This window comes from Oceanicella sp. SM1341 (assembly GCF_003448965.1).
Classification (GTDB): domain Bacteria; phylum Pseudomonadota; class Alphaproteobacteria; order Rhodobacterales; family Rhodobacteraceae; genus Paroceanicella.
Genome location: NZ_QRGC01000013.1, coordinates 56329 through 112340 on the forward strand (window position 1 = coordinate 56329; position 56012 = coordinate 112340).

Consider the following 56012-nt stretch of genomic DNA (forward strand, 5'->3'; position numbering starts at 1 on the left):
GGCGTGATCTTCGCCTTCGGCGGCCAGCACCTCGGCCTCACCATGGGCCCGCGGCTGGGCCGCATGGTCGCCGACCTCGCCGCCGGGCGCCGCCCCAATCTCGACCTCACCCCCTATGCCGTGGACCGTTTCGATGCCTGATACCTCCCCCCCCACCCGCCGGATCGCCATGTGGTCGGGGCCGCGCAACCTCTCCTCGGCGCTGATGCGCAGCTTCTCCTCCCGCGCCGATTGCGCGGTGCGCGACGAGCCGTTCTACGCCGCATATCTCGCCGCCACCGGCCGGGCGCATCCGATGGCCGCCGAGACCATCGTCGCCGGTGAGACCGACCCCGCCCGCGTGGCCCATGCCTGCGCCACCGAGGAGCGCGGCGTGCCGGTGCTCTACCAGAAGCACATGACCCATCACATGCTGCCGGGCATGGACCTGGGCTGGACCGCGGCGCTCACCAACGCCTTCCTGATCCGCGCACCTGAGGCGGTGCTGGCAAGCTACTCGGTGAAGCACGAGGCGGCAGACCAGCAGGACATCGGCTTCGAGAAACAGGCCGAGCTCTTCGAGCGCGAGGCCGACCGGCTGGGCCGTGCGCCGGTGGTCGTCGAGGCCGAGGACATCCTGCGCGACCCGGCCGCGATGCTGCCCGCCCTCTGCGCCGCCCTCGACATTCCCTGGGACCCGGCGATGCTGAGCTGGGAGGTCGGCCCCCACCCCGACGACGGCGCCTGGGCACCGCACTGGTACGGCAGCCTCTGGGCCTCGACCGGCTTCGCGCCCTGGACGGAGCGCGCCCAACCTGCGCTCGGCGCCCCCGAGGCGCGTCTCGCCGAGGAGGCCCGGCCGTTCTACGAGCGCCTGCACGCGCATCGCATCCGGCCCTGAGGAAGAACGCCCGCCTCGCCGAGGGGGCATGCGCCCCCGCAGCTCGGCGGGCGTGGCGAAGGCCCGTCCGGGCCTCCGCCCCCGGCGGCACCCGGGTGGCGCACCGATAACCCTGGCCGGAGCCCTTCCGGCTTTTCCCTTCCGCCCGGGCGACCAGCCCGGGCCGCGCCCGACCCTCCCCCCGGGAGGGCGCGATGGCGATGTCGGTAAGTGTTCAGCCGTCGTCCGGGGCTTTTGAGATAAACTGCTGACCACAGGCGTGGCCCGCGCCCACCCAGGGTCGGGCGCAGCCCTTTGCGCGGGGCGTCAGCCGGGCTTGCGCGCCAAGGCGGGGTGCAGCAGGTGGGCTCCGGGCTGCGAAGTGCACGGGCCACAGTCCTGCCGCTCCGGCTCATGCCGCACCCGGCTGCCACCCGATCATGGACCGGGCGCGGCGGCTTCCCGCCCCGCAGCCCTCCACCGGAGGCGCCGGCCCGGACGTGCCCCGCGACGGACCGCAGGTCCGACGCGACGCCCGCCGAGCTGCGGGGGCGCAAGCCCCCTCGGCGAGGCGGGCGTTCCTTCCCGGCCGGATCGCCCCGGCGGCCCCGCGCAGGCTCACTCGGGCAGGTAGCCGCCGCCGCCCGGGGTTTCGAGCCAGTAGATGTCACCGGCGCCGAGCTCGCGCCTGTCGGCGGAGGCAAGCTCCTCGATGGTGCCGTCCGCCCGGACCACGCGGGTGCGGCCCAGGGCGCCGGGGCTTCCGCCCGCGAGCCCCGGGGGCGGGGTGACGCGGTGGCCCGAGAGCACCGCCACCGTCATCTCCTCGAGGAAGCGGATGCGCCGCGTGGTGCCGTCGCCGCCATGGAACCTGCCGCCGCCGCCGGAGCCGGGGCGCAGGGAGAATTCCTCCAGCAGCACAGGGAAGCGCCATTCCAGCACCTCGGGGTCGGTCAGCCGCGAGTTGGTCATGTGGGTGTGCACGCCGGAGGTTCCGGCATAGCCCGTTCCGTCATTCAGAACACCGGCGCCGGAGCCGCCGCAAACCGTCTCGTAATACTGGTAGGTGGCGTTGCCCCAGGTGGTGTTGTTCATGGTCGACTGCGCCGCCGCCTGTACGCCGAGGGCGAGGAAGAGTGCCGAGGTGACGGCCTGGCTGGTCTCGACATTGCCGGCGATCACCGCCGCGGGGTAGCGGGGCGAGAGCATGGTGCCCGGCGGCAGGATGACCTCGAGCGGCTTCATCACCCCCTCGTTCATCGGGATCGCGTCATCGACGAGGCAGCGGAAGACGTAGAGCACGGCGGCGCGGGTCACCGGCTCGGGGGCGTTGTAGTTGGTGGCGAGCTGGGCCGTGGTCCCGGTGAAATCGATGGTCGCGGTGCGGGCCTCGCGGTCCACCCGCACCTTCACGCGGATCTCGCGCGGGGTGCCGTCGAAGTCGGGGTCCATCGGGTAGACGTACTCGGCGTCCGACAGGGTGGTGATGGCGCGGCGCACGCATTCCTCGGCATTGTCCTGCACGTGACGCATGTAGGCGCGCACCACGTCGAGGCCGAACTGGGTGACCATCCGGCGCAGCTCCTGCGCGCCCTTCTCGCAGGAGGCGACCTGGGCGCGCAGGTCGGCGAGATTGGTCTCGACCGCGCGCACGGGGTAAGGCGCGGAGAGCAGCAGCGCCCGCGTCTCCTCCTCGCGGAAGCGGCCGGCGTCGACCAGCTTCCAGTTGTCGATCAACGCGCCCTCGTCATGGATCGAGCGGCTGTCGGGGGGCATGGAGCCGGGGGTGAGGCCGCCCACGTCGGTGTGGTGGCCGCGGGCGGAGGTGTAGAACAGCACCTCCGTGCCCGCGTCGTTCCAGACCGGGGTGACGACGGTGATGTCCGGCAGGTGGGTGCCGCCGTTGTAGGGGGCGTTGAGGACATAGACATCGCCCGGGCCCATGTCGGGGTTCTGGTCGATGATCGCCTTCACGCTGGCGCCCATGGAGCCGAGATGCACAGGCATGTGCGGGGCGTTGGCGATCAGGTCGCCGGCGGCGTCGAACACCGCGCAGGAGAAGTCGAGCCGCTCCTTGATGGTGACCGAGGCGGCGGTGTTTTCCAGCACCGCGCCCATCTGCTCGGCGATCGACATGTAGAGGTTGTTGAACACCTCGAGCATCACCGGGTCGGCCTTCGTGCCGATGGCGTCGGCGTCGTTTCGCGGGGTGATGCGGGTGAGCTCGACATGGTCATCGGCGGTGATGCGCGCCTGCCAGCCGGGCTCGATGGCGATGGCGGTGTGGGGCTCGACGAGCACGGCAGGGCCGGTCAGCCGGTCACCGGGGCGCATGGCCTCGCGGCGCACGAAGCGCGCCTCCTGCCACTGCCCGCCGGTGAATACCGGGGCTTCCAGCGCCACATCGAGATCGGCCTCGGGGCGGGTGGCTTCCTCGGTGGCGGTCTCGGTGAGGTCGGCCGCCTCGCCGATCGCCTCCACCGAGAGCGCCTCGATGACCAGCGGCTTGTCGCCGGGGTCGAAGCCGAAGCGCTGGCGATGGGCGGAGGCGAAGGCGGCGCGCATGTCACCCTCATCGCCGAAGGGGATCGGCAGGGCGGTGTCGGTGCCCTTCACCTTCAGGTGCAGCCGGGGGGCGAGGCGGATGCGGCCGGCGGCCACGCCCTGGCCCTCCACCTCCATCTGCGCGTCCGAGCCCATGCGGTCGAGATCGGCGGCGGCCTGCAGGCGGGTGTCGGGGGCAAGCTCGGCCTCCAGCGCCTGGGTGCGGCTGGCGCGGATATCCGCCAGCCCCATGCCATAGGCCGAAAGCAGCGAGGCCATGGGGTGGACGAGGCAGGTCTCCATGCCCAGCGTGTCGGCGATGGCGCAGGCATGCTGCGCGCCCGCCCCGCCGAACACGGTCAGGCAGTAGCCCGAGACGTCATAGCCGCGCTGCACCGAGATCTTCTTGATCGCGTTGGCCATGTTCTCGGTGGCGATGCGCAGGAAGCCCTCGGCGACCTCCTCCGGGCTGCGGCCGATCTCCTGCGCCAGCGTCTCGAAGCCGGCGCGCGTGGCGGCAAGGTCGAGGGGTCGGTCGGCCTCGGGGCCGAAGATCGCCGGGAAGAACTCGGGGCGCAGGCGGCCGGTGAGCAGGTTCGCGTCGGTCACCGCCAGCGGGCCGCCGCGGCCGTAGCAGGCGGGCCCGGGGTTGGCCCCGGCACTCTCGGGGCCGACACGCAGGCGCGTGCCGTCGAAGGTCAGGAGCGAGCCGCCGCCCGCCGCCACCGTGTGGATGTTCATCATCGGCGCGGTGATGCGCACGCCCGCCACCTCCGAGTGCAGCACGCGCTCGAACTCGCCGGCGTAGTGGCACACGTCGGTCGAGGTGCCGCCCATGTCGAAGCCGATGATCCGGCCGTGGCCGGCGATGGCGGAGGTGCGCACCGCGCCCACCACGCCGCCCGCGGGGCCGGAGAGGATGGCGTCCTTGCCCTGGAAGAGCCCGGCATCGGTGAGCCCGCCCGAGCTCTGCATGAACATCAGCTTGCCGGCCGTGTCGCCGTCGAAGGCGGCGGCCACGCGGTCGACGTAGCGGCGCAGGATGGGGGAGAGATAGGCGTCGACCACCGTGGTGTCGCCGCGGCTGACCATCTTCATCAGCGCCGAGACCTCGTGGCTCACCGAGACCTGGGTGAAGCCCTCCTCGCGCGCGATGGCGGCGGCGCGGGCCTCGTGAGCGTGGTGCCGGTAGCCGTGCACGAAGACCACGGCGCAGGCGGTGAGGCCGCGGGCGCGGGAGGCGCGCAGCTCGGCGCGCAGCATGTCCTCGTCGAGCGCCTGCTCCACCGTGCCGTCGGCGCGCAGGCGCTCGGAGGCCTCGATCACCTCCCGGTAGAGCATCTCCGGCAGCACGATCTGCCGGTCGAACAGGCGCGGGCGGTTCTGGTAGGCAAGGCGCAGCTGGTCGCGCAGACCCCGGGTGGTCACCAGCACCAGCGGCTCGCCCTTGCGCTCCAGCAGCGCGTTGGTGGCCACCGTGGTGCCCATCTTCACCGCGCCCACCGCGGCGGCGGGGATCGGTGCGTCGGCGCCGAGGCCGAGGAAGTCGCGGATGCCCTGCAGGGCGGCGTCGGCGTAGCGCTCGGGGTTTTCCGAGAGCAGCTTCGCGGTGGAGAGGCGGCCCTCCGGGTCACGCGCGACGATGTCGGTGAAGGTGCCGCCGCGATCGATCCAGAAGTCCCAGGCTGACATGAAGATGCTCCCCGTCTTGACGTTGCGCATCCGGTCTAGTCAGTCTCGCGGGGCTTGGCAATTCGGAGGCGGGGGCAGATGGAGATACGCGATGCTGCGGCGCGGGACGCGGAGGCGATGGCCGCGATCGTGAACCGCGAGATCCGCGAGAGCACCGCCACCTGGACGACCGAGGAGCGCAGCCCGGCCGACATGGAGGCCTGGATCGCGGAGCGCCGCGCGCAGGGCTATCCCGCGCTGGTGGCCGAGGCCGGGGGCAGGGTGGTCGGCTACGCCGGCTGCGGGCCGTTTCGCAGCTTTCCCGGCTACCGGCTCACGGCCGAGCACAGCGTCTACGTGAGCCCGGAGGCGCAGGGCCTCGGCGCCGGCCGCGCGCTGATGGCCGCGGTGGAGGCGGCGGCCCGGGCGCGCGGCCTGCATGCGCTGGTGGGCGGCGTGGGCTCGGAGAACACCGCCTCGCTCGCCTTCCACCGCGCGCTGGGCTTCACCGAGGCCGGGCGCCTGCCCGAAGTGGGCCGGAAGTTCGACCGCTGGCTCACCCTCATCCTGATGCACAAGCTGCTGGTCTGAAAGGGCGATCACGCCCGGCCCACGGCATCGTGTAACGGTCGGTTCACCGCGGCGTCGGTTCCGTGCTTTCGAAGCGCGGCCCGATCTGTCACTCTGGAGGCGAGAGAGGGCAGGTGCGGCGGAACCGTGCCGGGGCCCGCAAGCCGCCGTATCGTCGCGCCGCAGGGTGCGGCTCCCTGCTGGGTGAGGACCCCCCGGAATGTCGATCTGGACCCGCATTGCCGAAGCCCTGTCCGCGCTCGCGGGCGGCGGCTCGCTGGCGGACGTGCTGGCGAAGCTGCGCACGCCGCCGGAGCAGAGCGTGGCCTTCACCATCGCGGTGATCGCGCTGGGCGCCAAGATGGCCAAGGCCGACGGCCATGTGACCCGGCGCGAGGTCGAGGCCTTCCGCGAGGTGTTCCGCATCGCGCCGGAAGACGAGGCCCAGGCGGCCCGCGTCTACAACCTCGCCCGCCAGGACGTGGCCGGCTTCGAGCTCTACGCCGACCGCATCGCCCGGATGTTCCGCGGCCGCCCGCAGGTGCTCGAGGACCTGCTCGAGGGCCTGTTCCACATCGCGCTCGCCGACGGCGACTATCACCCGGCCGAGGACGCCTTCCTGCGCGAGGTCGCCCGCCGCTTCGCCCTCGACCCCCGGGTGTTCCGCTCGCTGCACGCGCGCTACCTGCCCGATGTCACCCCCGACCCCTACGACGTGCTCGGCGTCGAGCATTCCGACGACATGCGCACCATCCGCGCCCGCTGGCGCGCGCTGGTCCGCGACACTCACCCGGACCGCCTGGTGGCCCGCGGCGTGCCCGAGGAGGCGATCACCCTCGCCACCCGCCGCCTCGCCGCCATCAACGAGGCCTGGGAAGCCATCCAGCGCGAACACGCCCCGGCCTGAGCCGGGCTGCGACGCCGACGCAGCGCCTGACCCGGCGATCGTCGCCTCGGCCCGGCCGGGCCAGCGCGGCCCGCGTGTCGGGCGGGACACGGGCACCTGCCCTCGGGCCGGGAGGCATGGGCCCCGGTGCCCGATGACCCGCTGCCCGGCAATCCGTTCTGCCGCGCATGGTCGGCCCGCCTCGCGGATGGGCCTCCCGCTTCCCGGCCCGAAACGGCGAGGCCTCATGCGGAGCGGCACCCGGATCGCGGTCCCGGCCGGCTGCGCGGCAAAGCCGGTCGGCGGGCAGGTGCCTCTCCCCGAGCCGTCCCTTCGGGGACCCTGCGACGACCCTGCGACGGGCCTGCGACGGGCCGCCCGGATATTGCGCAGATGCGCCGGGCGTGCCCTCGCGGCATTCCCTGCGCCGTGCCCCGCAGGGGCGCGGCCCGGCCCAACGCGGAGCGGTCCTCCGCGCCAGCGGAGACCGGCGGAGAGGCGGGAGGCCCACGTCTGCGTCCCCACATCGGGGCAGGGCGCTCCCGCCCGCTCCGGTCGGGCGGGTCAGGGTCACGCGCGGTGTCACCGGCACTCCGGGGGGAATGGCATTCGGCAGCCTCGCCAGGTCACAGGCGTCGCGCCAGGGGGGCGGGGGGCTCCCGCCTGCTCTGGTCGGGCGCCTGCGGCGCCCTTCCGCGCAGTTGGGCCGGGCCGAGGGCCGTGCCCTCGGCGGCTCCGGCTCTGCGGCAAGGTGCGGGGAGGGATGGTTGCGTCGGGGCGGAGGCGGTGCAGCCCCCCGAGCCGCGGGGATGGCCCGGCCCGGGGTGCGGCGATGGTGGCCGTGGCGCCGAGGCCGGCCGGGGTGCCGCCTTCCGCCGGGCTGTTTCGGTGCCGGGATCGCAGGCGCCGGGCCGGGCCTGACGCCCCACCGCGCCGCGTACCGGGCGGGGCGATGCGGCCGCAGCCGGGCTCAGTGCTCCGGTGGGTTGGCGGCGAAACGAGCCTTCGCGTCCGGGCTCGCCTCGGTCTGGTGCCTGTCGCGCCACTCCTCGTAGGGCATGCCGTAGACGATCTCGCGGCCCTCGTCCTTGCTCATCTCGATGCCGCGCTCGTTGGCGGCTTCCTGGTACCAGCGGCTCAGGCAGTTGCGGCAGAAACCGGCGAGATTCATCATGTCGATGTTCTGCACGTCGCTGCGCGTGCGCAGGTGCTCGACCAGCCGGCGGAAGGCGGCGGCCTCGAGTTCGGTGCGGGTGGTCTCGTCCATCAGTCTTCTCCTGCTCGGTAGGCGGCGATCACGTCGCGCAGCGGGCCGGCGAGCTTGCCCGCCCAGAGCGCCTCGCCCTCGGGGGTGGAAATGAGGTCGTTGCGCAGCTCGATCAAGACATGCGGCAGCTCGCGCCCCAGCCCGTGCCGGCTCATCGTATCGCCCTCGAGCGCGCCGGAATAGGGCTCGTTGTCGCCGATCTCCAGGCCCGGCTCGGCGCGCAGCCGGGCGATCAGCCGCTGCGCGATGCGCCCGTCGCGGTTCCACAGCACCGAGAACTGCCAGGGCCGGAAGGGCTTGCCGCGCAGCTGCGCGGTCATCGAGTGGATCGAGACCAGCACCGGCTGGATGCCGCGCAGGGCCAGCGCGTCGAGCCGCCCGGTGATCGCGGTATGGTAGGGGTCGTAGTAGAGCGCGCGGCGCCGGGCCACCTCTGCCTCGGAAATGCCGCGGTTGCCGGGGATGATGGTGCCGTCATAGAGCTGCATCACCAGCGTGGGATCGTCGGGCCCGCGGTTGGGGTCGATCACCAGGCGCGACTGGCGGGTGAGAATCGCCGGCGCGTCGAAGGCGGCGGCCAGCGCCAGCGTCACGCCGCGTGCGCCGGGGTCCCAGGCGATGTGGCGGGCGATCTCCTCCGGCGGCAGGCCGAGGTCGCCCTCCGGCATGGCGTTGGAGGCGTGATCGCACAGGAAGAGCAGGCCGGGGGCCCCCTCCGCGTTCACGAATTCGACGGGTTCATGTGCTTTGTGGGATGCGCTCATCATGGCAGCGAGACATGCCGCGAAACCACGCAGCCGGCAAGGAACTGAGGAAGGAAATTGCAAAAAAGCAAGGATATGTCGCTCGGCTTTCCTTCACTCATTCAGCAAACCGTGTTTATAAACGCAGCGCCCGGCCTCCGCGCCCCTATCTGACAGGATTGCACGATGCGACGTAACCGTAATGTAAAGGTGGTGGCCACGCTCGGCCCGGCCTCCAGCACCCGAGAAGTCATCCGCGATCTGTTCGAGGCCGGCGCCGACGTGTTCCGCCTCAACATGTCGCATGGCACGCAGGACGATATCCGCGAACGGCACCGGCTGATCCGCGAGATCGAGCTCGAGCTCGAGCGCCCGATCGCCATCCTCGCCGACCTGCAGGGCCCCAAGCTGCGCTGCGGCACCTTCGCCAACGGCCGCGAGACGCTGGAGATCGGCGCGCGCTTCCGCTTCGACATGGACGAGGCCGAAGGCACCGCCGAGCGCGTGCGCCTGCCGCACCCGGAGATCTTCAAGGCCCTGCAGCCCGGTGCCACCCTGCTGGTGAACGACGGCAAGATGCGCTTCAAGGTGCTCGAGTGCGATGGCTCCTCGGCCGAGACCGAGGTGATGGTCGGCGGCGAGATCTCCGACCGCAAGGGCGTGAACGTGCCGGACGTGATCCTGCCGCTCGCCGCCCTCTCCAAGAAGGACCTCTCCGACCTCGAGTTCGCCTGCAAGCTGGGCGTGGACTGGCTGGCGCTGAGCTTCGTGCAGCGCGCCGAGGACGTGGAGGAGGCCCGGGCCCTGGTGGGTGACCGCGCGCTGATCATCTCCAAGATCGAGAAGCCCGCCGCGGTGCAGAACTTCGATTCGATCCTCGCGGCCTCCGACGGCATCATGGTGGCGCGCGGTGACCTGGGCGTGGAACTCCCCGTCCAGTCGCTGCCGCCGATCCAGAAGCGCCTGGTGCGCGGCTGCCGCGCGGTGGGCAAGCCGGTGATCGTGGCGACCCAGATGCTGGAGAGCATGATCACCTCGCCGGTGCCGACGCGCGCCGAGGTCTCGGACGTGGCGCAGGCCATCTACGAGGGTGCGGACGCGGTGATGCTCTCGGGCGAATCCGCCGCCGGGCAGTACCCGGTCGAGGCGGTGAAGACGATGAACAACGTGGCGGAATCGGTCGAGTCCGACTCGATCTACCGCAGCGTGATCGAGGCCTCGCGCTCCTCCAAGCACGGCAGCACCTCCGACGCCATCACCGCCGCCGCGCGCGAGGTGGCCGAGACCACCGACGTGCGCGCCATCGCCTGCTTCACCCACTCGGGCACCACCGCCCAGATGGTGAGCCGCGAGCGCCCGCGGGTGCCGATCCTGGCGCTCACGCCGATCGTGACCACGGCGCGCCGCCTGTGCCTCGTCTGGGGCCTGCACTGCGCCAAGACCGACGAGGTCGACCGCTTCAAGCATGCCGTCATCCTCGCCGCGCGCATCGCCCGCGGCCATGGCTTCGCCACCGAGGACGACCGCATCATCGTGACCGCCGGCGTGCCGTTCAACGTCTCCGGCTCCACGAACATCCTGCGCATCGCCCCGGTGCGCGAGAAGGCGATCTTCGAGGGCGAGCCGGAGTAAGCTGGCCCTTGCCAACGGCCGGGCTTGCGCTTATAAGCCCGGCTTCCGAACCGGGGCAACCGGCCGAAAGGGCTGCCGTGCTGCCTCAGAACATTCTCTGAATCGGAGACCGAAATGCCCAAGATGAAGACCAAGTCGAGCGCGAAGAAGCGCTTCAAGGTGACCGCGAACGGCCACGTGAAAGTGGCCCAGGCCGGCAAGCGCCATGGCATGATCAAGCGCACCGCGAAATTCATCCGCAACGCGCGCGGCACCACGGTGCTGAGCGACCAGGATGCAAAGATCGTCAAGGGCTTCCTGCCCTACGGCCGCTGAGGAGCTTGAGACATGGCACGAGTTAAACGCGGCGTTGTCACCCACGCCAACCACGCAAAGATCCGCAAGGCTGCCAAGGGCTACTACGGCCGCCGCAAGAACGTCATCCGCGTTGCCAAGCAGGCCGTGGACAAGGCGCTCCAGTACCAGACCCGCGACCGCAAGACCCGCAAGCGCAATTTCCGCGCCCTGTGGATCCAGCGCATCAACGCGGCGGTGCGGGCGCATGACGAGAGCCTGACCTATTCGCGCTTCATCAACGGGCTCGCGAAGTCCGGTGTGGAAGTCGACCGCAAGGTGCTGGCGGACCTCGCCGTGCACGAGCCGGCGGCGTTCAACGCGATCGTCGAGAAGGCCAAGGCCGCCCTGGCCTGATCGCCTCCGCGACCGACGAGATGAAAGACCCCGGCAGGCGCTCCTGCCGGGGTCTTTTCGTATCTCAAGGGAAGACCGGGGGAGGCGCGCCTCCCCCGGACCCCCTGCGCTCGGGCGCTGACCTCCGGGCGGGGCGCATGTGGCAGGCGCTAGTCGGCGCGGGGCATCACGGTGGGCAGGGGCTCGGCGCGGGCGCCGCGCTGGTTGCGCAGGCGGAAGCGGCTCTGGTATTCGCGGCGCTGCCGGGCGCTCTCGTAGAGCACGATGCCGGAGCAGGTGCCGAGGTTCAGGCTCTCGATCATGCCGAACATCGGGATGGCCACGCACATCGCGCTGCGCTCCACCGCGAGGGGGGAGATGCCGCGCTTCTCGTTCACGTTGCGGACCACCGTGCCGATGTTCTTCACGTCTCGCGTTCGATGACAACGATCAGGTTCTTGCAGCGGAAGGCCCGGATGGCGGTGGCGCGGGCGCGCACGCCTTCCCGCGCCTGCGCACCGGTGCCCGGCGACTGCGCTTCGTGCGACTGCGTTGTGTCCTGCGCATCCATGATCGGCCTCCGGCGATGGCATCCCTTCGCGGAAATACCATCACCGGATCGGTGCGCATACCCCTGGCGGACGCTCAGCGCCGGGCGATGATCCACACCGCGTGCACGATGCCGGGGATGTAGCCCAGCAGGGTCAGCAGGATGTTGATCCAGAAGGCACCGCCAAGGCCCACCTGCAGGAACACGCCCAGCGGGGGCAGGAGGATGGCGATCAGGATGCGGATGAGGTCCAAGGGTCTTGTCTCCGGTTGGTGATGTCGTCTGCTGTCGGGCAGGAAACGCCCCGGGGGCCGCCGAAGTTCCGGCGCGCGGCTTGTCATCGCCCCCCGCGGGGGCCTAGATAGCCGCGAGGATTTCCTGGAAGGAGGGCCCGCCATGCAGGGCACGAAGGCCGATCTGATGCGCGGGCTGTGGTATGTCGCGGCCCCCGGCCGGGCGGTGAAACCCGGCAAGATGCTGGCAAAGACGCTGCTGGGCGAGCCGGTGCTGATCTGCCGCAAGTCCGACGGCGGGGTCTTCGCGCTGCGCGACGCCTGCCCGCACCGCGGCATCCCGCTGCGCTACGGCTCCTTCGACGGCACCACCGTGCAGTGCTGCTACCACGGCTGGCGCTTCGGCGAGGGCGGCGTGTGCACCGAGATCCCCTCGCTCGCGCCGGGCCAGCGCATGGACATCGCCAAGATCAACACCGGCGACTATCCTTGCGTGGAGCAGCAGGGCGTCATCTGGATGTTCTTCGGCGAGAAGGGCGAGAAACCCTCCGCCCCGCCGCCGCGCTTTCCGCATTTCGACAAGGCTCCGGACGAATACGTCTCCATGCCCTTCGACTGCTCGGCCGACCACGCCGCCTTCGGGCTGATGGACCCCACCCATGCCGCCTTCGTGCACACCTCCTGGTGGTTCAAGAAGGATGCGACCACGCTGAAGGCGAAGGAGAAGCATTTCGCCCCCTCCGAGCTCGGCTGGTCGATGGTCCGCCACCAGGTGCCGGGGCGCAACGTGGCCTACCGCCCACTCGGCCGCGAGGTGGAGACGCAGATCTCCTACATGCTCCCCGGTCTGCGCATCGAGGAGATCGCCGGCGAAAAGCACCAGGTGGTCTCGGTCACCGCCATCACCCCGCTCACCGACAGCACCACCGAGGTGATCCAGCTGATCTGGTGGTCGATGCCCTGGATGACGCCCTTCAAGCCGCTGCTGCGCCACCTCGCGAGGGTGTTCATCGACCAGGACCGCGCCGTGGTGCAGAAGCAGAAGGAAGGGCTGGAGCACAATCCGCGCCTGATGCTGATCCCCGATGCCGACACCCAGGCGAAATGGTGGATGCGCATGAAGGACGAATGGGTGGCCCACCGCCGCGACGACCGCGAATTCCGCAATCCCATCCGCGAGACCGTGCTGCGCTGGCGCAGCTGAGGCGCATGGCGGCGGCTGCCGCAAGAGCTCCCCTCCCGGCCAGTGCTGCCACATGGAAAAGGCCACCGGGCGCGTGCACTGCCACTGAACGCCGGGCGGCGGGGCATCCGTGCCGCCGCTGCGGGCGGCACGGGGGTGCCGGGCTCAGTGTGCCAGCATCTCCTGCACGATCTCCCCGGGCGAGAGGGCGGCAGGGTAGTAGGTCGGCCAGTTGGTGACCTCTTCCAGCAGGGCGGCCCGGTCGTCGCCCATATAGATGTGGTAGTGGTCGGCCTTCGCGGGCGCGATGCGGTGGTCGCTGAACTGGATGAAGGCCGGGGCGGCGGCGTCGCCGGCGGTCCTGGCGAAGATGAAGCGCACGCCGCGGTTTCCGGCCTTGTAGGTGAGCACTTCCAGCCCGTCGGAGGCGTATTCGCCGCTGAGGGCCCCCTCGGGGCCGTGGAAGGTCACGGTGCTGCCGCGGATCTCGATCCGCGCGACATCGGTGGCATAGCCGGTGTCGTAATAGGCGCGGTATTCGGCGGCGGACTTGTCGCCATGCGCGGCCTTGTCGGCCATCACCGGGTCGAGCGTGCCGTCCTGCAGCAGCGGGTAGACCGACTGCCACGCCCCCTCCCAGTCGGAAAGCGGGCGGGGGGCGACCTGCGCATCGTCGAAATACCCTCGGTAGATCGCGTCGTCATGGGCGTGGGCATGCGCCTCGTCATGGGCGTGGGAATGGTCATGCGCGTGGTCGTGGCCGGCGGCGCTGTCCTGCGCGCGGGCCGGGGCGGTGACGAGCAGCATGGCGGCCGCCAGGGCTGCTGCGGGGGCGATCAGGACTTTCTGCATGGGGGTCGGGGCCTCCTCGGGTCGGGGATTCATGAATAGTAATGTTATAACATTACGTATACCGCGAATAGCCGGGGCGGGACGCGATGACAAGGCGGCGGTGCGGCGGAGTGCGTTTTCGTCGCGCCCCGGCGCCCCCGGCCTTGAATTCCGCCCCGCCTGTGGTAGGCGGATGCCGGATGGAATTCACTGAGGAGAGGCGGGCATGGACGGGCTCGACACCCTGCGCGGCCGGTATCTCGGCGCCATCGCCGATGCGGCGGACGAAGCGGCGCTGGAGGCGGTGCGCCTCGCAGCGCTTGGCAAGAAGGGCGAGGTGAGCCTGAAGATGCGCGAGCTCGGCCGCATGAGCCCCGAGGAGCGCCAGTCCGCGGGCCCGGCGCTCAACGCGCTGAAGGACGAGATCGCCTCCGCCATCTCCGCCGCCAAGGCCGGGCTGCAGGACGCGGCGCTGGCCGAGCGGCTGCGGGCGGAGTGGCTCGACGTCACCCTGCCGCCGCGCCCCGCGCAGACCGGCACCATCCATCCGATCTCGCAGGTGACCGAGGAAGTGGCCGCCATCTTCGGCGATCTCGGCTTCGGCGTGGCCGAGGGGCCGCAGATCGAGACCGACTGGTACAATTTCGACGCGCTGAACATCCGCCCCGAGCACCCGGCCCGCACCGAGATGGACACGTTCTACATGCACCGTGCCGAGGGCGACAACCGCCCGCCGCACGTGCTGCGCACCCATACCTCGCCGGTGCAGATCCGCGCCATGCAGGCCCAGGGCGCGCCGATCCGCGTGATCGCGCCCGGCCGGGTCTATCGCTCCGACTTCGACCAGACCCACACGCCGATGTTCAACCAGGTCGAGGGGCTCGCCATCGACCGCGACATCTCCATGGCGAACCTGAAGTGGGTTCTGGAGGAATTCTTCGCCGCCTTCTTCGAGGTCGACGGGGTGGAGACCCGCTTCCGCGCCTCGCATTTCCCCTTCACCGAGCCCTCGGCGGAAGTGGACATCCGCTGCTCCTGGGCCGGCGGGCAGCTGCGCGTGGGCGAGGGGGACGACTGGCTCGAGGTGCTGGGCTCGGGCATGGTGCACCCGCATGTGCTGCGCTCGGGCGGCATCGACCCCGAGCAGTGGCAGGGCTTTGCCTTCGGCATGGGGATCGACCGGATCGCGATGCTGAAATACGGCATCCCCGACCTGCGGGCCTTCTTCGACTCCGACCTGCGCTGGCTGCGCCACTACGGCTTCTCGGCGCTGCAGACCCCCACGCTCTACGCCGGCCTCGGCGCCTGAACCCGGCCGGGGGATGCCCGCGGCGCCGAGGGGGCCTCGCGGCCCCCGCAGCTTCGCGGGCATGGCGAAGGCCCCGAAGGGCCTCCGCCGCGCGGGGCCCGCGGGGTTGGGGCTTGCGTCCCGTCGCCGCACGGCTAGTCTCTCCCCGACGATACCGGCACCGCGCCGGAGCCGGAGGAGACGGACATGACGCGCTACACATCATCGCACTGGGGCCTCTACGAGGTGGAGGGCAGCGAGGACGCGCCGCGCATCGTGCCGTTTCGCGGTGACCCGGACCCCTCGGAAATCGGCCTGCACCAGCTCGCGCCCGAGCTGAAGGCCGCCCGCATCCGCCGCCCGGCCGTGCGCCGCAGCTGGCTGGAGGGCGGCCCGGGCCATGCGCCGGAGCTGCGCGGCCGCGAGCCCTTCGTGGAGGTGAGCTGGGAGGAGGCGAGCCGCCTCGCCGCCGCCGAGGTGGCGCGCATCCGCGAGACCCACGGCAACCGGGCGATCTTCGGCGGCTCCTACGGCTGGTCCTCGGCCGGGCGCTTCCACCATGCGCAGAGCCAGGTGCACCGCTTCCTCAACGTGGCCGGCGGCTACGTGCGCAGCCGCGACAGCTACTCGCTTGCCGCCGCACACGTGATCCTGCCGCATGTGGTCGACGACATGCACCGGCTGATGACCTACCACACCAGCTGGGACGTGCTGGCGGAGCATTGCGAGCTGTTCGTGGCCTTCGGCGGCGTGCCGGCGAAGAACGCGCAGATCTCCGCCGGCGGCGTGGCGCGGCACAAGGTGCGCGCCGGGCTGCGCGCGCTCGCCGAGGCGGGCGCCGAGGTGGTGAACATCTCGCCGGTATCCGACAACCTGATCACCGGCGGGCCGGTGCAGTGGCTGCAGGCGCGCCCGGGCTCGGACACCGCGATGATGCTGGGCCTCGCCCATGTTCTGCGCGCGGAGGGGCTGCATGACACCGGCTTCCTCGCCAGCCATTGCACCGGCTGGGAGAGGTTCGAGGCCTACCTCACGGGCGAGAGCGACGGCACGCCGAAGACGGCCGAGTGGGCGGCGGCCCTCTGCGGGGTTCCGGCCGGCGAGATCCGGGCGCTGGCGCGCAAGATGGGCTCGAAGCGCACGATGATCAACGTGGCCTGGGCGCTGCAGCGCTCGGACCGGGGCGAGCAGCCGTTCTGGATGACCATCACGCTGGCGGCGATGCTGGGGCAGATCGGCCTGCCGGGCGGCGGCTTCGCGGTGGGCTACGGCGCCGAGAACATGATGGGCAGCAACGAGCTCGACCTGCGCGGCCCCTCGCTGCCGCAGGGGCAGAACGCGGTGGCCGATTTCATCCCCGTGGCGCGGATCGCCGACATGCTGCTGAACCCCGGCGGCAGTTTCACCTACAACGGCGGCACCTACACCTACCCGGACATCCGGCTGGTGTGGTGGGCGGGCGGCAACCCCTTCCACCACCACCAGGACCTCGCCCGGTTGCAGCGCGCCTTCGAGAAGCCCGAGACGATCATCGTCAACGAGCAGTTCTGGACCGCGGCGGCCCGGCGTGCCGACATCGTGCTGCCCGCCACCACGGCGATGGAGCGCGACGACCTCGGCTTCGGCACGCTGGAGGGGCACTATGCTTACATGAAGGCGATCGTGCCCCCGGTGGGCGAGGCGCGCGACGACTACGAGATCTTCCGCGGCATCGCCCGGGAGCTCGGCCTCGAGGAGGCCTTCACCGAGGGCCGCGAGGCCGAGGACTGGCTGCGGCATTTCCATGACCGCACCCGGCAGTCCTGGGCCGAGCATGGCATCGAGGTGCCGGATTTCGAGACGTTCCGCGAGCAGGGGCTGGTGGATCTCGGGCCGCGCGCGCATGGCCGGGTTATGCTGGAGGCCTTCCGGGCCGACCCCGCGGCGCACCCGCTCACCACCCCCTCGGGGCGCATCGAGATCTACTCGGAGACGGTGGCCTCCTTCGGGCTGGCGGATTGCCGGGGGCATGCCTCGTGGTTTCCGCCCGAGGAATGGCTGGGGGCGGAGGCGGCGGCGCGGCTGCCGCTGCACCTCGTCTCCGACCAGCCGGAGCGGCGCCTGCACTCGCAGCTCGACCCCAGCCCCTGGAGCCGGGCCAACAAGGTGGGCGGCCGCGAGCCGGTGCTGATGCACCCCGAGGACGCCGCCGCCCGTGGCCTGAAGGACGGCGACACGGTGGAGCTGTTCAACGACCGCGGCCGCTGCCTCGCCGGCTTGCGCATCTCCGACACGGTGATGCGCGGCGTGGCCCGCCTCTCCACCGGCGGCTGGTATGACCCCGACCCCGACAGCGGCACCGAGCGCCACGGCAACCCCAATGCCCTCACCGCGGACCGCCCGGCCTCCGGCCTCAGCCAGGGCTGTGCGGCGCACAGCTGCCTCATCGACATCCGCGCCGCGGCCGAGGAGCTGCAGCCGCGCCCCTTCGAACTCCCCGAAGGCGCCACGGGCGGCTGACCTCCGGCGGGGGAACGTCCGGCTCACCGAGGGGGCTCGCGCCCCCTCACTTCGCCGGCCGTGGCGAAGGGCCTGCGGCCCCCCGCCCGGCGGGTGGAGAGGGCCTGGCCCATTACGGACGTTGCCGCTTGACCGGGGGCATGCGTGAGGCATGTTCTCTGGCCCTCTGGCCCTCTGGCCCTCTGGCCCTCTGGCCCTCTGGCCCTCTGGCCCTCTGGCCCTCTGGCCCTCTGGCCCTCTGGCCCTCTGGCCCTCTGGCCCTCTGGGGTGTCTCGATGAATCCCGTAACCGGGCACCACGGTGCCAGCGAGATCGCACAGGGCAGGGCACGCCGACGAAGGGTGTCGCAGCCGGGAAAGCCTGGCGCCGGCCGGCGCAGCCGGCGATTGCCCGAAGGGGGCTCGATGCCCCCGAGGGGAAGGGCCCCGCCACGGGCGCAACGGCGGGGAGCGGGCGCAGGCCTGGGAGACTTCAGGCGGGGTTGGTGCGGTAGGTGAGCTCGGCACCCTCTGCGGCGGCGTCTGCTTCGGCCTCGGCAGCGAGGCGGGCGTGGAGGGGGGACTTCACGCAGACCGGGTCGGTCGCGGCGGGGTCGCCGGCGATGGCCATCGCCTGGCAGCGGCAGCCGCCGAAGTCGATGCCCTTGCGATCGCAGCTCCGGCAGGGCTCCTGCATCCAGTCGAAGCCGCGGAAGGCGTTGAAGGCCGCCCCCTCGCGCCAGATCTCGCCGAGGTGCCGCCCCGGCGCGCGCTCGAAATCGAGCCCGGGGATGGTGTGCGCCGCGTGGCAGGGCATCACCCGGCCGTCGGGCAGCACGTTGAGGCCGGTGGAGCCCCAGCCGCCCATGCAGGGCTTGGGGTAGTCGGCGTGGTGGTCGGCTGTAACGTAGTCGATCACCAGCCGGCCGCGCAGCCGGGCGCGGGCCTCGCGCACGATGCGGCTCGCCTCGCGGGCCTGGGCGCGGGTGGGCATCAGCGCGGCACGGTTGCGCGCCGCCCAGCCGTGGAACTGCACCGTGGCCACCTCCAGCCGCCGCGCGCCCATGGCGAGGGCGAGCTCGATGGTCTCCGGCAGCCGGTCGAGGTTGAGCTTGTGCATCACCGCGTTGAGGGTGAGGGGGATGCCCCGCGCCCCGATCCAGCCCGCCACCGCCATCTTGCGCTCGAAGCCGCCGCGGTAGCCGCCGATCCGGTCCGCCATCTCGGCGTCCACGCCCTGCAGCGAGAGCTGCACGTGGTCGAGCCCGGCCGCCTCCAGCGCGTCGAGTCGCTTCTCGGTGAGGCCGATGCCCGAGGTGATGAGATTGGTGTAGAGATCGGCCGCATGGGCCGAGGCCACGATCTCCTCGAGGTCGCGGCGCGAGGCGGGCTCGCCGCCGGAAAGGTGGAGCTGCAACACGCCGATCTCCGCCGCCTGGGCAAAGATCTCGGCCCAGTCGGCGGCGGAAAGTTCGGTGTCGCGCCGGGTCATCTCGAGCGGGTTGGAGCAATAGGGGCAGGAGAGCGCGCAGCGGTGCGTGAGCTCGGCGAGCATCGCCATCGGCGGGTGCACGGCCACGGCGCGGGCGGTGTCGGGGCGGGATTGTTCGGTCATGCGGCCTCCGCCATGCGGCGCTCGATGAGCGAGACGAGGAAGGTGCGGGCATCGCCCGAAATCTGCTCCGCCGGCGCATTGTAGCGCGCGGCGAGGCGGGCGACGATCTCGGCGAAACTGCGGGTGCCGTCCACCTCGGCGAGGATGGCGGCGCCGATGGGGTCGAGCTTCAGCGCGCGCTCGGGCGCGAGCAGCACGTCCATGCCCCGCACGGCGTCATGCTTCACCCGCACGCCGCGCAAGAGCCGCGGGCGGGCCGCGTCGGGCAGGGTGGCCTCGGCTGCGGGGGCATCGCTCATGCCGCGGCCCGGGCCAGCAGGCCTTCGCCGGGCCGCCAGGCGCCGGGCGGGATGCGCCCCTCCACATAGGCGCCCCAGAGCGCGTCGAGCTGGCTCCACAGCACGTCGGTCTTGAAGGTGAGGGCGGCGGCGGCGGCGTCCTGCCGCTCGGCAGTGTCGGCATGGTCGAGCACCCAGGCGAGGCCGAAGGCCACGTCGTCCGGCGCCTCGGTCAGCCGCTTGCGGAAATAGGAGAGCGCCGCATCATCGGCGAAATCATAGTGCTTCAGCAGGCCCTCGATGCGGTCGGCGTGGATCTTGGGCGCGAAGAGCTCGGTGAGCGAGGAGGCCACGGCCTCGAGCAGGCTCATCTCGCGCACGAAGCGCACGTAGGCATCGACCGCGAAGCGGGTGCCGGCCAGCACGCCCTTCGTGCTGGCGACGTAATCGGGCTCCAGCCCCACGGCACGGGCGAGCTTCAGCCAGCGCGCGATGCCGCCCTCGCCGGCCTCCGAGCCGTCATGGTCCTCCATGCGCTTGCGCCAGGCGCGGCGCAGGGCCGGGTCGTCGACCCGGCTCATGAAGGCGGCGTCCTTCATCGGGATGCGCGACTGGTAATAGTAGCGGTTGATCACCCAGGCGCGCACCTCGTCGGGCGTGCAGTCGCCGCCATGCAGGCGGGCGTGAAACGGGTGCCTGTCGTGGTAGCGCTCCGCGCCGATGGCGCGCAGCCGGGCCTCGAAGGCCTCGCGGCTCTCCGCGGGGGTGGCAGGGCTCATAGCGTGATCTCCATTCCGTCCTGGCCGATGGTCCAGCCCGCCGCCTCGGCCGCGCGCCGCTGGGCGGAGCCGGGCACGAGCACCGGGTTGGAATTGTTCATGTGCACGAAGACGCGACGGCCGATGCCCAGCTCGGCGAGGGCGGCGATCGAGCCCGCCGGCCCGTTCATCGACATGTGCCCCATGCGCGCACCGGTCTTGGCGCCGAGCCCGAGGCGGATCATCTCGTCATCCTCCCAGAGCGTGCCGTCGAAGAACACCGCGTCCGCCCCGCTGAAACGGGCGGCGAGCGCCGGTGTCACCCGTGCGCAGCCGGGCACGTAGCAGGCCCGCGCGCCGCCGGCGGCAAGCTCCACGCCCACGGTCTGCTCGCCCTCCATGTCGGTGACGAGCGATGCCTCGTCCCCCTCCAGGTAGAGCGGCACCTTGCCGGGGGCGGCGAAGAGCGTGGCGGTGAGGCCGGGCACCGGCTCGAACGCCTCGCCCAGGCGGATCTCGCGGCGCGGCACGAGGGCAGGGTCGAGCGCGCCGAAGATCGGGTTCGCGGCCAGCACCCCGGCGATGCCGGGGGTCATGAAGAGGGAAAAGGGCTGTTTCTCGCGCAGGGTGAGCAGGCCGGCCACATGGTCGATGTCCCCGTTGGTCACCAGCACCGCCTTCAGCGGCATCTCGCGCGGGCCGGTGGGGTGCAGCGCCGGGGTGGCGGCGAGCTGCCGGCCGATATCGGGCGACGCGTTGAGCACCAGCCAGTCCTCCCCGTTCGCGGTCACCGCCAGTGAGGATTGCGTCTGCGGCGGGATATCGCCCCGCCGCGCCGCATTGCAGTTCGCGCAGCCGCAGTTCCACTGCGGCAGCCCGCCTCCGGCGGCGGCACCCAGAACGACAGCGCGAAGCCGGGTCATCTCAACTCCACGCTGTCCCGGTCACGCGATCAGAACAGGTCCCGATCGTCTTCCTCGGCGGGGAAATACATGTTGATTTCCATGCCGCAGGTCACTTCCTCAAGCTTAGGTGCAGTCCATGCCATGTCTGATCTCCCTTTGACTGGTTGGTACCCTTCACTGGGGTACTGCCGCCCGGGCCCGGATCGGCTCTGCGAGCCGCGAGGCGAAAGCAGCCTCTCCGGACCCGTTACGGCACCTATCAGAAGTAGGCACTGCGGGCCGGAAGTCAAAGAAGATTCCATAATAAAAACATAAGGAAAGGCGGGGGCAGAAAAAGGCCTCACGGTAAATTGTACCTTGGTCGCAGGCCCGTGAATACTTCGGGCCTGCGACCCACGGCTCAGCCGGCCGGCGGCGAGATCAGCTCCGCGACGGTTTCGGAAGGCCGGCAGAGCTTCGTTCCGTTGGGCCCCGTCACGAAGGGGCGGTTGATGAGGATCGGCTCGGCGAGCATCGCCTCGACGATCTGCTCGCCGGTGACGCCGGGCGCGCCGAGGCCGAGCTCCTGCCAGTCGGTGCCCTTCTCGCGCAGCGCCTCGCGCGGGGTGAGGCCGGCCTCGGAGATCAGGCGCTCCAGCGTCTCGCGGTCGGGCGGGGTCTTGAGATACTCGATCACCCGCGGCTCGATGCCGGCATCGCGCAGCTTGGCGAGCACGTTGCGCGAGGTGCCGCAGGCGGGATTGTGGTAGATGGTCCAGGACATCGGGCGCTCCGTTCAGGCGTCGAGGGCGGCCGGGCGCGGCTGCAGGGCAGGGCGCACGTCGGCCGGGATGGGACAGGCGTAGGGCTCGCGGGCGAGATGCTCGCGGTGCGCCTTCTTCGCGCGGGCCAGCAGGAGCGCGTCGGAGAAGAGCATGCGCGCCGTGTGGCCCATGATCTTCGCGACATGCACCATGCCCTTGTGGGCGGCGGGGGACTTGCCCTGCGCGGTGATCTGCCAGGAATGCCCCGGCGTGCCGATGGCATGGGTGGCCGCGTGGGCCTGCACCGTAGGCACGGCCCATGACACATCCGCGACATCGGTGGAGCCCACCATCTTCACGCCGCGGGTGTCGAGCGGCACCACCCAGTCGCACAGCGGGGCGTCGGTGGGGGCGACACCGTTCGCGGCATAGTCGTTGCGGATGTCCTCGGCCTCCAGCGTGGCCTGGATGCGGGCGGCATAGGCGCGGTCGTCCTCGTCGAAGGGCACGGGGCCGAGGGCCTCCATCGCCGCCTGCATCGCCTCCTCCAGCGGGCGGTTGCCCAGCATGTTGGAGACGGCGGAGATCACCTGCATCTGCAGGCTGGTGCCGGTCATGAGCGCCGCACCGCGGGCGATGTCGCGCACCCGGTCGTTGAGCGCCATCATGCCCTTGAGCGAGGTGGAGCGCACGGCGTAGCGCACCTTCGCGCGGGCCTGCACCACGTTGGGCGCGGTGCCGCCGGCGTCGAGATAGGCGTAGTGGATGCGGCTGTCCTGGGGCACGTGCTCGCGCAGGTAGTTCACCCCCACGGACATCAGCTCCACCGCGTCGAGCGCGCTGCGCCCGAGATGCGGGCTCGCGGCGGCATGGGCGGCGCGGCCGGTGAAGGTGAAGTCGATCCGGGTGTTGGCGAGGCTCTCGGCCTCGGCCACGCGGGTCATCGAGGCGGGGTGCCAGGTGATGGCGGCGTCGACATCGGCGAACACGCCGTCGCGCACCATGAAGGCCTTGGCCGCTCCGCCCTCCTCGGCCGGGCAGCCGATGTAGCGCACGCGGCCGGGGGTGCCGGTTTCCGCCAGCCAGTCCTTCAGCGCGGTGGCGGCGAGCAGGGCGGCGGAGCCGAGCAGGTTGTGCCCGCAGCCGTGGCCCGGGCCGTCCTCCACCAGCGGGCGGGGCTCGTCGATGCCGGCGACCTGCGAGAGGCCGGGCAGGGCGTCGTATTCGCCGAGAATGGCGATCACCGGGCCGCCCTCGCCGGCCTCGCCCATCACCGCGGTGGGCAGGCCGGCCACCTCCTCCGTCACGCGGAAACCCTTGGCGCGCAGCATCTCCGTGTGCTCGGCGCAGGAGCGGTACTCGGCGTAGAGCGTCTCCGGCATGCCCCAGACACGGTCCGCCAACGCGATGAAATCGGCGCGATGCGCCTCCACATGCTCCCAGACCGGTTCGGAATTCTGCATGGCGGCGCTCCTCTTCTGTGCCCGGCCCCGGAGGGGCCAACGGCGACAGACTGGCACCGGCGCCGGGCGGTTTCCAGCCCGTTCTGCGCTCCGTGGGCGGGCGGGGCGCGTGCCCCGCCGGCCGGCTCAGTAGGGGATGTAGACCGCGCCGGAGGCTTCCAGCCCGCTGCGGCTCTCCGGCGTGGAGAGCGTGGCGTCGAGCCGCTTGAAGATGTTCTGCGCCGGCACCCGGCGGCCCGAGTTCAGCAGGGCATAGGCCTTCAGGGTCTCGAGGTCGCGGCGGATGCCGCCCATCAGCCGCTCGTAGGCTTCGAGATAGCTCACCGCCACGGTGTATTCCTCGGCCTCGTAGGCGCGGAAGGCGCGCTGCTCGATGATGCTGGCCTCGATCTGGCGGCGCTGCTCGGTGGAGAAATCGGCGGTGCTCGCCACCTGCGAGGCCTGTTCGGCCATGTTCATCCGCAGGTAGGACAGGGCGATGCCGAAGCGCACGTCGCGGGCCTCGTCGGCCGGAACACCCTGGGAGAGGGCGTTCTCGAAACTCACCAGCGCCTCGGTCGGCCGTTCCATGTTGTAGAGGCACCAGCCCCGCTGGGCGCGGATCGCGGCGGTGGTGGGGCTGGCGCTCTCCTCCACGCAGGTCGCCCAGTCTCCCTTCTCGGCGGCGCCGGTGATCGCGGCCGCGGCGGCGGAGGAGGCGGCGGCCGCGCGGGAGGCGCGGGCCTGCGCCGCGGTCTGGCGGCGCGAGGCGGCGGGCGCGGAGGCGGCGGCGGCCGTCTCGGTGCCGCCGGGGCCGAAGCGGCGGCCGGCCAGCAGGCGCTCGAGCAGGGCGTCGAATTCCGCCTGCTGGTTGGGATACTTGCGCTGCGCATCGGCGAAGAGGCTGCGCAGCTGCGCCTCGCTCGCGTAGGCATTGGCCTTCTCGAGCGTGGCGATGGCGAGTTCGGGGTCGGTGCAGGTGTTGATGACGCCGCGCCAGACGGCGACGCCCTCGTCCGCCCGTTTCAGCTCGCCGTAGGAATCGCCGAGCAGCCAGGCGTTGTTCACCCGCTCGCAGCTCACGATGGCCGGGGTGTTGTTGGCGATGGTCACCACGCCGGAATAGTTCTGCGCCGTGAAGGCGCGGGTGATCTCCTGCTGGGCCTCGGCGACGTCGAGCGCCTGGACGAGGTCTTCCGGCGGGGTCCAGTCCGGGTAGTTCTCGCGCAGGCTGTCGAGCTGGGTGCGGGCGCGCTGCACCTGGCCGGAGCCCAGCAGGTCCCACACGGCGCCGGCGTTCGGCCCGCCGGTGAACAGCGTGTCGAGATCGGTGGGCGGGGCCCAGCCGGGGTATTTCTCCTGCAGGCGGCGGATCTCGGCCTGCACCGCGTCGCTGTCGGACTGGCGGTAGTAGTAGCGCAGGGCCTCCAGCTCGCGGTCGGGCACGCGGGCGGTGCCCTGGGCCAGCACGGCGCTGCCGGCGCTGGCGATCAGCGCCGCGGCGAGGAGGGCGGTCTTCAGACTGGGACGCATTGCGGTGAGATCTCCCACTGGGCGACGAGCGTGAGCAGGTGGAGCGTGGCCGGGTAGTAGGACTGCTCGGCGGTGAAGGCCGGAATGGCGGAGCCGGCCTGGTTTTCGTCCATGCAGGCGAGGAGGCCGTTGCAGGCGCGGTAGCCCGGCTCGGCGCTCCATTCCAGCGGGGCGGAGGTTTCGCGGTCGATCACCACCGGGGTCTGGTCGGAGCCGAAGGGCACCTGGTCCATCACCGTCCGGAAGCGGTTGATCGCGGGGTTCTGCACGTCGCCCGACCAGGCGAGGTAGAGCGGCACGCGCAGCGCCTCGTAGCCCGAGTTCCACGACATGCCGGGGGCGGGGCCGAACTCGGAGCCGTTCACCAGCACCCAGTCCGGCACCGGGCCGCCGGCGGCGAGCCGGGCGAGCAGGCGCTGGCCGTCGCGCGCGACGGTGGCGAGATCGCGCTCTCCCGTGGCCTCGGCTAGCTCGGTCATGGCGCGGATCATGTAGTAGGACGGGTTGAGGATATGGCCGTCCGGCGTGCTGAAGCCGGCCTGTGCCGGCAGCATCAGCATGCGGCCGTCATCCTCGGTGGTGATCACGCATTTCTCGATCAGCGCGCGGGCGATGATGCGCGCCCGGTCGAGATAGGTGGGGTTGTCGAAGCGCCGTGCGGCGCGGGCCAGCGCCCAGGCGATGAACAGGTCGCCGTCCGAGGCGTTGTTGAGGTCGGGCACCGAGCCGCCGTTGGCCTCGAGCCAGCGCCATGCGAACAGCCCGTCGCCGCGCACGCCCAGGTGCAGGTCCGCCCAGTCGAGCATCGAGGCGAAGGTGGACCGGTCGTCGAAGGCGACGGCGAGGATCATGCCGTAGCCCTGGCCCTCCGAGTGGCTGGCCTCCATCTGGACATTGTCGACCACGCGCCCCTCGCGCAGGAAGGTTCGCTTCCAGGCGTCCCAGTAGATCTGCGCCGGATGCACGGGCGTCTGGGCCCCGGCGCCGCTTGCGATCATGCAGGCCATGGCAGCGCCGCTCGCGAGGATGAATTGCCGTCGGTCCATAACACTACCTTTTCCGGCGGGTGGTGACAAAGCGATAGGCCACGAGAGCCGATACTGCTGCCAGTATGAGCGACAGAAGTATGAAATAACCCGGAAAGCGGGAGGCATAGTTCCCTGCCACAGCGAGCATTCCGCCGAAAGTGGGTTCGCCGGTGAAGTAGATGCGCGGCCCTTCGGACCAGGAATGCCAGCGCCCGTCCTGGGTGAGCACCGAGACACGGCCGGCGGGGCGGTTCTCCAGCCCGGTGGCGGAGAGGTAGCCGGCAAACTCCGCCGCCCGGTCATCCGCCTCGGCCACGGCGTAGATCTTCGGGGCGTCGGGCGAGCCCATCTCCACCAGCACGCCGAGCGGGCGGTAGGAGTGCAGCCATTCCTGCAGCGGCACCTCCGGCCGGCCGACGAGGGCGCCGAGCTTGAGCACGAAGAGTTCCCAGCGGGCGTCGAGCCCCTCCTCGCTCAGCAGGGGCGGCAGGGCGGAGGAGAAGTCGCGCTGCGCGGTGACCAGCCGGTCGCGCTGGAAGGCATGCGCGACCATCTCGCGCGGCACGATCCCATCGTCCCAGTCGAGCCCGCCGAGCGCGCCGGGGGTGACGATGGCGAGGGTGGCGGCCGGGGCGCCCTGGCCTGCGTCGGGCGCCTGTTCGGCCAGCATGTCACGGCCGAGCAGGTCCATGCCGCCGTGGGCGCTGGAGGCGACGAGGGCCATCATTCCGGCCAGGTCGTCGCTCGCACCGGGGTCGAGCCGCAGCCGCTCGTGGCCGGCGGCATTGGGGGTGAAGTAGCTCTCGAGCGCGGGGAACACCCGGAACTCGGGCGCTTCCGGCACCAGGATGGAGGAGGTGGCCGCGATGCGGGCCAGCGGTTCGGTGATGGGGGCGCAGGTGCGGTCCGCCGGCTCGCCCGGCACGAAGAAGTCGAAGGTGAGGGCGTTCGAGGCGCCGTGCAGGTAGCGCGCGGGAAAGCGGATGCTCACCGAATCGTCCAGCGCCTGGGGGTCGTCCAGCGGCAGGTAGCGCACCGGGTTGCCGTTCACCCGCACCAGGAGGCGCGACTCGGCGGGCAGGAACGGCGAGGCGTTGTAGTCGAGCTTGATGACCACCGGCTCGTCGGTCTCCAGCATCCAGCCGGAGGGCAGGCGCAGCGGCTTGGTGACCGAGTAGAAATGCTGGCGGTCCTGGATCTCGCCGTAGCCGAGCGCCTCGAAGCTGGTCTCGACCCCGGGTTCGATGATCACCGGCTCGGGCAGCGCGTCGCCGCCCGCGAGGCTGCGCGGCAGCAGGCCGGAGATGTCGGGTGCCGCGCCGTCGGGCCCGAGCACCAGCACCAGCACCGTGGCGCCGTCGCCGGCGAGGCGCAAATTATAGCCCGGCGCATCGCCCTGCAGGATGGTGATGCGCGCGCGGCTGCCGGTCGGCAGGTCCATCGGCCAGCCGGTGCGGAACTGGAAGCGCGGCACGCCGCCGGGGCTTCCGGAGCCGATGTAGTTCGCCAGTTGCAGCAGCATCGCGCTCTGGCGCTGCGGATCGGCGCCGTAGGACTGCACCACCAGCGGTCGCCCGGCGAGCGAATCGAGCGAGACATCGCTGAGGAACTCGGTGAAGGTCACCTCGCCGGGCGTGGGGCGGTAGGTGACGCCCGAGCTGGCGAGGTCGAAGCTGGTCCAGAGCGAGAAGCTCGCCTCCGGCCCGCAGTAGATGCGGTGGGTCTGGGTGAGATCGACGCTCACCGTGTTGCGCCCGGGCTTCAGCACGCCATCGGGCAGGGGCAGCTCGTCGCGCCCGGTGTTGGAGAAATTGTCGAGCACCACCTCGCCCACCGGCGTGCCGTTCACCGAGACGGCTGCGCCCGAGCGCTCGGGCAGCAGGTCGACCGTGCTGAGCGTGGCGAGGCGCAGGCGCGCGTCGGCCGGCACTTCGGGCAGCAGCATGGAGAACTCGGCCCGGCCGAGCTCGCCGTCCATGCGGTAGAGGCGCTGCAGGCCGGGGCCGGTGTCGCGCGCGCTGAGCGGGGCGAGCTTGCCGAGGGCGGCCGGCGCCGGGGCGCGGCCGCGGCGCTGGCTCATCTGCGCGGTGAGGCTGCGGTCGAGGATGTCGCCCGGCTCGATCTCGGGCAGGGGCTGCGCCGGCGCCGCGGGGGCGGCGGGTGCGCCCGGGCGCTGCGGCTGGGGCTGCTGCGGAGCGGGCAGGGGGATGAGGTCCTGCGCGCCCAGCGGCCCGGCGCCCGCGAGCGGGGACAGGCAGACCAGCGTCGCGGCAAGGCTGCGGAGAACGGGCGACTTCACTGCGTGGCTCCTGATTTGCGGGGGCCCGCGTCGGCGGGCAGCGCGGCGTCCTGGTGCAGGGTGATCGGGTCTGCGCCCACCGGTTGCGGGGCGGGGTCGGCGAAGCTGGGCTGCATCTCCACGCCGAAGCGGAACGGATGCGCCTGCTCGATGACCGCGCGGATCTCGCCGGTATTGTCCGGCTTCGGGCTCAGCGCATCGCGGATGATGGCCATCACGCTGGCGGGAATGGTGCGGATGGCGAGCCAGAGGTAGTAGAGCACGCCCATCACCAGCCCCGGGCCGTTGCGCCCCTGCAGGCGCTTGGCCTGCCACATCAGGCTGTCGCGGAACATGATGCTCGCAACCGAGAACCGCGCGCCGCGCGCCTGCTGGGCGGCATAGCTCAGCCCCACGATCAGCGCGTGCGGGCTGCGCTGCACCGAGGCGACATGGCACAGGATGGGGAAGTTCGGCGCGCCCTCGTCCTTCAGGAGCGGGCGCACGGTCACCTGCTGGCCGGGGCGCAGCGAGGCGAGCAGTGCACTGCCGGCCCCCTTGGTCGCACTGCCCAGCGGCACCTCGATGCGCGTGCCGCCCATCGAGACGTCGAGCAGGGTGGCGGCGTATTCCAGCCCGTCACCGGTGTGCAGCGTGGCCGCCTCGCGCACCGAGACGCGCGGCCGGGCCCGGCGCTGCGGCTTCTCGCAGACCGCGCCGAGCGCCGTGCCCACGACCACGAAGTTGAAGATCGCCCAGCCGGTCACGATGGTGACCGCGTCACGGTCGCCGGGGAAGAGCGCGTAGCGGGTGATGCCCGCGGCCACGCCCGCCACCATGAGCAGGAACAGGATGATCAGCGGCCGCGCGATGGGCGAGACCGATTCCTTGTCCAGCGTCTCGTCCTTCGATGTCACGTTGAAGGACGGCGAGCGCGGGCTCCAGAAGGTCGAGAGCACCGCCCGCGCCAGATAGGGGGTCTGGGCGGTCTCGTAGAGCTCGGAGATCAGCGGCCAGCGGTAGCGGCGGAACAGCGTGTTCTGCACCAGCAGGCTCACCACCAGGTAGGAGAGCACGTAGACCGAGAACTGCTCCACGTTGGCCGAGAAGATCTCGAGCCCGAAGAACAGGTAGGCCAGCGGCGCGCACAGGAACACCATGCGCACCAGCGGGAACAGCCAGAAGCCGATCATGTTGAGGTAGCACAGGCGCTGGTAGATGGTCAGGCCGCGCTTGAAGATCGGGTTCTTGAGCAGGAAGATCTGCATCATGCCCGAGGCCCAGCGCGAGCGCTGGCCGATGAAGCTGGAGAAGGTCTCCGGCTGCAGCCCGGCGATCACCGCGTGGTTCACGTACATCGAGTGCCAGCCGCGGGCGTGGATGTCGAGCGCGGTCTCGGCGTCCTCGGTGATGCTCTCGCCGGCGAAGCCGCCGGCCTCGTCGAGCGCCTGGCGGCGCAGGATGGCGGCCGAGCCGCAGAACAGCGTGGAGCCCCAGTTGTCGATGCCCGGCTGGATGATGCCGTAGAACATCTCGTTTTCCGGCGGGCATTTCTCGGCCAGCCCGAGGTTGCGCTCGATCGGGTCCTTGTTGATGAAGAAATGCGGGGTCTGGACCAGGAAGAGCTTCGGATCGGCGATGAAATGGCCCACCGTGCGCTCGAGGAAATCCTGGGTGGGCACGTGGTCGGCGTCGAGCACCACGACGAGCTCGCCGTCGAGGTTTTCCAGCGCGGAGGACATGTTGCCGGCCTTGGCGCCCACGTTGCGCTCACGCGTGGCGTAGATGACGCCCAGTTCCTTGCACATCTCCTGCAGCTCGGCGCGGCGGCGGCGCGAGGCGGCGGCGAGGTCGGGGTCGGAATGGTTGCAGCGCTGGTCGGTGCCGCCGTCGTCGCACAGGATCACCTTCAGCCGATCACGCGGGTAGCGCATCATCGAGGCGGCGGCGAGGGTGACGGAGAGCATGTCCGCCGGCTCGTTGTAGGAGGGCACCAGCACGTCGACCGTGGGCAGCTCCTCGGCGTAGTCGATGATCGGGGGCAGGGGGCGGTCCGCCGGCTGGGCGGTCACGAAGGCCGAGAGGAAGAACACGCAGACCGCCTGCAGCTCCGCCATCAGCAGCACGTAGGCGGCGATCTGCGAAGGGATGTCGGCATCGAAGGGCAGCGTGTAGGAAATGCGCCAGAACAGGTAGCGCAGCACGATGAAGCTGGCCGTGGCCAGCAGCACGTAGCGCACCATCGGCACATGCGCCGCCGGCTTGAGCAGCGCGACGACGATCACGGCACAGATGGCGACGACGGCCTGCGCCGGCGTGGACAGCGGCACGGAGGCAAGGAAGACAACCGCCGCCAGGAGGGTGATCCCGACGACGCCCCAGAGGGCGTGCTCGACGCCGCGTGTCGTGTCTTTAAGCATCCTTTTCGCCTTTCAGGCTCAGAATTCTCGGCAAAACAAGGTGTTCCGTGAGTGTGGCGGACCGGAGCGGAAATCTCCCGCGGCCCCGGCCGGGGGCAGTCTGGTGGTGCGGGGCGGGCCGCCGGCTCATTGGGTGGGCGCCGCGAAGGGCGACAGGTTGGGCAGCGCATCCGGCGCGGTGCCCTGCGGCCCGCGGGCCAGGGTTCCGGCGGTCATTGCCGTGGTGAAGGGGATCATCGCCTGCGCGACGGGGCCGGGCACGCAGTTGCGCATCTGGAAATCGACGTAGGTGTCGGTGGTCTGGATCCACACCCGGTTCGCCTCGAGCCTGCGCACCACGTAGACGCAGTTCACCCCCGGCCGCGGCGCCTCGGAGGCGAAGGTGTAGGCGCCCAGGGCGTCCCTGCCAGTGAACATCTGGCCGGGCTCGAGGTCCTCGAAGGGCGAGGGCGTGGAGCCGCCGATATCGGTGAGGATGATGTCGTATTGCGCCGGGCGGCCCCATGGCAGGGTGTTGCCGGTGCCGGCGCGCATCTGGATGAAGTTCTCCCCCTCCAGCGCGGTCTCGTTGGCCAGGGTGATGCGCTGGCTCGAATGCCCGTCCACCGACCGTTGCAGCACCATGAGCCCGTTGGGCGCCGGCACCCAGGCGGCGGTGAGCGGAACACGGTTCCACATGCCCTCGTTGACGATCTCCTCGAGCGAGCGGGGCTCCATCGTGCAGCCGGCGACGAGGGTGAGCAGGGCGAGGCCGGCCGCCAGCGCGCGCGGAAGCCGGAGGCCGGACGGGTGTGTGGAAGACTTCAAGGGACTGCTCTTTCCTCTGTTCCGTGGGGGAGGGGCCGCGCCCTCTTGTCGGTGCGATGATCCGCCGGCGGAGGCCGCGCGGGCGGGCGCGGGGCCGCCCCGGGGCGCAGCCTCCGAGAGAAGCGCGCCCGCGTTAAGAAACCGTGCCGTGGCAGGGGAGGGGGAAGCGGGGCAGGAGGGCGGCGGAGGGCCTGGCTTCCGCGCCGGCGTCCTCGGCTGAAGACGCAGCATGTGCCCCACACCGCACGTGATCGACAGTCTGTCGCCCGAACGCAACGAACTCTCTGTCATGCCTCCCCCAGGGCATTCCGGCCGGGGCGCACCGCCGGATGGTGCCGGCGCTGGCACCGGCCCTGCGGCAGATGCCCCGAGTTTACAGATAATCTCCGGAGTGGCGCGTACATGACTGAAATCATTACCCCGTCGGCCGCAACGAGACTGCTTGAACGCCGACCTTATAGAAAAAAACTCAACTGCTGCCCAGAAAATTCGCGGGCTTCCGACAATTCCTGCAATGCTGTGACAATCGGGCGGAACGCCCCTGAAGTGGTGATATGCGCGAAGATTATGACAGAAATCGGGCCGTTTCGACCATTTTTGCCTGTCGCAGGGCGATTTTGTGCGCTGCAGTGACTTCCGGGAGAACGGCCTGCGTCGGACACCACTTCAGGTTGCGCTGTGCACGCCCCGCGTGTTGCGGCGATGCATCATGCGGGCCCCCCGGGGCGGGCCAGCGCGAATCGAATCAGAACTCCACCCAGTTCGAGAGCTTCACGCCCACATCGGTGTCGCCGTGCAGGCCGATGTTCACGCCCAGCACGATGCGGCTGCTGTCGCTCACCCGATAGCCCACCGAGGGTTCGAGCTTCACGTAGGTTCCGCCGTCGGTGATACGGGTGTTCTGGAGCTGGGCCAGCACCATCCAGCGCTCGGTCGGGCGCAGGCCCAGGGTGGCGTCGAGCTTCAGGATGAGCCCGTCCTCCGGCGGGTTGAATTCCACCGAGCTCTCGATCCCCATCCAGCCGCCGCCCCAGGCGGTCTCGAAGCCGCGGCCCCAGGAGGCGCCGGGGCGCAGGCGGGCCGAGCTGCCCTCGTCCTCGTCGTGGCGCATGCCGGCGCCGAAGGACAGGGCGAAGACGTCGCGCTCGCCCTGCCAGAGGGTGCGGCGCAGGAAGACGATGCCGGTGGTCTCGCCGAAATCGCCCGGCGCATGCGCGAGATCGAGCCCCGCGGTCCAGTGCTCGGTGATGCCGTATTCGCCGTATAGCTCCACGCGCGAGCCGAACTCGGTGCGCGGCAGCGGAAACTCCTCGGCCGGCGAGCCGATGAGGGCGGAGAGCGAGAGGAATGCCTGTCCCTCTCCGCGCGGCCAGGCCCCGCCGAGAACCGGCCCCGCCAGCGGCAGGACGAGCAGCAGCCCGAGGCCGAGGCGCGCGAAGGTGATGCTGGACCGTGACATGGCAATCCTTCCCCTGTTCGGGAAAGATTTCAGTGCATCATGGTTAAGGAAGTGTTGCGCGCCCCCCCCGCGGGGAGGGGCGCGGCGCCGGTTGTCAGAAGCTCTTCTTCTTCGACTGCCCGCGATAGGCGCGGGTGCCGCCGCGCCCGGCGGTGGAGCGGCCCGTGGCCTTCGGCGCCGAGGCCGCCTCCACGGCGGACTGGCGGGCCAGCGGATCGTCCGCCACGGCAAGTTCGACGGCCTCGAGCCGCTGGATCTCGTCGCGCAGCCGGGCGGCTTCCTCGAACTCGAGGTTCTCGGCCGCCTTCATCATGTCCTTGCGCAGCCCGTCGAGATGGGCCTGCAGGTTCGCCCCCACCAGCGGCTTGCCGCCGGTCTTCGCGGTGATGCGCGACTGGTCGGTGTCGCCGGCCCAGACCCCCTCGAGGATGTCCTCGACATTCTTGCGCACCGTCTCGGGCGTGATGCCGTGCTCGAGGTTGTAGGCCTGCTGCTTCTCGCGGCGGCGGTTGGTCTCGCCGATGGCGCGTTCCATCGAGCCGGTGATGCTGTCGGCATACATGATCACCCGGCCGTCGGCGTTGCGCGCGGCGCGGCCGATGGTCTGGACCAGCGAGGTCTCCGAGCGCAGGAAGCCCTCCTTGTCGGCATCGAGGATCGCCACCAGCGCGCATTCGGGGATGTCGAGCCCCTCGCGCAGCAGGTTGATGCCGATGAGCACGTCGAAGGCGCCGAGGCGCAGGTCACGCAGGATCTCGATGCGCTCCAGCGTGTCGATGTCCGAATGCATGTAGCGCACCCGGATGCCCTGCTCGTGGAGGTATTCGGTGAGGTCCTCGGCCATGCGCTTGGTGAGCGTGGTCACCAGCGCGCGGTTGCCGGCGGCGGCCACCTTGCGCACCTCGTCGAGCAGGTCGTCGACCTGCATCGACACGGGCCGGATCTCGACCGGCGGGTCGATGAGCCCGGTGGGGCGGATCACCTGCTCGGCGAACACGCCGCCGGTCTGCTCCATCTCCCACTTGCCCGGCGTCGCCGATACGAAGACCGACTGCGGGCGCATCGCGTCCCATTCCTCGAACTTCAGGGGGCGGTTGTCCATGCACGACGGCAGGCGGAACCCGTGTTCGGCCAGCGTGAACTTGCGCCGGTAGTCGCCCTTGAACATGCCGCCGATCTGCGGGACCGAGACATGGCTCTCGTCGGCGAAGACGATCGCATTGTCGGGGATGTACTCGAACAGGGTGGGGGGCGGCTCGCCCGGCGCGCGGCCGGTGAGGTAGCGCGAGTAGTTCTCGATGCCGTTGCACACGCCGGTGGCCTCGAGCATCTCGATGTCGAAATTCGTGCGCTGCTCCAGCCGCTGGGCCTCCAGCAGCTTGCCCTCGGAGACGAACTGGTCGAGCCGGCGGCGCAGCTCCTCCTTGATGGATTTTATCGCCTGGTTGATCGTGGGGCGCGGGGTGACGTAGTGCGAGTTGGCGTAGATGCGGGTCTTGTCCAGCGTCGCGGTGCGCTCGCCGGTGAGGGGGTCGAACTCCTGGATCGCCTCCAGCTCCTCGCCGAAGAAGGAGAAGCGCCAGGCGCGGTCCTCGAGGTGGGCGGGCCAGAGCTCGACCGAATCGCCGCGCACCCGGAAGGAGCCGCGCTGGAAGGCCTGGTCGTTGCGCTTGTACTGCTGGGTGACGAGGTCGGCGAGGAACTCGCGCTGGTCGTAATTCTTGCCGGTCACCAGCTCCTGGGTCATCGCGCCGTAGGTCTCGGCCGAGCCGATGCCGTAGATGCACGAGACCGAGGCGACGATGATCACGTCGTCGCGCTCGAGCAGGGCCCGGGTGGCGGAGTGGCGCATCCGGTCGATCTGCTCGTTGATCTGGCTTTCCTTCTCGATGAACGTGTCGGTGCGCGGAACGTAGGCCTCCGGTTGGTAATAGTCGTAGTAGGACACGAAGTATTCCACGGCGTTGTAGGGGAAGAACCCCTTGAACTCGCCGTAGAGCTGGGCCGCGAGGGTCTTGTTGGGCGCGAGGATGATCGCCGGGCGCTGGGTGGCCTCGATGATCTTGGCCATGGTGAAGGTCTTGCCGGTGCCGGTGGCGCCGAGCAGCACCTGGTCGCGCTCGCCCGACTGCACGCCGGCCACGAGCTCGGCGATGGCGGTGGGCTGGTCGCCCGCCGGCTGGAAGGGTGATTCCATCACGATCCGCTTGCCGCCCTCGGTCTTGAGGCGGTTCGGGTCCTGCGGAACGGTGGTCAGCGCGTCGATGAGCATGGTTTGTTAACTCCTCCGGCCCATTCTGCCGCTGACCGGGCGAGTTTCAACTCGATTCACCGGCAATTCCCCATGAAACCACAGGTTGAGCACGCAGAAAGTTTTTCAATTTTTTGGGAAGTTTTCTCTTGCAAGGTGTGAAGATCGCGGTGTATCAAGATGGGGCAAGCAGCAAGAGAAGGTCACCGGTCGGTCGCAGCACCACCCACCCCACCCCTCGCTCCCTCGCGGTCGGCCGGTGATCCCTCGCTTCGCACTTCCCCCCCCTGACATCCCTTTCCCGCATGGCCCTTCCCGATTGGTCAGCCCTGCATATAGTGCCTCGCGCGCGAGGTTGCAGTGCTGCACGCCGGCCGCATGGGTGAGGGGGCTTCGCCGCCGCGGTATTGCTTCGGAAACGGCTTTGCGAGATAACCCGGATGACAAGGCCAAGGAGAGGTTGCCGCATGCTCGCCCGCATCTACAAGCCAGCCCGCAACGCCATGCAGTCCGGCATGGCCAAGACCCGTGACTGGGTTCTGGAATTCGCTCCGGAAGACCCGAAGCGGGTGGACCCGCTGATGGGCTGGCAGGGCTCGGGGGACATGCGCTCCCAGGTGCGCATGAGCTTCGAGAGCAAGGAAGCCGCGATCGACTATGCCGAGCGCAACGGCATCCCCTTCCAGGTGCAGGAGCCCAAGCCGCGCAAGGCCAACATCCGCCCCCGCGGCTACGGCGAGAACTTCGCCCACAACCGCCGCGGCGCCTGGACCCACTGATCCCCCCGTAAATCGCGATCACGTTGTGGCCGGACAGGCCACGAGATCCGGCCGGAGGCTGGTCCGAAGGGGCTGGCCGCTTCTTGTCGGCCCCTCGGCTGTGGTTCCTGAGAGCGGGCCGGTGAAGCGCTTCGGCCACGCGGTTTCGGATGGTCCCGGCCCGCGCCTCGTCAGGCGCCCGGGTCTGCGCCGATCCAGTCGAGGAAGACCGCAAGCCGCCGCAGCCCGGACACACGGGTCAGATACAGCGCCGTGATGTCCAGCGGGGCGGCAAGCAAGCGGTCGGTGAACAGCGGGACAAGGCGGCCGGCGGCGATGTCCTCGGCCACCATGAACTCCGACAACCGTGCGATGCCCATGCCGCCGAGGATGAGGCTGCGCACCGCCTCTCCGTTCTCGGCGTGAACCGAGGCAGGCACGATGACCGGCGCCCTGATCCCGTCGAAGCGCAACGTGTTGATGTGCTGTGGCGAGGTGAAGCGGACCTGGGTGAGCCGGGAGAGGTCCTCCGGCTGCTCGGGCCAGCCCTTCCTGTCAAGATAGTCGGGCGCGGCCACCAGCCGCCACGGCGCCTTGCCGAGGGGGCGCTGCAGCAGCTCGCTGTCGGACAGCGGGCCGAAGCGGATCGCGACATCGGCATGGCTGTCGATCAGGTCGACGGGCCGGTCCGTCATGTCGAGCGTGACCTCGACATCGGGATAGAGCGCATGGAATTCCGCCAGACGCGGGGCGATCACATGCAATGTGAACCCCACCGGCGCATTCACCCTCAGGGGCCCGCGCGGCGCACTGCCCCGGGCGGCCAGATCCGCCAGCGCCTCGGTCCGCGTGACGATGTCCTGGGCCGCGGCCAGCAGGTCCCGTCCCTCCGGCGTCAGTTCGATGGCCCTTGTGCTGCGCCGCAGGAGTGTGACGCCCAGCAGCCCCTCCAGCCGGCTGACCGTCCGGCTGAGCGTCGACGGGGCGACGCCGAGGTGGCGCCCGGCCTCGGCAAATCCGCCGGCCTCGATCACCGCGACGAAGGCGGCCAGTTCCCTGGTCTGGGGTAATTCGTGCATTTCGCGCAACGAGCCTTTGCCAAGCTGTCTGTTCACGCAAAAGCGTAGCGGAGCCATCTTGCCGACGAAAGTCGAAACAGGAGACCTCCCATGCCCCTTGCTCTCTGGGCGCTGACCATCAGCGCCTTCGCCGTCGGCACGACAGAATTCGTGATCGTCGGCCTCATCCCGACCATTGCCGCCGATCTTGGCGTGTCGCTGCCGTCGGCGGGCCTTCTGGTCAGCGTCTACGCGCTCGGCGTCACCATCGGGGCGCCGGTGCTGACGGCGCTCGCGGGGCGTGTCCCGCGCAAGACCCTGCTGCTGGCCCTGCTGGCGCTGTTCATCGCCGGAAATGCCTTCGCGGCCGTCGCTCCCGGCTACGACAGCCTGCTGGCCGCGCGGTTCATCACCGGGCTGGCGCATGGCGTCTTCTTCGCCATCGCCTCGACCATCGCCACCAGCCTCGTGGATCGATCCCGGGAAAGCTCGGCCATCGCGCTGGTCTTCCTGGGGCTGACCGTCGCGCTGGTGACCGGCGTGCCGCTTGGCACCTGGATCGGTCAGCTCTTCGGCTGGCAGTCGGCCTTCCTCGGCGTGGTGGTGCTGGGCATGATCGGGCTGGTGGCCTCGGTCCTGCTGGTGCCGTCCGACCTCCGGCAGGGTGCTGCGCCCGGCCTGCGGGCGCAGGCGCGGGTGCTGACCTCGCCGCGACTGCTGCTGATCTATCTGATCACCGCGGTCGGATATGGCGGCAACTTCATCGCCTTCACGTATCTCGCGCCGATGCTGACCGAGGTGACCGGCCTCGGCGCCGGGGCGGTCAGCCTGGTGATCCTGCTCTACGGCGCCTCCGTTGCGGTGGGCAACATCCTGGGCGGCAAGCTGGCCGACCGCCTGGGCGCGGTGCCCGCGCTGACGGTGATCTTCAGCGGGCTGACGGTGGTGCTGCTGGCCCTTGGCCTGGTGCTGACCTCGCCCGTGGCGACGATCGTCGTGATCGCGATCTGGGGCGGCTTCGCCTTCGCCAACGTCCCGCCGCTGCAGGTCTATACCGTGCAGATCGCTCGCGAAGTGGCGCCTGACGCCATCGACGTGGCCTCGGGCCTCAACATCGGCGCCTTCAACCTGGGCATCGCTCTCGGCGCCTGGGCCGGCGGCCTGATCGTCGCGGGCCTGGGCCTCGGGGCCGCCCCGTATCTCGGTGCCGTTGCCGTCGCCCTCGGCGTGCTGCTGACCCGGCTGTCCGGTCGTCTCGACCGGGCCGTATCCCCCGTCCCCGCGGAATGAAAGGACCAACCTCATGACCATTCGCAGGATCGGCCCCGCCGGCATCCCCTCGCTCGGCCTCGGCACCTTCCGCATGAAGCCCGGCGAGGCGCGTGAGATGACGCTGGCCGCCCTGGCCGAAGGCTATCGCCACATCGACACCGCCCAGGCCTATGAGAACGAGGCCGAGGTGGGGGAGGGACTGCGCGCCTCGCCAGTGCCGCGCAGCGAGGTCTTCGTCACGACGAAGATCCTGCCGAAGGACTTTGCCGCGGGCGACTTCCGCAAGGCGGCGGAGGCATCGCTGAAGGCGCTCGGCACCGACTACATCGACCTGCTGCTGCTGCACTGGCCGTCGAAGGAGGTGCCGCTGGCGGAAACGCTGCCCGTGCTGGATGCGTTGATCGCGGAGGGCAAGCTGCGCTTCGGGGGTGTCTCGAACTTCACCATCCCGATGCTGACGGAGGCCGCCGAAATCCTAAGCGCGCCGCTGGCTGCCAATCAGGTGGAGATGCATCCGTTCATCGACCAGACCAGGCTGCGGGCGTTCCAGTCGGCGAGGGGCATCCCCCTCGAGGCCTACGCGCCGCTGGCGCAGGGCAGGGTGACGGAGGCGCCCGAGCTGGCCGAAATCGCCGAGGTGCACGACACCAGCGCGGCCGCGATCGCCCTGGCCTGGCTGCTGCACAAGCCCGGGACGGTGGCCCTGCCGAAGACCGCGAAGACCGCGCGCCTGGCGGGCAACCTCGCCGCGTCCGGGATCACCCTGAGCGGGGAGGAGATCGCCCGGATCGACGCGCTGGCGCGCCCGGACGGACGTATCGTGTCGCCCCCGGGGCTGGCGCCCGACTGGGACTGACCGGCCCCGGACCCATGCGCCGTCTCATCCCGACGCCCGGCCCGGCATCTCCGGGTCGGGCGGCTCCGGCAGTGCCGGGCATCTCCCTCGTGTCGGCAAGGGAAGCCCCGCCTGGCCCTGCAGCCTGCGGATACGTGAGCCGAATCCGTTGCCCCCGGCCAAGGCCTGCAAACACTGCATCCGGTCGTTGCCACGCGTCGCGGAAACCGCGAGACGCCCTCGGGTAGGTGCATCCTCGGGATCGGCGACGCCCCGGCCGTATCGTCGAGGCGGCTGATCGCCCCGACCGGGGGGCTGGTGCCCGCGCTCGAGCGGACGGGCGGCCCTTTCAGATGGGCGTGCCCGCGGCGGACGTGTGTCCTGCCAAGCTCGGGGCGCGGGTGCTGGCCACGGCCGCGCGCGAGGTGGCTCGCGATGTCTCCGTTCATCCCCTCCGACCCCTCGGGATCACACGTTGATGCTGATCGACTTCCAGCCCCGGATGCTCTTCGCGACACGTTCGACCGGCGCGGCCCTGCTGCGCGCCAAGGTGGCCCTCATAGCGCGCGCCGGCGCCGGCTTCGGCGTGCCGACGATCCTGGCCATCCGTGGTCGGAGGGACCTTCTCCGGCCGGATGATCGACGAGGCGGCCGGACCGTTTCCCGGTCAGCCTGCTCCCGGGCCGCAACCGGCGGAGACAACCCGTCGGCAGCACGAAGTTTCCGGGCAGCATGGAAACACCTCTGCCCGGACCTACATCCCCCGGCACCGCGCCACGGCGCGGCGGAGCTTCGCAGGCGGTCGGGGCCCGGTCGGCACGGCCCGGGCTTCGCGTGCGAGAAATGGCGTTGATCGGCGGCCGCTGCCGGTTCAGGCTGCGCGTCAGTTCCGGGCAGGGGCCGGAGCCATCGGGAGGGGCGGATGATCGCCGGACATGTCTTCATCGCCACCAGCCTCGACGGGTTCATCGCCCGGACCGACGGCAGCATCGACTGGCTGGAGCCGGTCCAGAACCCGGAGGAGGACTACGGCTTCGCCGCCTTTGCCGCCGGGATGGACGGCGTGGTGATGGGCCGGGCCACCTTCGAGACCGTGCTGGGCTTCGGCGAATGGCCCTATGAGCAGCCGGTGATCGTGCTCTCGCGCAGCCTGCGCGACGTCGCGGTGCCCGAGGGGCTGGAGGGCCGGCTGAGCTTCAGGGCCGCCACGCCGGAAGCGGTGTTCGCCGGGCTGGCGCGCCGCGGCTGGAGCCGGGTCTGGGTGGATGGCGGCCAGGTGGTGCAGTCCTTCCTGCGCGAGGGGCTGATCGAGGAGATCACCGTCTCGCGCATCCCGGTGCTGCTGGGCGAGGGCATCCCGCTGTTCGGCAGCCTGCCGGCGGACATCCGGCTCGAGCATCTCGAGACGCGGGCCTTCCCCTCCGGCCTCGTGCAGTCGCGCTACCGCTGCGTGCGCTAGGGGCGCGGCCCCGGGGCAGGGGCCACGCCGCGAGCCCGCTCAGGCCAGCGTGCCGTCGGGCAGGATGCGGGTGCGCCCGCGCATGTAGGGCACCAGCACATCGGGGATCGTCACCGAGCCGTCCGCCTCCTGGTAGTTCTCCAGCACCGCGATCAGGCAGCGGCCCACGGCGAGGCCCGAGCCGTTGAGCGTGTGCACGAACTCCGGCTTCTCGCCCTCGGCGGGCCGGAAGCGCGCGTTCATCCGCCGGGCCTGGAAATCGCCGCAGACCGAGCAGGAGGAGATCTCGCGGTAGGTGTTCTGCCCCGGCAGCCAGGCCTCGATGTCATGGGTGCGGCGCGCGCCGAACCCCATGTCGCCGGTGCACAGCACCACGGTGCGGTAGGGGATGCCGAGCTTGACCAGGATGTCCTCGGCGCAGGCGGTCATGCGGTCGAGCTCGGCGCGGCTGTCCTCGGGCTTCGTGACCGAGACCATCTCCACCTTCTCGAACTGGTGCTGGCGCAGCATGCCGGCGGTGTCCTTGCCGGCCGAGCCCGCCTCGGAGCGGAAGCACTGGGTGTGCGCGGTCATCCGCCTGGGCAGCGCCTCGGCGGGCAGGATCTGCCCGGCCACCGTGTTGGTGAGCGTCACCTCCGAGGTGGGGATCAGCCACCAGCCGTTGGTGGTCTCGTAGCTGTCCTCGGCGAATTTCGGCAGCTGGCCGGTGCCGTACATCGCCTCGGGTTTCACCAGCACCGGGGTCCAGGTCTCGGTGAGGCCGTTCTCCTCGACATGGGTGTCGAGCATGAACTGCGCCAGCGCCCGGTGCAGGCGGATCATCGCGCCGGTGAGCACCACGAAGCGGCTGCCGGAGAGGCGCGCGGCGGTCTCGAAATCGAGCCCGGGCAGGGCGGCGGCGATCTCGTAATGCTCCTTCGGGGTAAAGGTGAAGTCCCGCGGGGTGCCCCAGCGGCGCAGCTCCACGTTGTCGGCCTCGTCCTTGCCCTCGGGCACGTCGTCGAAGGGCAGGTTGGGGATGCCCATCAGCATCTCGTTCAGCGCCTCGTCGCAGGCGCGGGCCTCGGCCTCGAGCCGGGAGATCTCGTCCTTCTTGTCAGCCACGAGGGCGCGCAGGCGCTCGAACTCCGCGTCGTCGCCGCGGGCCTTCGCCGCACCCACCTGCTTCGAGGCGGCGTTGCGCTCGGCCAGGGCCGCGTCCTGGGCGGTCACCGTCTCGCGGCGCTTGGCATCGAGCGCGAGGATGTCGGAGGAGACCGGGGACAGTCCGCGACGGCTCAGGGCGGCGTCGAAGGCCGCGGGGTTCTCGCGGATCTGGCGGATGTCGTGCATGGCTCTTGCCTCGTCTGAAGTCTGTGACCGCGGGGTTATGCAATATTCCCGCGCGGGGGGAAACTGTCTCCTTGCCGGGCGCGTTGTCTCATTCGCACGCATGCGCCCTTCCGCAGCCGCGCGGCAGTGCCTATCTGCCGGAGCACCCCGCTTGCCAAGCAGGGTGTGCGGGGCTAGTGTCCGCGCGATTTTCCGGGCCTCAGGAGGGGCCCGGCACACGGGGGCCGGCAGGACCGGCGCAACAAGGGAAATGGTGGATGCAGGGCATCGAGGGTCTTATCCCGTTCGTACTGATTTTCGCGATCATGTATTTTCTGATGATCCGGCCGCAGCAGAAGAAGGCCAAGGAGCATCGGGCAATGCTCGAGGCCCTGCGCCGCGGCGACCAGGTGGTCACCCAGGGCGGCCTCGTCGGCAAGGTGGTCAAGGTCAAGGAGGACGGTGAGGTCGAGCTCGAGATCGCCGAGGGCGTGAAGGTGCGCGTCATCCGGGCCACCATCGCCCAGGTCATCTCGAAGACCGAGCCCGCCACCACCGAAAGCTGATCGGCCGGGGCAGCCCGCTCCGGCGGGCGGCCCCCGCCTCCGCGGAAAGAGTAACATGCTGCACTTTGGCCCCTTCAAATCGGCACTGATCTGGCTCGTCGTGCTGGTCGGTGTCGTTTTCGCCCTGCCGAACTTCTTCTATGACAGGGTGGAAAGGGCCAATGACGCCCGCACCGCGCTGGAGGGCGGCGCCACGCTCACCCCCGGGCAGCAGGCCGACCTGGAGGCCTGGCCCGACTGGGCGCCCTCCGGCCTGGTGAACCTCGGCCTCGACCTGCGCGGCGGCGTGCACCTGCTCGTCGAGGTGCGGGTGGCCGATGTCTACAACACCCTCATCGAGGGCTACTGGCCCGAGGTGCGCGACCAGCTGCGCGACCTCTCCGGCGTGAGCTCGGTGCGCCGGCAGGAGGCCGAACCCGGCGTGCTGCGCGTGCGCATCGACAACGCGGAGGCCACCGGCGCCGCCATCTCGGCCATCCGCGACATCTCCGGCGCGAGCGCCCTCTCGGTGGAGGACAGCGGCGAGGGTGTCATCACCATCCAGCTCACCGATGCCGAGAAGGCCGCGGCCAACGACCGCACCATGGCCCAGTCGCTCGAGATCATCCGCCGCCGTGTCGACGAATCCGGCACGCGCGAGCCCACGATCCAGCGCCAGGGCTCCGACCGCATCGTGATCGAGGTGCCGGGCATCGGCTCGGCGCAGGAACTGCTCGACATCATCGGCCAGACCGCGGCCCTCTCCTTCCACCCGGTGATCCGCACCGGCAGCCAGGGCGAGCAGGTGGGCTTCGACGAGCTGCTCCTCCCCGACCAGGAAAGCGGCCAGTACTACGTGGTCGAGCGCGCGGCGGTGGTGACGGGCGACAACCTCGTCGACAGCCAGCCCAGCTTCGACCAGAACGGCCTGCCGGACGTGAGCTTCCGCTTCGACGGCGTGGGGGCGCGCAAGTTCGGCGACTACACGCGCGACAACATCGGCCGGCTCTTCGCCATCGTGCTCGACGACGAGATCATCTCCGCCCCGCGCATCCAGAGCGCGATCACCGGCGGCTCGGGCGTCATCACCGGCTCCTTCACCGTGCAGGAGGCGACCAACCTCTCCATCCTGCTGCGCGCCGGCGCCCTGCCGGCGGGCATCAACGTGCTCGAGCAGCGCATCGTCGGGCCCGAGCTGGGCCAGGACAGCATCGACGCCGGCACCATCGCCTGCATCGTGGCCTTCGTGGCGGTGATGGGCTTCATGTGGCTCAGCTACGGGCTCTACGGGCTCTTCGCCAATGTCGCGCTGCTGGCCAACGTGGCGATCATGTTTGCCGTGCTCAGCACCATCGGCGCCACGCTCACGCTGCCCGGCATTGCCGGTATCGTGCTCACCATCGGCATGGCGGTGGACGCGAACGTGCTGATCTTCGAGCGCATCCGCGAGGAACTGGCCTCCGCCAAGGGCGTGGCCCGGGCGGTGGAGCAGGGCTTCTCCCGTGCCTTCTCGGCGATCCTGGACGCAAACGTCACCACGCTCATCGCCGTGATCATCCTGTTCTGGGTGGGCTCGGGGCCGGTGCGCGGCTTCGCGGTCACGCTGGGCATCGGCGTGGTGACCTCGGTCTTCACCGCCATCTTCGTCACCCGGCTGCTGATGGCGTTCTACATCCGCCGCGCCCGGCCGAAGACGATCAACATCTGAGGGACGACCATGGCACTCAAACTCATCCCGCAGGGCACGAAGTTCAACTTCCTCGGCCTGCGCAAGATCGCCATCGCCTTCACCGCGCTCAGCACGCTCGCCTCCATCGTGCTGCTGGTGGTCGTCGGCCTCAACTTCGGCATCGACTTCCGCGGCGGCACGATGATCCAGGCCGCCACCCCGCAGGAGGTCACGGTCTCCGAGTACCGCGACGCGCTGGCCGATGCCGGGGTGGGGGAGGTCACGATTTCCCGCATCACCGACACCGGTGCCTCCGACGGCCCGGCCCACCAGGTGATGCTGCGCATCGTCGAGCAGGGCGATGACGCGGACGTGCAGCAGGCCGCCATCTCCACCGTGCAGGACAGGCTGCGCGCCGCCTTCCCCGACGTGGAGTTCCTCTCCGTCGCCAGCGTGGGCGGCAAGGTCTCGGGCGAGCTGATCCAGGCCGGCGTGCTGGCGGTGGCGCTCTCGGTCGTGGGCGTGGTGGTCTACATCTGGCTGCGCTTCGAGTGGCAGTTCGCCATCGCGGCGGTGATCAGCCTCGTGCATGACGTGTTCCTCACGCTCGGGCTGTTCTCGCTGCTGCAGCTCGAATTCTCGCTCTCCATCATCGCGGCACTGCTCACCATCGTGGGCTACTCGCTCAACGACACGGTGATCGTCTTCGACCGCGTGCGCGAGAACCTGCGCAAGTACAAGAAGATGGACCTCGGCGAGATCATCAACCTCTCCACCAACGAGACCCTGTCGCGCACGCTGATGACCTCGGGCACCACGCTCATCGCGCTGCTGTCGCTCTACTTCCTCGGCGGGCCGGTGATCTCGGGCTTCACCTTCGCGATGATCTGGGGCGTGCTGATCGGCACCTACTCCTCCATCTACGTGGCGGGCGTGGTGGTGTTCTGGCTCGGGGTCGACCGGTCGGACAAGCCGAACTCCAAGGCCGGCACCCAGTTCGCCAACATCGACGCCTGAGGTGGGCGGGGGCTGGCCGGATCTCTGGGCAGACCTCGCGCGCCCCGACACGGCCTGGCTGGCGCTCTTCGCGGTGCTGGCCGGGCTGGTGCGCGGCTTCTCCGGCTTCGGGGCGGCACTGGTGTTCATGCCGCTCGGCGCGCTGGTGGCCGAGCCGCGCGACCTCCGGGTGGCCTTCCTCGTCATGAACGTCTTCGGCCCGCTGCCGCTGATGCCCGAGGCCCTGCGCCGGGCCGACGGGCGCGAGGTGATGCGCCTCTCGCTCGGCGCCGTGCTCGGCGTGCCGCTGGGCATCTGGCTGCTCACCAGTGTCGACCCCGCGGGCTTCCGCCTCCTCGTGGCACTGATCTGCCTCGCCGCCCTCGCGGCCTTCCTCTCCGGCTGGCGCTACCAGCGCAGGCCCGGGCCGGCGGTGAAGCTCGGCACCGGCTTTCTCGCCGGGGTGGGGGGCGGTTTCGCCGGCGTGGCCGGGCCGCCGGTGGTGCTGTTCTACCTCGGCGGGCAGCGCGGCGCGGTCGAGATCCGCTCGGCGCTCATCGTGTTCTTCTACGCCTCCACCTGGCTCAGCGTCGCGGTGATCGCGGTGAGCGGCCTGCTCACCTGGCACGCGGTGCTGCTGGGCGCGGCCCTCACCGTGCCGCACACGCTGGCCGGCATGGCCGGCGGCCGGCTCTTCGCCCTCGCCGGCGAGCGGGATTTCCGCTATGCCGCCTATGCGATCATGGGGGTTGCCGCGCTGCTGGCGCTTCCCATCTACTGACCAGAGCACCCCGAGACCCCCGAAAGGAGCTCCGCCATGCACCTCAACGAGATCCGCTTCGACGGCCAGCGGCCGGTGGACGGCTACGGCCCCGGCTTCTTCCGCGTCGGCGGCACGGTGATGAGCGGCGCCATCCTGCTCTTGCCCGAGGCGAGCCTCGCCTGGGGCGGCCCGGAGGACGTGGAGCCCATCGCCGCCGCATTGGAGGAGATCGACGTGGTGCTCTTCGGCATGGGCCCCGACATCGCCACCATTCCCGAGGCCACCCGCACCCGGCTCGACGAGGCCGGCATCGGCGTGGAGGTGATGTCCACCCCCTCCGCCTGCCGCACCTACAACGTGCTGCTCGCCGAGGGCCGGCGCGTGGGCCTCGCGCTGCTGCCTGTTTGACAACTGCGGCATTTGAAACAGCTTCGACGTTAACCTTATATACCCAGACGGTCGGGGGCATCCGCGCCTCCGCCGCATGACAGAGAGGACATGAAAGATGGCTTTCGAACTTCCCGATCTCCCCTATGCCCACGACGCCCTTGCCGCGCAGGGCATGTCGAAGGAGACGCTGGAGTATCACCACGACCTGCACCACAACGCCTATGTCACCACCGGCAACAAGCTGCTGGAGGGGTCGGGCCATGAGGGCAAGAGCCTCGAGGAGATCGTGAAAGCGACCTACCAGTCGGGCGCGCTGGTTCAGTCCGGTCTGTTCAACAACGCCTCCCAGCACTGGAACCACACCCAGTTCTGGACCATGATGAGCCCCGGCACCACCGCGATGCCCTCCGAGCTGGAGAAGGCGCTCACCGAGGCTTTCGGCTCGGTCGACAAGTTCAAGGAAGAGTTCTCCGCCGCCGGCGCCGGCCAGTTCGGCTCGGGCTGGGCCTGGCTGGTGAAGGAGGCTGACGGCACCCTCAAGGTCACCAAGACCGAGAACGGCGTGAACCCGCTCTGCTTCAACCAGACCGCGCTCTTGGGCTGCGACGTGTGGGAGCACTCCTACTACATCGACTTCCGCAACAAGCGCCCCGCCTACCTCACCAACTTCCTCGACAACCTGGTGAACTGGGAAAACGTGGCCGAGCGCCTCTCGGCCTGAGCGTTTCGCTTGCCCTGACGGCGGCGGCGCACCCCGTGCGCCCGCAGCCTGCCCGAGCGGCGCCCCTTCGCGGGCGCCGTTTCGCGTTTGCGGGGGGCCTGTCCGGCGGCGCTCCCGTCTGCCGCGCCGCAGGAAAGACCACGCCCGGCCCCGAGGGGGGCGGGCACCCGCCCCGGCACCTGCCACGCTCTCCGTGGCCCGGCAGATCCACCTCGCCCCTGCATCCGACTGCCGTTCACCCCGTCCCGTTCTGACCCCGACGGCTTTTGACCCCGACGGCATTTGACATTGTGCTCCGCCCTCCGGGCCTGCTAGGCGAATGGTCTCAACCTCGGGAGACCTCAGGACATGGAACGCTTCGCAGGGCTGGCGGCGGTGGTCACCGCCTGCACCATCTGGGGTCTGTCGCCGCTGTTCTACCGCGCGCTCGCCGGGGTGCCCGCGCTCGAGGTGCTGGCGCATCGCACCCTGTGGAGCTTCGTGTTCTTCGCCATCGTCATCCTGCTCACCGGGCGCGGGGCGCGGGTGCGGGCCGCACTCGGCTCAAGGCGCGAGATGGGGCTGCTGCTGGTCGCGGCGGCGATGGTCTCGACCAACTGGTTCCTGTTCATCTTCGCGGTGCAGAGCGGGCAGACCATCGAGTCGAGCCTCGGCTACTACATCTTCCCGCTGCTCGCCGGCGCCATCGGCTGGGCGGTGCTGCGCGAGGGCATGGGCCGGCTGCAGGGCCTGGGCTTCGCGCTCGCCGCCGCCGCGGTCACCTTCATCGCCGTCTGGCACGGGGTGCTGCCCTGGATGGCGCTGGCGCTTGCCGGCACCTTCGCGGCCTACGGGCTGGCGAAGCGCGGCGTGTCCTCGGGCCCGGTCACCTCGGTCTTCGCCGAGATGATCTGGATCCTGCCGCTGGCGCTGCTCTGGATCGCGGGGGCGCAGCTCGCGGGCTGGGGCGGGCCCGGGGCAGGGGCCTTCGGCGGGCCGGACACCTGGCTTCTGGTGCTCTCCGGCCCGCTCACCGGGGTGCCGTTCATGCTGTTCTCGCACGCGGCGAAATCGCTGCGCTATTCCACCGTGGGCGTGGCCTTCTACGTGAACCCGACGCTGCAGTTCCTCGTGGCGGTGCTGGCCTTCGGCGAGGCCTTCACCCCGGCCGAGGGCGTGGCCTTTCCGCTGATCTGGGCCGGCGTGGCGCTCTACAGCATCGGGCTCGTGCGTCAGGAGCGCAGGGCGGCCAGCACCTCCTCGGGGGAGGCGCAGACGGTAAGGTAATCGCGGAAGCTCGCGTCGGCGAAACCGCCGGCGATGCAGCCGTCGATCAGCTCGACCAGCGGGTCCCAGTAGCCGCCGAAATTGCCCAGCACCACAGGCTTCGCGTGCAGGCCCAGCTGGCGCCAGGTGAGCACCTCGAACAGCTCGTCGAGCGTGCCGGGCCCGCCGGGCAGCGCCACGATCGCATCGGCGTTCATGAACATCACCTTCTTGCGCTCGTGCATGGTCTGGGTGACCACCACATTGCCGCCGCGCGGGCGCTCGCCGGTCTCGTGGCCGATGAGATGCTCGGGGATCACGCCGAACACATCGCCCCCCGCGGCCCGCGCCGCCTGGGCCACCGCGCCCATCATCCCCACGTCGCCCGCGCCGTAGACCAGCCGCAGCCCGGCCTGAGCCAGCATCCGCCCGAAGCGCTCCGCCGCCACCACATGCCCGGGGTCCGCGCCATTGCGCGACCCGCAGAACACACAGACATCCCTGATCACCGGCTTTGACATCGAACTGGTACTCCCCTCTTTCCACGCGCTCTACAGGAGCAGTATAGGTTCTGGACCGCAGACGTAACCCGTGGTTTGATCAGTGTTTGTGAGGAAAAGGCAGGGCTTTGGGGAATGAAGTGAACAACGGGCCCGGCCCGGCGGCAAAAACGGCCGCCGTTCCGCGTGTCCTCATCGTTCTCGCCGCCCTCGCGGCGGCGGGCGGCGCTGCCTACTACGCCACGCGCCCGCCCGAGCCGTCCGCGCCTGCCGGGCAGGCCGCGCCCGCCGTCGAGGTCGCCGTGGCCGAAGCCCCGGAGGCGGAGCCCGCGGAGGCAGCACCTTCGGCAGCCCCGGGCGCGCCGGACCCCGCCGCCCCCGCGACCGCGGCCGACACGCCCCCCGCCACCGCCGGCTACGCCCCGGCCAGCGAGGCCCCGGCGCCTGCGGCGGAGGCGGTGGCAGCACCCCCGGATGCACCGGCGGAGCCCGGGGAGACCGCCGACCCCGCGCAGTCCACCAGCGCCTCGCCGGCCGAGGGCACGGCCCCGGCCACGGGCAGCGCTCCCTCCGAGCCCGCGGCAGCCGGCGACACCGCGACCGCCGGGCAGGCGGATGCGGCACCGGCCCCCGCCACCCCGGCTCTCGCCCTCGACACCACGGCCCCGCAATCCGCCCCCGGGGCGCAACCGACCCCGGCCGCACCGGGCGCGGCCGGCAGCACCGGCACGCCGGCGCCCGATCCGCAGGCGGGCGAAAGCGTCACCGCCTCCGCCGCGCCGCCCGAGGCCACCGCCCCGCAGGAGCCGCCCGCCGAGCCCGGGCACCAGCCCTCGGCCGCGGCCCTCGTGGTGCCCGAGTTCGACCTCGTGCGGGTGGAGGCGGACGGCAGCACGCTCATCGCCGGCCGCGCCGGGCCGGATGTCGAGATCGCCGTCACCTTCGACGGCGTGGTGAAGGCTGTCTCGCGCACCAATTCGCTGGGCGAGTTCGTGGCCATGGTGCAGGCCGAGCTGAAGCGCGAGGCGCAGGAGATCCGGCTGATCTCGCGCGAGGGCGGTGTCGATGTCGCCGTCTCGAGCAACGCTGTCCTCATCCTCGCCCTGCCGCCGGAGGAGGGCGCGCCCGAGGCCCGGCCCACGGTGGTGAAGGCCGGGCCCGAGCAGGTGGAGATCCTGCAGCCGCCGCACCCCGGGCGCACCGACCAGGTGGTGATCGACTCGATCAGCTACGACGCCGAGGGCGAGGTGCTGCTGCGCGGCCGCGGCCGGCCGGGCGACGCCCTGCGCATCTATGTCGACGGCGCCCCGCGCGAGACCGCCGCCGTGGCCGCCGACGGGCAGTGGAGCCGCGCGCTCCCCGGTCTCGCGCGCGGGCGCTACGTGCTGCGCGTGGATGCACTGCAGGCCAGCGGCCAGGTGGTGAGCCGCATGGAGATCCCCTTCCAGCGCGACTTCCCCTCCGCCGGGGCGCTGGAGCGCCAGGGCCCGACGCGGCCGAGCTCGGTCGTGGTGCAGCCGGGCAACAATCTCTGGACCATGGCGCGCGTGCATCTGGGCAGGGGAATACGCTATACCCAGATCTTCATCGCCAACCGGGACCGCATCCGCGACCCCGACCTGATCTATCCGGGTCAGATCTTCGACATACCGCAGCCGGAGCTGTCCGAGCCCTGAGGGGCTCCGCCCCCGGCCAGGCAGGGGGACGCATGCGCAGGAACCGTGGAGAGACCGCCGCCGACGGCAAGGCGGACATCGGCATCATCCGGCGGGTGCTGCCCTATCTCTGGCCGGCCGACGCGCCGGGCATCAGGCTGCGGGTGGTCGCGGCCCTCGCGGCGCTCGTGGTCGCCAAGCTCGCCACGGTGGCGACACCGGTGTTCTTCAAATACGCCGTCGACGGCATGTCCGGCGATGCCGCGGCCTCCGACGCGGCCCTCGCCCTCATCCTCGGCACCGTGGGCAGCGTGGTGGCCTATGGCGTGCTGCGGCTCTCGGGCGTGGGCTTCGCGCAGCTGCGCGACATCGTCTTCGCCCGGGTGGGACAGCGCGCCCTGCGCCGGCTGGCGCTGGAGAGCTTCCGCCACGTGCACGCGCTCTCGCTGCGCTACCACCTCAGCCGGCGCACCGGCGCGATGAACCGCATCCTCGACCGCGGGGTGAAGGGGGTGGAGTTCCTGCTGCGCTTCCTCTTGTTCTCCATCGGCCCGCTGGTGCTCGAGCTGGCCATGGTCTCGGTGGTGCTGTGGATCGCCTTCGACGTGACCTACCTGCTGGTCGTCGTGCTCACCATCGCGGTCTACGTGGTCTACACCTTCGCGATGACCGAGCACCGGGTGAAGATCCGCCAGCGGATGAACGACCGCGACCAGGAGGCGAACCAGAAGGCGGTCGACGCGCTGCTCAACTTCGAGACGGTGAAGTATTTCGGCGCCGAAACCCGCGAGGCCGAGCGCTACGACGTGGCGATGCGCGGCTACGAGCGCGCCGCGCTGGAGACGAACTGGACCCTCGCCTACCTCAACTTCGGCCAGAGCCTGATCCTCACCGCGGGCCTCGTGGCGGTGATGGTGATGGCCGCACTCGGGGTGCGGGCCGGCACGCTCACCGCCGGCGATTTCGTGATGGTGAACGCCTACATGATCCAGATCACCATGCCGCTGAACTTCCTCGGCACGGTCTACCGCGAGATCCGCCAGGCGCTGATCGACATGCGCGAGCTCTTCGGCCTGCTCGACCAGCCGCCCGAGGTGACCGACCGCCCCGGCGCGCCCGCCCTCCGCGCCTCCGGCGGCACGGTGCGCTTCGAGGACGTGCATTTCGGCTACGAGCCGGCGCGCGAGATCCTGCACGGGCTCACGCTCGAGGTGCCGGCGGGCGAGACGGTGGCCCTCGTCGGCCCCTCGGGGGGTGGCAAGTCCACCATCGGCCGGCTGCTGTTCCGCTTCTACGACACCTGGTCGGGCCGGGTGAGCATCGACGGCCAGGACCTGCGCGACGTCACCCAGGAGAGCATCCGCGCCGCCATCGGCGTGGTGCCGCAGGACACGGTGCTGTTCAACGACACGGTGGGCTACAACATCGCCTACGGCCGTCCCGGCGCCACCCGCGAGGAGGTGGAGGAGGCCGCCCGCGCCGCCCGCATCCACGCCTTCATCCAGAGCCTGCCGGAGGGCTACGACACCCTCGTGGGCGAGCGCGGCCTGAAGCTCTCCGGCGGCGAGAAGCAGCGCGTGGGCATCGCGCGGACCCTGCTGAAGAACCCGCGCATCCTGCTGCTCGACGAGGCGACCTCGGCGCTCGACACCGGCACCGAGCGCGGCATTCTCGAGAGCCTGCGCGAGGCGGGGCGCGGGCGCACGGTGATCACCATCGCCCACCGGCTCTCCACGGTGGTGCACGCCGACCGCATCGTGGTGATCGAGGCGGGGCAGGTGGTGGAACAGGGCACCCACGACGCGCTCCTCGCTCGCGGTGGCCGCTACGCCGGCATGTGGCAGGCCCAGAACCGGGTGGAAACCGCCGCCGCCTGACCCCCGGCCGGGCGTGCGCGCCCGTCGGGGAGGGGCCGGGCCCCTCCGCCTCCGGGCGCGCGTCGGGATCTCGCGATCCCTCCGGCCAGGCGTGACCGTGGCGGGAGGCGCGGGGCGGGGAGATGGCGTGCAGCGTGTCCCTGTGCCAGGTCGTCACCTCAGCGCGGGGCACCACGGAGACTGGTCCGTTGCTCCGACATATGCCCTTGGGCAATGCGTTCAGCGCTCGTGGTGGCGGGGCAGAATGTCCCGACGCGTGCCGCAAGTCCGGGGGGGCGCTCACAATCCCTGTTGCAAGAGGGCGCCTCCCGGAGATCCTCACCGGCGACCGGCGACCGGCGACCGGCGACCGGCGACCGGCGACCGGCGACCGGCGACCGGCGACCGGCGACCGGCGGGTGTCGCGGGTCCGTCCTCGGACGAGGGATTCACGATCGCTTCCCCCTCTCCGGCGCATCTGCATCCCCGGGGGCGGCTCGCCACGTCGCTCCCCTTGCTGACAGAGGCAGCAGTTCAGGTGTCCGACTTTCGGTGTGCGGAGGATCGCCGGGGCCGCGCCGAAGGCGTGGCGAGCGTCGCGGGGGGCTCGATGCCCCCTGCGACGCTGTCGCCCCGCGCTGTCGCCCGGACGGGGCCTGTGCGGCCCGGCTATTCCTCGTCGGGGTCGCCGCAGTCACCGGCTTCGCGGGAGCGGCTCCAGGCGGCGAGCAACTCGGTCACGTGCACGCCGTCGATCGTCATGCCGGTGAGGTCGCAGTCCCGGATCTCCACGTCGCGCAGGGTCGCGCCGGTGATGGTGAGGCCGGCGAGATTGGCGTGGCTCAGCGCGGCCTTCGACAGGTTCACGTCATGCAGCCGGGCGCTCGCGAGGCTGACGCTGGTGAACTCGGCCTGCGAGAGGTTCACGTCGTCGAACACCGCGGCGGAGAGGTTGGTGTCGGTGAACCGCGCCCCGGTGAGCACCGCGTGGAACTGGGCGCCGCTGAGGTTCACCGCGTCGAACCCGGCCCCGGTCATGTCGGAGCGGGCGAAGCGGGCGCCGCGCAGGGCCGGGCCGTCGAAGAGGGTGTCGTCATCCGTCGGCATCGCGGGGCTCCTCCGGGGGTCACTCGGCGGCGTCGAGCCGGCCGGGGGCCGGGCGCGGCGTGTCGGGCCAGATGATGTCGCCCGCCGGCGCGCCGGCCGCGCGGCGGCGCAGGGCGCGCTCCTCCGCCGGCATGCGGCCGAACAGCCGGCCCGCGCCGCGCCCCACCCAGTAGCGCGCCGCCAGCGCGGCGGGCGTGACGATGAGCGTGAGCACGGTGGCGGTGCCGAGGCCGAAGACCACGGCGGTGGCGAGCTGCTTCCACATCATCGAGGAGGGCGCGTCCACCGAGTAGCCGCCATGGGCGAAATCCACGCTCATGCCGAACATCATCGGCATCAGCCCGGCCATGGTGGTGATGGTGGTGAGCAGCACCGGGCGGATGCGCGCCTCCGCCGTGCGGGTGATCGCCTCCAGCACCGGCATCTGGCGCGAGAATTCCTGGAAGGTGTCGATGAGCACGATGTTGTTGTTCACCACGATGCCGGCCAGCGCCACGATGCCGGTGCCGGTCATGATGATGGAGAAGGCCTGGTCCATCACCAGCATGCCGATCAGCACCCCGGTCACCGACATCACCACCGCCGTGAGCACCAGCACCGAGTTGTAGAACGAGTTGAACTGCGCCAGCAGGATCACGAACATCAGCCCCAGCGCGCCGAGGAAGGCCCGGCCGAGGAAGGCCTGGCTCTCCTCCTGCTCCTCGCGGTCGCCGGTCCACTCCCAGGTGATGCCGTCGGGCAGGGGCCGGGCCTCGGTGAGCCAGTCGGTGAGCGCGTCGATCTCGGCGTTCGCGTTGGCTCCCTCGGCGATATCGGCCTTCACGTCGAAGTAGCGGCGGGTGTTGTAGCGGTCGATCTGGCCGAGCTTCTGCACCGGCTCGCGGCTGATGAAGTTCGACAGCGGCACCAGGCCTGCCTCGGTGCGCACGCGCAACCCGTCGAGGGTGGAGAGCAGGCGCTGGTCTTCCGGAAAGCGCACGCGGATCTCCACCTCCTCGTCGGAGGTCTCGGTGCGCATGGTGTCGAGCAGCAGCCCTTGGGTGACCAGCTGCACCATGATGCCCACGGTGGTGACATCGGCGCCGTAGCGGCCGGCCTGCTCCACGTCCACGTCGATCTGCCAGTCGATGCCGGGCAGGGGGCGGGTGTCGTCGATGCCCACCAGCCCCGGGCGCTCGCGCATCCGCGCCTCGATCACGCGCACCGCCTCGGCGATGTCCTCCAGCCGGTCGCCCATCAGGCGCAGGTGCACCGGCTTGCCGCTGGCCGGGCCCATCTCCTGCTCGGAGATCTCGCTCAGGATGCCGGGGATGGCGGCGAGCCGCGCGTTGATGTCGGCGAGGATCTCGCGGCCGGGGCGGCGGGTGTTCCAGGGCGCGAGCTCGATCTGCACCTGGCCCACGGCATCGGCCGGGCTCTCGCCGCCGCTGCGGTCCTGGTTGAGCCCGCCGTTGCCGGCGAAGGCGAAGACGGATTGCACCCCGTCCACCCCCTCGATGGCGCCCTCGGCGAGGCGCACCAGTCGGTCCTTTTCCTCGAGGCTGAGGTTGCCGCGGGCGCGCACATAGGCCACCGCGCGCTCGGGCTCCGTCTCAACGAAGAACTCCACCCCCTTGGAATGGGTGGAGAAATAGCTCACCGTGCCCGCCATCATCAGCACCGCCGCGCCGATGGCCACGAAGGGCATCACCGGGTTTGCGGTGAGGAAATGCACCGCGTGGCCGAAGGCGCTGCGCCGGTAGGCGGGGGCCGGTGGCGCGAGGCCGGCGCGCGCCCGCAGGCTGCCGCCCGAAACCGCGACGCCGAGGCAGCCCGCCACGAACAGCACCAGCCCCGGCCCTGCCGGCATCTCGCCGCGCGCGAGGCCCAGCAGGGCGAAGACCATCGCGGCCGCCGCCACCAGCAGCGCCGCGAGGCGCAGCACCAGCGGCGCCCGGGCGCGCAGGCCCTCCGACATCCCCTCCAGCGTGCGCGAGATGCGCCCCGCCACGCCGCCCATCACCGGCAGGTAGATCAGCGCCACCACCAGCGAGGCGGAGAGCACGAAGATCAGCGTGACCGGCAGGTTGCCCATGAACTCGCCGGGGATGCCGGGCCAGAACAGCATGGGCAGGAAGGCGCAGAGCGTGGTGGCGGTGGAGGAGATGATCGGCCAGAACATCCGCTTGGCCGCTTCCGTGAAGGCGCGCATCGGCCCCTGGCCCTCGGAGATGCGCGTGTCGGCGTATTCCACCACCACGATGGCGCCATCCACCAGCATGCCCACCGCGAGGATGAGCCCGAACATCACGATGTTGGAGATCGACATGCCGAACACCGCGAGCCCGGCGAAGGTGAGCAGGAACGACACCGGGATAGCCACCCCCACCAGCAGCGCCGAGCGCAGGCCGAGCGAGGCCAGCACCACGATCATCACCAGCGCGATGGCGGTGAGCACCGAGCTCTCGAGCTGGGTGACCATGTCGCCCACCCGCGTGCTGTCGTCCATCGACCAGGCCACGGTCACGGCCTGGCGCATCTCCGGCGGCCAGGCGGCCATCATCTCGGCGGTCTTCGCCTTCACCTCGGCCACGGTGTCGATCAGGTTCTCGCCCTTGCGCTTCACGATCTGCAGCGAGACCGTGGGCTTGCCGTTGAAGCGCGCCGTGCCCTCCGCGTCCTCGAAGGAAAGGCGGATGTCGGTGAGGTCGGCCAGCGTCACCACCCGGTCGCCGTTCACCTTCACCGGGATGGCGTAGATGTCGGCCGGGCTCTCGAAGGAGGAGGGGATCTTCACCGAGTAGGCGCCCGAGCCGGTCTCCACCTCGCCCGCCGCCACCAGCTGGTTGTTGCGGGTGACCGCCTCGATCAACTCGTCGGCGGTCACGTTGTAGCTCTCGAGCTTCAGCGGGTCGATCAGCACCTCGAGCATCTCGTCGCGGTAGCCGGCGAGCCCGGCCTCCAGCACCGGCG

The 56012-nt window shown here is 70.7% G+C and carries 49 protein-coding genes (2 of these 49 only partly in view); 23 read left to right on the top strand and 26 right to left on the bottom strand.

Annotated features, from left to right (window positions below):
• A protein-coding gene (locus D3P35_RS13345) for an FAD-binding oxidoreductase (RefSeq protein ID WP_118135230.1) crosses the window boundary here: on the top strand, positions 1-141 show its 3' end. It extends 1101 nt beyond the left edge of the window; 141 of the gene's 1242 nt are visible here — the last part of the coding sequence; its start codon lies beyond the left edge, outside the window; it ends in the stop codon at positions 139-141.
• Positions 134-880 (top strand): HAD family hydrolase, encoded by a 747-nt coding sequence (locus D3P35_RS13350; protein ID WP_232830504.1) that lies wholly within the window; start codon positions 134-136, stop codon positions 878-880. Before D3P35_RS13345 ends, D3P35_RS13350 begins: the two co-directional genes overlap by 8 nt.
• A gap of 597 nt (positions 881-1477) precedes the next feature.
• Here D3P35_RS13350 and D3P35_RS13355 read toward each other — a convergent pair.
• The gene (locus D3P35_RS13355; RefSeq protein ID WP_118135309.1) at positions 1478-5095 is read right to left on the bottom strand and encodes a hydantoinase B/oxoprolinase family protein; all 3618 of its coding nucleotides are present in this window, start codon (positions 5093-5095) and stop codon (positions 1478-1480) included.
• A gap of 78 nt (positions 5096-5173) precedes the next feature.
• On the opposite strand from D3P35_RS13355, the gene D3P35_RS13360 reads away from it, so the two are divergent.
• Both D3P35_RS13360 and D3P35_RS13365 read left to right on the top strand, forming a co-directional pair.
• A complete protein-coding gene (locus D3P35_RS13360) occupies positions 5174-5665 on the top strand; it encodes a GNAT family N-acetyltransferase (RefSeq protein WP_118135232.1) in 492 nt (163 codons plus the stop codon).
• 199 nt (positions 5666-5864) lie between these two features.
• Entirely contained in the window at positions 5865-6551 is a 687-nt protein-coding gene (locus D3P35_RS13365) for a molecular chaperone DjiA (RefSeq protein WP_118135233.1), read from the top strand.
• A gap of 949 nt (positions 6552-7500) precedes the next feature.
• Here the strand turns inward: D3P35_RS13365 and D3P35_RS13370 are convergent.
• Positions 7501-7797, bottom strand: coding sequence for a DUF1244 domain-containing protein (locus D3P35_RS13370; protein WP_118135234.1), 297 nt, complete (start codon positions 7795-7797; stop codon positions 7501-7503).
• Positions 7797-8522: an N-formylglutamate amidohydrolase gene (locus D3P35_RS13375; RefSeq protein ID WP_370031268.1), complete on the bottom strand. Its 726-nt coding sequence runs from the start codon at positions 8520-8522 to the stop codon at positions 7797-7799. The genes D3P35_RS13370 and D3P35_RS13375 overlap by 1 nt, the downstream gene beginning before the upstream one ends.
• A gap of 204 nt (positions 8523-8726) precedes the next feature.
• Between D3P35_RS13375 and pyk the strand changes: the two genes are divergently transcribed.
• From pyk to rplT, 3 genes are all read left to right on the top strand, one after another.
• Complete coding sequence (pyk, locus tag D3P35_RS13380; RefSeq protein ID WP_118135235.1) at positions 8727-10172, top strand: pyruvate kinase; 1446 nt, start codon at positions 8727-8729, stop codon at positions 10170-10172.
• Between the two features lie 114 nt (positions 10173-10286).
• Positions 10287-10487, top strand: coding sequence for a 50S ribosomal protein L35 (gene rpmI / locus D3P35_RS13385; RefSeq protein ID WP_118135236.1), 201 nt, complete (start codon positions 10287-10289; stop codon positions 10485-10487).
• 12 nt (positions 10488-10499) lie between these two features.
• Positions 10500-10862 carry a 50S ribosomal protein L20 gene (rplT, locus tag D3P35_RS13390; RefSeq protein WP_118135237.1) on the top strand — a complete coding sequence of 121 codons (363 nt, stop codon included), beginning with the start codon at positions 10500-10502 and terminating at the stop codon, positions 10860-10862.
• A gap of 149 nt (positions 10863-11011) precedes the next feature.
• Here rplT and D3P35_RS26545 read toward each other — a convergent pair whose 3' ends face one another.
• From D3P35_RS26545 to D3P35_RS13400, 3 genes are all read right to left on the bottom strand, one after another.
• Positions 11012-11269, bottom strand: coding sequence for a TrmH family RNA methyltransferase (locus tag D3P35_RS26545; protein ID WP_198670616.1), 258 nt, complete (start codon positions 11267-11269; stop codon positions 11012-11014).
• Entirely contained in the window at positions 11266-11412 is a 147-nt protein-coding gene (locus D3P35_RS26550) for a hypothetical protein (protein WP_198670617.1), read from the bottom strand. Before D3P35_RS26550 ends, D3P35_RS26545 begins: the two co-directional genes overlap by 4 nt.
• Before the next feature lie 74 nt (positions 11413-11486).
• A complete protein-coding gene (locus D3P35_RS13400) occupies positions 11487-11645 on the bottom strand; it encodes a YqaE/Pmp3 family membrane protein (RefSeq protein ID WP_118135239.1) in 159 nt (52 codons plus the stop codon).
• Positions 11646-11787: 142 nt separating this feature from the next.
• Between D3P35_RS13400 and D3P35_RS13405 the strand changes: the two genes are divergently transcribed.
• The gene (locus D3P35_RS13405; RefSeq protein WP_118135240.1) at positions 11788-12828 is read left to right on the top strand and encodes an aromatic ring-hydroxylating dioxygenase subunit alpha; all 1041 of its coding nucleotides are present in this window, start codon (positions 11788-11790) and stop codon (positions 12826-12828) included.
• 144 nt (positions 12829-12972) lie between these two features.
• Here D3P35_RS13405 and D3P35_RS13410 read toward each other — a convergent pair whose 3' ends face one another.
• The gene (locus D3P35_RS13410; protein WP_118135241.1) at positions 12973-13659 is read right to left on the bottom strand and encodes a metal-binding protein ZinT; all 687 of its coding nucleotides are present in this window, start codon (positions 13657-13659) and stop codon (positions 12973-12975) included.
• A gap of 205 nt (positions 13660-13864) precedes the next feature.
• Between D3P35_RS13410 and pheS the strand changes: the two genes are divergently transcribed.
• Both pheS and D3P35_RS13420 read left to right on the top strand, forming a co-directional pair.
• On the top strand, positions 13865-14947 hold the full coding sequence (gene pheS, locus D3P35_RS13415; RefSeq protein ID WP_118135242.1) for a phenylalanine--tRNA ligase subunit alpha: 1083 nt from the start codon (positions 13865-13867) through the stop codon (positions 14945-14947).
• A gap of 186 nt (positions 14948-15133) precedes the next feature.
• Positions 15134-17425 carry a molybdopterin guanine dinucleotide-containing S/N-oxide reductase gene (locus D3P35_RS13420; protein WP_118135243.1) on the top strand — a complete coding sequence of 764 codons (2292 nt, stop codon included), beginning with the start codon at positions 15134-15136 and terminating at the stop codon, positions 17423-17425.
• Positions 17426-17896: 471 nt separating this feature from the next.
• Here D3P35_RS13420 and pqqE read toward each other — a convergent pair whose 3' ends face one another.
• The 14 genes from pqqE to uvrB form a co-directional block, all read right to left on the bottom strand.
• Positions 17897-19018: a pyrroloquinoline quinone biosynthesis protein PqqE gene (pqqE, locus tag D3P35_RS13425; protein ID WP_118135244.1), complete on the bottom strand. Its 1122-nt coding sequence runs from the start codon at positions 19016-19018 to the stop codon at positions 17897-17899.
• Positions 19015-19317, bottom strand: a complete 303-nt coding sequence (gene pqqD, locus D3P35_RS13430) for a pyrroloquinoline quinone biosynthesis peptide chaperone PqqD (RefSeq protein ID WP_118135245.1) — start codon at positions 19315-19317, stop codon at positions 19015-19017. The genes pqqE and pqqD overlap by 4 nt, the downstream gene beginning before the upstream one ends.
• Positions 19314-20075 carry a pyrroloquinoline-quinone synthase PqqC gene (gene pqqC / locus D3P35_RS13435; protein WP_118135246.1) on the bottom strand — a complete coding sequence of 254 codons (762 nt, stop codon included), beginning with the start codon at positions 20073-20075 and terminating at the stop codon, positions 19314-19316. Before pqqC ends, pqqD begins: the two co-directional genes overlap by 4 nt.
• The gene (gene pqqB, locus D3P35_RS13440; protein WP_118135247.1) at positions 20072-20977 is read right to left on the bottom strand and encodes a pyrroloquinoline quinone biosynthesis protein PqqB; all 906 of its coding nucleotides are present in this window, start codon (positions 20975-20977) and stop codon (positions 20072-20074) included. The genes pqqC and pqqB overlap by 4 nt, the downstream gene beginning before the upstream one ends.
• A 29-nt stretch (positions 20978-21006) precedes the next feature.
• Positions 21007-21102 (bottom strand): pyrroloquinoline quinone precursor peptide PqqA, encoded by a 96-nt coding sequence (gene pqqA, locus D3P35_RS26185; protein ID WP_138573089.1) that lies wholly within the window; start codon positions 21100-21102, stop codon positions 21007-21009.
• A 257-nt stretch (positions 21103-21359) separates the two neighbouring features.
• Entirely contained in the window at positions 21360-21722 is a 363-nt protein-coding gene (arsC, locus tag D3P35_RS13450) for an arsenate reductase (glutaredoxin) (protein ID WP_118135249.1), read from the bottom strand.
• A 12-nt stretch (positions 21723-21734) separates the two neighbouring features.
• Positions 21735-23165, bottom strand: coding sequence for a M20 family metallopeptidase (locus D3P35_RS13455; RefSeq protein ID WP_118135250.1), 1431 nt, complete (start codon positions 23163-23165; stop codon positions 21735-21737).
• Positions 23166-23291: 126 nt separating this feature from the next.
• On the bottom strand, positions 23292-24677 hold the full coding sequence (locus D3P35_RS13460; RefSeq protein WP_118135251.1) for a hypothetical protein: 1386 nt from the start codon (positions 24675-24677) through the stop codon (positions 23292-23294).
• Entirely contained in the window at positions 24662-25723 is a 1062-nt protein-coding gene (locus D3P35_RS13465; protein WP_157982143.1) for a glycosyl hydrolase family 8, read from the bottom strand. The genes D3P35_RS13460 and D3P35_RS13465 overlap by 16 nt, the downstream gene beginning before the upstream one ends.
• A gap of 4 nt (positions 25724-25727) precedes the next feature.
• Positions 25728-28004: a cellulose biosynthesis cyclic di-GMP-binding regulatory protein BcsB gene (locus D3P35_RS13470; RefSeq protein ID WP_118135253.1), complete on the bottom strand. Its 2277-nt coding sequence runs from the start codon at positions 28002-28004 to the stop codon at positions 25728-25730.
• Positions 28001-30403, bottom strand: coding sequence for a UDP-forming cellulose synthase catalytic subunit (bcsA, locus tag D3P35_RS13475; RefSeq protein ID WP_118135254.1), 2403 nt, complete (start codon positions 30401-30403; stop codon positions 28001-28003). Before bcsA ends, D3P35_RS13470 begins: the two co-directional genes overlap by 4 nt.
• 126 nt (positions 30404-30529) lie before the next feature.
• Positions 30530-31210: a cellulose biosynthesis protein BcsN gene (gene bcsN, locus D3P35_RS13480; RefSeq protein ID WP_118135255.1), complete on the bottom strand. Its 681-nt coding sequence runs from the start codon at positions 31208-31210 to the stop codon at positions 30530-30532.
• 745 nt (positions 31211-31955) lie between these two features.
• Positions 31956-32669, bottom strand: a complete 714-nt coding sequence (locus D3P35_RS13485; protein WP_118135256.1) for a hypothetical protein — start codon at positions 32667-32669, stop codon at positions 31956-31958.
• A 94-nt stretch (positions 32670-32763) separates the two neighbouring features.
• Positions 32764-34941 carry an excinuclease ABC subunit UvrB gene (uvrB, locus tag D3P35_RS13490; RefSeq protein ID WP_118135257.1) on the bottom strand — a complete coding sequence of 726 codons (2178 nt, stop codon included), beginning with the start codon at positions 34939-34941 and terminating at the stop codon, positions 32764-32766.
• A gap of 446 nt (positions 34942-35387) precedes the next feature.
• Here uvrB and D3P35_RS13495 point away from each other — a divergent pair, with 446 nt between their 5' ends.
• Positions 35388-35699 (top strand): ETC complex I subunit, encoded by a 312-nt coding sequence (locus tag D3P35_RS13495; protein WP_118135258.1) that lies wholly within the window; start codon positions 35388-35390, stop codon positions 35697-35699.
• Positions 35700-35869: 170 nt separating this feature from the next.
• Here D3P35_RS13495 and D3P35_RS13500 read toward each other — a convergent pair whose 3' ends face one another.
• Complete coding sequence (locus tag D3P35_RS13500) at positions 35870-36793, bottom strand: LysR family transcriptional regulator (protein WP_232830506.1); 924 nt, start codon at positions 36791-36793, stop codon at positions 35870-35872.
• 54 nt (positions 36794-36847) lie between these two features.
• On the opposite strand from D3P35_RS13500, the gene D3P35_RS13505 reads away from it, so the two are divergent.
• The 3 genes from D3P35_RS13505 (at position 36848) to D3P35_RS13515 (ending at position 40302) form a co-directional block, all read left to right on the top strand.
• Entirely contained in the window at positions 36848-38026 is a 1179-nt protein-coding gene (locus D3P35_RS13505; protein ID WP_118135260.1) for an MFS transporter, read from the top strand.
• A gap of 13 nt (positions 38027-38039) precedes the next feature.
• A complete protein-coding gene (locus tag D3P35_RS13510) occupies positions 38040-38864 on the top strand; it encodes an aldo/keto reductase (RefSeq protein WP_118135261.1) in 825 nt (274 codons plus the stop codon).
• 901 nt (positions 38865-39765) lie between these two features.
• On the top strand, positions 39766-40302 hold the full coding sequence (locus tag D3P35_RS13515) for a dihydrofolate reductase family protein (protein ID WP_118135262.1): 537 nt from the start codon (positions 39766-39768) through the stop codon (positions 40300-40302).
• Positions 40303-40341: 39 nt separating this feature from the next.
• Here D3P35_RS13515 and serS read toward each other — a convergent pair whose 3' ends face one another.
• Positions 40342-41634 carry a serine--tRNA ligase gene (gene serS, locus D3P35_RS13520; RefSeq protein WP_118135263.1) on the bottom strand — a complete coding sequence of 431 codons (1293 nt, stop codon included), beginning with the start codon at positions 41632-41634 and terminating at the stop codon, positions 40342-40344.
• 257 nt (positions 41635-41891) lie between these two features.
• Between serS and yajC the strand changes: the two genes are divergently transcribed.
• From yajC to rarD, 7 genes are all read left to right on the top strand, one after another.
• Positions 41892-42179 (top strand): preprotein translocase subunit YajC, encoded by a 288-nt coding sequence (yajC, locus tag D3P35_RS13525; RefSeq protein ID WP_118135264.1) that lies wholly within the window; start codon positions 41892-41894, stop codon positions 42177-42179.
• 55 nt (positions 42180-42234) lie between these two features.
• The gene (gene secD, locus D3P35_RS13530; RefSeq protein ID WP_118135265.1) at positions 42235-43866 is read left to right on the top strand and encodes a protein translocase subunit SecD; all 1632 of its coding nucleotides are present in this window, start codon (positions 42235-42237) and stop codon (positions 43864-43866) included.
• A gap of 9 nt (positions 43867-43875) precedes the next feature.
• Positions 43876-44844 (top strand): protein translocase subunit SecF, encoded by a 969-nt coding sequence (gene secF / locus D3P35_RS13535; RefSeq protein ID WP_118135266.1) that lies wholly within the window; start codon positions 43876-43878, stop codon positions 44842-44844.
• 1 nt (position 44845) lies between these two features.
• Positions 44846-45604, top strand: coding sequence for a sulfite exporter TauE/SafE family protein (locus tag D3P35_RS13540; protein ID WP_118135267.1), 759 nt, complete (start codon positions 44846-44848; stop codon positions 45602-45604).
• A gap of 36 nt (positions 45605-45640) precedes the next feature.
• A complete protein-coding gene (locus D3P35_RS13545; RefSeq protein ID WP_118135268.1) occupies positions 45641-45994 on the top strand; it encodes an Mth938-like domain-containing protein in 354 nt (117 codons plus the stop codon).
• Positions 45995-46091: 97 nt separating this feature from the next.
• Positions 46092-46697: a superoxide dismutase gene (locus tag D3P35_RS13550; RefSeq protein WP_118135269.1), complete on the top strand. Its 606-nt coding sequence runs from the start codon at positions 46092-46094 to the stop codon at positions 46695-46697.
• Between the two features lie 348 nt (positions 46698-47045).
• The gene (gene rarD / locus D3P35_RS13555; protein ID WP_118135270.1) at positions 47046-47963 is read left to right on the top strand and encodes an EamA family transporter RarD; all 918 of its coding nucleotides are present in this window, start codon (positions 47046-47048) and stop codon (positions 47961-47963) included.
• On the opposite strand, the gene D3P35_RS13560 is transcribed toward rarD, so the two are convergent.
• The gene (locus tag D3P35_RS13560; RefSeq protein ID WP_118135271.1) at positions 47909-48463 is read right to left on the bottom strand and encodes a TIGR00730 family Rossman fold protein; all 555 of its coding nucleotides are present in this window, start codon (positions 48461-48463) and stop codon (positions 47909-47911) included. The two genes, rarD and D3P35_RS13560, sit on opposite strands and share 55 nt — an antisense overlap.
• Positions 48464-48582: 119 nt before the next feature.
• Between D3P35_RS13560 and D3P35_RS13565 the strand changes: the two genes are divergently transcribed.
• Both D3P35_RS13565 and D3P35_RS13570 read left to right on the top strand, forming a co-directional pair.
• The gene (locus tag D3P35_RS13565) at positions 48583-50118 is read left to right on the top strand and encodes a LysM peptidoglycan-binding domain-containing protein (protein ID WP_118135272.1); all 1536 of its coding nucleotides are present in this window, start codon (positions 48583-48585) and stop codon (positions 50116-50118) included.
• Between the two features lie 32 nt (positions 50119-50150).
• A complete protein-coding gene (locus tag D3P35_RS13570) occupies positions 50151-51974 on the top strand; it encodes an ABC transporter ATP-binding protein/permease (RefSeq protein WP_118135273.1) in 1824 nt (607 codons plus the stop codon).
• A gap of 648 nt (positions 51975-52622) precedes the next feature.
• On the opposite strand, the gene D3P35_RS13580 is transcribed toward D3P35_RS13570, so the two are convergent.
• Positions 52623-53060, bottom strand: a complete 438-nt coding sequence (locus D3P35_RS13580) for a pentapeptide repeat-containing protein (RefSeq protein ID WP_118135274.1) — start codon at positions 53058-53060, stop codon at positions 52623-52625.
• Positions 53061-53079: 19 nt separating this feature from the next.
• A protein-coding gene (locus D3P35_RS13585; RefSeq protein WP_118135275.1) for an efflux RND transporter permease subunit crosses the window boundary here: on the bottom strand, positions 53080-56012 show its 3' portion. Its footprint extends 502 nt past the window's final position; only the last 2933 of its 3435 coding nucleotides appear in the window; the start codon falls outside the window, past its right edge — the gene reads right to left on this strand; the stop codon is at positions 53080-53082.

Excerpts from the sequence above, each read along its gene's own strand:
- D3P35_RS13350 (WP_232830504.1), top strand. The coding sequence starts at position 134 with ATGCCTGATACCTCCCCCCCCACCCGCCGGATCGCCATGTGGTCGGGG.
- D3P35_RS13355 (WP_118135309.1), bottom strand. The coding sequence starts at position 5,095 with ATGTCAGCCTGGGACTTCTGGATCGATCGCGGCGGCACCTTCACCGAC.
- D3P35_RS13360 (WP_118135232.1), top strand. The coding sequence starts at position 5,174 with ATGGAGATACGCGATGCTGCGGCGCGGGACGCGGAGGCGATGGCCGCG.
- D3P35_RS13365 (WP_118135233.1), top strand. The coding sequence starts at position 5,865 with ATGTCGATCTGGACCCGCATTGCCGAAGCCCTGTCCGCGCTCGCGGGC.
- D3P35_RS13370 (WP_118135234.1), bottom strand. The coding sequence starts at position 7,797 with ATGGACGAGACCACCCGCACCGAACTCGAGGCCGCCGCCTTCCGCCGG.
- pyk (WP_118135235.1), top strand. The coding sequence starts at position 8,727 with ATGCGACGTAACCGTAATGTAAAGGTGGTGGCCACGCTCGGCCCGGCC.
- rpmI (WP_118135236.1), top strand. The coding sequence starts at position 10,287 with ATGCCCAAGATGAAGACCAAGTCGAGCGCGAAGAAGCGCTTCAAGGTG.
- rplT (WP_118135237.1), top strand. The coding sequence starts at position 10,500 with ATGGCACGAGTTAAACGCGGCGTTGTCACCCACGCCAACCACGCAAAG.
- D3P35_RS26550 (WP_198670617.1), bottom strand. The coding sequence starts at position 11,412 with ATGGATGCGCAGGACACAACGCAGTCGCACGAAGCGCAGTCGCCGGGC.
- D3P35_RS13405 (WP_118135240.1), top strand. The coding sequence starts at position 11,788 with ATGCAGGGCACGAAGGCCGATCTGATGCGCGGGCTGTGGTATGTCGCG.
- D3P35_RS13410 (WP_118135241.1), bottom strand. The coding sequence starts at position 13,659 with ATGCAGAAAGTCCTGATCGCCCCCGCAGCAGCCCTGGCGGCCGCCATG.
- pheS (WP_118135242.1), top strand. The coding sequence starts at position 13,865 with ATGGACGGGCTCGACACCCTGCGCGGCCGGTATCTCGGCGCCATCGCC.
- D3P35_RS13420 (WP_118135243.1), top strand. The coding sequence starts at position 15,134 with ATGACGCGCTACACATCATCGCACTGGGGCCTCTACGAGGTGGAGGGC.
- pqqE (WP_118135244.1), bottom strand. The coding sequence starts at position 19,018 with ATGACCGAACAATCCCGCCCCGACACCGCCCGCGCCGTGGCCGTGCAC.
- pqqD (WP_118135245.1), bottom strand. The coding sequence starts at position 19,317 with ATGAGCGATGCCCCCGCAGCCGAGGCCACCCTGCCCGACGCGGCCCGC.
- pqqC (WP_118135246.1), bottom strand. The coding sequence starts at position 20,075 with ATGAGCCCTGCCACCCCCGCGGAGAGCCGCGAGGCCTTCGAGGCCCGG.
- pqqB (WP_118135247.1), bottom strand. The coding sequence starts at position 20,977 with ATGACCCGGCTTCGCGCTGTCGTTCTGGGTGCCGCCGCCGGAGGCGGG.
- pqqA (WP_138573089.1), bottom strand. The coding sequence starts at position 21,102 with ATGGCATGGACTGCACCTAAGCTTGAGGAAGTGACCTGCGGCATGGAA.
- arsC (WP_118135249.1), bottom strand. The coding sequence starts at position 21,722 with ATGTCCTGGACCATCTACCACAATCCCGCCTGCGGCACCTCGCGCAAC.
- D3P35_RS13455 (WP_118135250.1), bottom strand. The coding sequence starts at position 23,165 with ATGCAGAATTCCGAACCGGTCTGGGAGCATGTGGAGGCGCATCGCGCC.
- D3P35_RS13460 (WP_118135251.1), bottom strand. The coding sequence starts at position 24,677 with ATGCGTCCCAGTCTGAAGACCGCCCTCCTCGCCGCGGCGCTGATCGCC.
- D3P35_RS13465 (WP_157982143.1), bottom strand. The coding sequence starts at position 25,723 with ATGGACCGACGGCAATTCATCCTCGCGAGCGGCGCTGCCATGGCCTGC.
- bcsA (WP_118135254.1), bottom strand. The coding sequence starts at position 30,403 with ATGCTTAAAGACACGACACGCGGCGTCGAGCACGCCCTCTGGGGCGTC.
- D3P35_RS13485 (WP_118135256.1), bottom strand. The coding sequence starts at position 32,669 with ATGTCACGGTCCAGCATCACCTTCGCGCGCCTCGGCCTCGGGCTGCTG.
- uvrB (WP_118135257.1), bottom strand. The coding sequence starts at position 34,941 with ATGCTCATCGACGCGCTGACCACCGTTCCGCAGGACCCGAACCGCCTC.
- D3P35_RS13495 (WP_118135258.1), top strand. The coding sequence starts at position 35,388 with ATGCTCGCCCGCATCTACAAGCCAGCCCGCAACGCCATGCAGTCCGGC.
- D3P35_RS13505 (WP_118135260.1), top strand. The coding sequence starts at position 36,848 with ATGCCCCTTGCTCTCTGGGCGCTGACCATCAGCGCCTTCGCCGTCGGC.
- D3P35_RS13510 (WP_118135261.1), top strand. The coding sequence starts at position 38,040 with ATGACCATTCGCAGGATCGGCCCCGCCGGCATCCCCTCGCTCGGCCTC.
- D3P35_RS13515 (WP_118135262.1), top strand. The coding sequence starts at position 39,766 with ATGATCGCCGGACATGTCTTCATCGCCACCAGCCTCGACGGGTTCATC.
- serS (WP_118135263.1), bottom strand. The coding sequence starts at position 41,634 with ATGCACGACATCCGCCAGATCCGCGAGAACCCCGCGGCCTTCGACGCC.
- yajC (WP_118135264.1), top strand. The coding sequence starts at position 41,892 with ATGCAGGGCATCGAGGGTCTTATCCCGTTCGTACTGATTTTCGCGATC.
- secD (WP_118135265.1), top strand. The coding sequence starts at position 42,235 with ATGCTGCACTTTGGCCCCTTCAAATCGGCACTGATCTGGCTCGTCGTG.
- secF (WP_118135266.1), top strand. The coding sequence starts at position 43,876 with ATGGCACTCAAACTCATCCCGCAGGGCACGAAGTTCAACTTCCTCGGC.
- D3P35_RS13545 (WP_118135268.1), top strand. The coding sequence starts at position 45,641 with ATGCACCTCAACGAGATCCGCTTCGACGGCCAGCGGCCGGTGGACGGC.
- D3P35_RS13550 (WP_118135269.1), top strand. The coding sequence starts at position 46,092 with ATGGCTTTCGAACTTCCCGATCTCCCCTATGCCCACGACGCCCTTGCC.
- rarD (WP_118135270.1), top strand. The coding sequence starts at position 47,046 with ATGGAACGCTTCGCAGGGCTGGCGGCGGTGGTCACCGCCTGCACCATC.
- D3P35_RS13560 (WP_118135271.1), bottom strand. The coding sequence starts at position 48,463 with ATGTCAAAGCCGGTGATCAGGGATGTCTGTGTGTTCTGCGGGTCGCGC.
- D3P35_RS13570 (WP_118135273.1), top strand. The coding sequence starts at position 50,151 with ATGCGCAGGAACCGTGGAGAGACCGCCGCCGACGGCAAGGCGGACATC.
- D3P35_RS13580 (WP_118135274.1), bottom strand. The coding sequence starts at position 53,060 with ATGCCGACGGATGACGACACCCTCTTCGACGGCCCGGCCCTGCGCGGC.